Annotated in this window: 51 protein-coding genes; 25 read left to right on the top strand and 26 right to left on the bottom strand. The window is 71.9% G+C overall.

Features of this window, described 5'->3' with window-relative positions:
• Together QJS33_RS19290 and lhgO are read right to left on the bottom strand one after the other, a co-directional pair.
• The coding region (locus tag QJS33_RS19290; RefSeq protein ID WP_306369416.1) for a serine/threonine-protein kinase at positions 1-926 on the bottom strand (926 nt) is incomplete at its 3' end.
• A gap of 85 nt (positions 927-1,011) precedes the next feature.
• Positions 1,012-2,217, bottom strand: coding sequence for an L-2-hydroxyglutarate oxidase (gene lhgO / locus QJS33_RS19285; RefSeq protein ID WP_306369415.1), 1,206 nt, complete (start codon positions 2,215-2,217; stop codon positions 1,012-1,014).
• Between the two features lie 576 nt (positions 2,218-2,793).
• Between lhgO and QJS33_RS19280 the strand changes: the two genes are divergently transcribed.
• On the top strand, positions 2,794-3,558 hold the full coding sequence (locus QJS33_RS19280) for a CPBP family intramembrane glutamic endopeptidase (RefSeq protein ID WP_306369414.1): 765 nt from the start codon (positions 2,794-2,796) through the stop codon (positions 3,556-3,558).
• Between the two features lie 275 nt (positions 3,559-3,833).
• On the opposite strand, the gene paaI is transcribed toward QJS33_RS19280, so the two are convergent.
• The 10 genes from paaI to QJS33_RS19230 form a co-directional block, all read right to left on the bottom strand.
• Entirely contained in the window at positions 3,834-4,211 is a 378-nt protein-coding gene (paaI, locus tag QJS33_RS19275; protein WP_306369418.1) for a hydroxyphenylacetyl-CoA thioesterase PaaI, read from the bottom strand.
• 38 nt (positions 4,212-4,249) lie between these two features.
• Entirely contained in the window at positions 4,250-5,350 is a 1,101-nt protein-coding gene (gene paaE, locus QJS33_RS19270) for a 1,2-phenylacetyl-CoA epoxidase subunit PaaE (protein WP_306369413.1), read from the bottom strand.
• 2 nt (positions 5,351-5,352) lie between these two features.
• A complete protein-coding gene (gene paaD / locus QJS33_RS19265) occupies positions 5,353-5,874 on the bottom strand; it encodes a 1,2-phenylacetyl-CoA epoxidase subunit PaaD (protein WP_306369412.1) in 522 nt (173 codons plus the stop codon).
• Positions 5,868-6,746: a 1,2-phenylacetyl-CoA epoxidase subunit PaaC gene (paaC, locus tag QJS33_RS19260; RefSeq protein WP_306369411.1), complete on the bottom strand. Its 879-nt coding sequence runs from the start codon at positions 6,744-6,746 to the stop codon at positions 5,868-5,870. Before paaC ends, paaD begins: the two co-directional genes overlap by 7 nt.
• Positions 6,747-6,786: 40 nt before the next feature.
• Positions 6,787-7,122, bottom strand: a complete 336-nt coding sequence (gene paaB, locus QJS33_RS19255; RefSeq protein WP_306369410.1) for a 1,2-phenylacetyl-CoA epoxidase subunit PaaB — start codon at positions 7,120-7,122, stop codon at positions 6,787-6,789.
• Complete coding sequence (paaA, locus tag QJS33_RS19250; RefSeq protein ID WP_306369409.1) at positions 7,119-8,111, bottom strand: 1,2-phenylacetyl-CoA epoxidase subunit PaaA; 993 nt, start codon at positions 8,109-8,111, stop codon at positions 7,119-7,121. Before paaA ends, paaB begins: the two co-directional genes overlap by 4 nt.
• Positions 8,112-8,332: 221 nt before the next feature.
• A complete protein-coding gene (locus tag QJS33_RS19245; RefSeq protein ID WP_306369408.1) occupies positions 8,333-9,124 on the bottom strand; it encodes an enoyl-CoA hydratase/isomerase family protein in 792 nt (263 codons plus the stop codon).
• A 4-nt stretch (positions 9,125-9,128) separates the two neighbouring features.
• Complete coding sequence (locus QJS33_RS19240) at positions 9,129-10,025, bottom strand: 3-hydroxyacyl-CoA dehydrogenase family protein (protein WP_306369407.1); 897 nt, start codon at positions 10,023-10,025, stop codon at positions 9,129-9,131.
• The gene (locus QJS33_RS19235) at positions 10,022-10,780 is read right to left on the bottom strand and encodes an enoyl-CoA hydratase/isomerase family protein (RefSeq protein WP_306369406.1); all 759 of its coding nucleotides are present in this window, start codon (positions 10,778-10,780) and stop codon (positions 10,022-10,024) included. Before QJS33_RS19235 ends, QJS33_RS19240 begins: the two co-directional genes overlap by 4 nt.
• Positions 10,781-10,791: 11 nt before the next feature.
• Entirely contained in the window at positions 10,792-12,027 is a 1,236-nt protein-coding gene (locus QJS33_RS19230; RefSeq protein ID WP_306369417.1) for an acetyl-CoA C-acyltransferase, read from the bottom strand.
• 249 nt (positions 12,028-12,276) lie between these two features.
• On the opposite strand from QJS33_RS19230, the gene paaK reads away from it, so the two are divergent.
• The 4 genes from paaK to QJS33_RS19210 all read left to right on the top strand — a co-directional run bounded on the left by paaK (position 12,277) and on the right by QJS33_RS19210 (position 16,185).
• The gene (paaK, locus tag QJS33_RS19225; protein WP_306369405.1) at positions 12,277-13,638 is read left to right on the top strand and encodes a phenylacetate--CoA ligase PaaK; all 1,362 of its coding nucleotides are present in this window, start codon (positions 12,277-12,279) and stop codon (positions 13,636-13,638) included.
• 325 nt (positions 13,639-13,963) lie between these two features.
• A complete protein-coding gene (locus tag QJS33_RS19220) occupies positions 13,964-14,437 on the top strand; it encodes an Rrf2 family transcriptional regulator (RefSeq protein ID WP_306369404.1) in 474 nt (157 codons plus the stop codon).
• Between the two features lie 91 nt (positions 14,438-14,528).
• Positions 14,529-15,731 (top strand): MFS transporter, encoded by a 1,203-nt coding sequence (locus QJS33_RS19215; RefSeq protein WP_306369403.1) that lies wholly within the window; start codon positions 14,529-14,531, stop codon positions 15,729-15,731.
• Between the two features lie 55 nt (positions 15,732-15,786).
• Positions 15,787-16,185 (top strand): RidA family protein, encoded by a 399-nt coding sequence (locus QJS33_RS19210; protein WP_306369402.1) that lies wholly within the window; start codon positions 15,787-15,789, stop codon positions 16,183-16,185.
• A gap of 142 nt (positions 16,186-16,327) precedes the next feature.
• Here QJS33_RS19210 and QJS33_RS19205 read toward each other — a convergent pair whose 3' ends face one another.
• The gene (locus QJS33_RS19205) at positions 16,328-16,813 is read right to left on the bottom strand and encodes a hypothetical protein (protein ID WP_306369401.1); all 486 of its coding nucleotides are present in this window, start codon (positions 16,811-16,813) and stop codon (positions 16,328-16,330) included.
• 111 nt (positions 16,814-16,924) lie between these two features.
• Positions 16,925-17,422 (bottom strand): ATP-binding protein, encoded by a 498-nt coding sequence (locus QJS33_RS19200; RefSeq protein WP_372339683.1) that lies wholly within the window; start codon positions 17,420-17,422, stop codon positions 16,925-16,927.
• Positions 17,423-17,597: 175 nt separating this feature from the next.
• Here QJS33_RS19200 and QJS33_RS19195 point away from each other — a divergent pair, with 175 nt between their 5' ends.
• A complete protein-coding gene (locus QJS33_RS19195; RefSeq protein ID WP_306369399.1) occupies positions 17,598-18,425 on the top strand; it encodes a helix-turn-helix transcriptional regulator in 828 nt (275 codons plus the stop codon).
• Positions 18,418-18,594 carry a DUF397 domain-containing protein gene (locus QJS33_RS19190; protein ID WP_306369398.1) on the top strand — a complete coding sequence of 59 codons (177 nt, stop codon included), beginning with the start codon at positions 18,418-18,420 and terminating at the stop codon, positions 18,592-18,594. The genes QJS33_RS19195 and QJS33_RS19190 overlap by 8 nt, the downstream gene beginning before the upstream one ends.
• Before the next feature lie 67 nt (positions 18,595-18,661).
• On the opposite strand, the gene QJS33_RS19185 is transcribed toward QJS33_RS19190, so the two are convergent.
• Together QJS33_RS19185 and QJS33_RS19180 are read right to left on the bottom strand one after the other, a co-directional pair.
• Positions 18,662-19,507, bottom strand: a complete 846-nt coding sequence (locus QJS33_RS19185; protein ID WP_306369397.1) for an NAD(P)-dependent oxidoreductase — start codon at positions 19,505-19,507, stop codon at positions 18,662-18,664.
• Positions 19,504-20,685 carry an XRE family transcriptional regulator gene (locus tag QJS33_RS19180; RefSeq protein ID WP_306369396.1) on the bottom strand — a complete coding sequence of 394 codons (1,182 nt, stop codon included), beginning with the start codon at positions 20,683-20,685 and terminating at the stop codon, positions 19,504-19,506. Before QJS33_RS19180 ends, QJS33_RS19185 begins: the two co-directional genes overlap by 4 nt.
• A 764-nt stretch (positions 20,686-21,449) precedes the next feature.
• Between QJS33_RS19180 and QJS33_RS19175 the strand changes: the two genes are divergently transcribed.
• From QJS33_RS19175 to QJS33_RS19145, 7 genes are all read left to right on the top strand, one after another.
• On the top strand, positions 21,450-22,310 hold the full coding sequence (locus QJS33_RS19175; RefSeq protein WP_306369395.1) for a phosphotransferase family protein: 861 nt from the start codon (positions 21,450-21,452) through the stop codon (positions 22,308-22,310).
• 62 nt (positions 22,311-22,372) lie between these two features.
• Positions 22,373-23,623, top strand: a complete 1,251-nt coding sequence (locus tag QJS33_RS19170; protein WP_306369394.1) for a methionine adenosyltransferase — start codon at positions 22,373-22,375, stop codon at positions 23,621-23,623.
• Positions 23,611-24,540, top strand: a complete 930-nt coding sequence (locus QJS33_RS19165; RefSeq protein ID WP_306369393.1) for an aminoglycoside phosphotransferase family protein — start codon at positions 23,611-23,613, stop codon at positions 24,538-24,540. The genes QJS33_RS19170 and QJS33_RS19165 overlap by 13 nt, the downstream gene beginning before the upstream one ends.
• Positions 24,540-25,244, top strand: coding sequence for a histidine phosphatase family protein (locus QJS33_RS19160; protein WP_306369392.1), 705 nt, complete (start codon positions 24,540-24,542; stop codon positions 25,242-25,244). Before QJS33_RS19165 ends, QJS33_RS19160 begins: the two co-directional genes overlap by 1 nt.
• Positions 25,237-26,529, top strand: coding sequence for a serine--tRNA ligase (serS, locus tag QJS33_RS19155; protein WP_306369391.1), 1,293 nt, complete (start codon positions 25,237-25,239; stop codon positions 26,527-26,529). Before QJS33_RS19160 ends, serS begins: the two co-directional genes overlap by 8 nt.
• Positions 26,530-26,532: 3 nt before the next feature.
• Positions 26,533-27,552, top strand: a complete 1,020-nt coding sequence (locus tag QJS33_RS19150; RefSeq protein ID WP_306369390.1) for a glycosyltransferase — start codon at positions 26,533-26,535, stop codon at positions 27,550-27,552.
• Positions 27,549-28,613, top strand: a complete 1,065-nt coding sequence (locus QJS33_RS19145) for a hypothetical protein (RefSeq protein ID WP_306369389.1) — start codon at positions 27,549-27,551, stop codon at positions 28,611-28,613. The genes QJS33_RS19150 and QJS33_RS19145 overlap by 4 nt, the downstream gene beginning before the upstream one ends.
• On the opposite strand, the gene QJS33_RS19140 is transcribed toward QJS33_RS19145, so the two are convergent.
• From QJS33_RS19140 to QJS33_RS19125, 4 genes are all read right to left on the bottom strand, one after another.
• The gene (locus QJS33_RS19140; protein ID WP_306369388.1) at positions 28,593-28,841 is read right to left on the bottom strand and encodes a hypothetical protein; all 249 of its coding nucleotides are present in this window, start codon (positions 28,839-28,841) and stop codon (positions 28,593-28,595) included. The genes QJS33_RS19145 and QJS33_RS19140 overlap by 21 nt on opposite strands.
• Before the next feature lie 159 nt (positions 28,842-29,000).
• On the bottom strand, positions 29,001-29,204 hold the full coding sequence (locus QJS33_RS19135) for a hypothetical protein (protein ID WP_306369387.1): 204 nt from the start codon (positions 29,202-29,204) through the stop codon (positions 29,001-29,003).
• A 6-nt stretch (positions 29,205-29,210) separates the two neighbouring features.
• Positions 29,211-29,471: an NUDIX domain-containing protein gene (locus QJS33_RS19130; RefSeq protein ID WP_306369386.1), complete on the bottom strand. Its 261-nt coding sequence runs from the start codon at positions 29,469-29,471 to the stop codon at positions 29,211-29,213.
• 319 nt (positions 29,472-29,790) lie between these two features.
• Positions 29,791-30,435 (bottom strand): TetR/AcrR family transcriptional regulator, encoded by a 645-nt coding sequence (locus QJS33_RS19125; RefSeq protein ID WP_306369385.1) that lies wholly within the window; start codon positions 30,433-30,435, stop codon positions 29,791-29,793.
• A 143-nt stretch (positions 30,436-30,578) separates the two neighbouring features.
• Here QJS33_RS19125 and QJS33_RS19120 point away from each other — a divergent pair, with 143 nt between their 5' ends.
• The gene (locus QJS33_RS19120; protein ID WP_306369384.1) at positions 30,579-31,358 is read left to right on the top strand and encodes a glucose 1-dehydrogenase; all 780 of its coding nucleotides are present in this window, start codon (positions 30,579-30,581) and stop codon (positions 31,356-31,358) included.
• A 47-nt stretch (positions 31,359-31,405) separates the two neighbouring features.
• Entirely contained in the window at positions 31,406-31,888 is a 483-nt protein-coding gene (locus QJS33_RS19115) for a nitroreductase/quinone reductase family protein (protein ID WP_306369383.1), read from the top strand.
• On the opposite strand, the gene QJS33_RS19110 is transcribed toward QJS33_RS19115, so the two are convergent.
• Positions 31,858-32,367, bottom strand: a complete 510-nt coding sequence (locus QJS33_RS19110) for a hypothetical protein (RefSeq protein ID WP_306369382.1) — start codon at positions 32,365-32,367, stop codon at positions 31,858-31,860. The genes QJS33_RS19115 and QJS33_RS19110 overlap by 31 nt on opposite strands.
• A gap of 227 nt (positions 32,368-32,594) precedes the next feature.
• Here QJS33_RS19110 and QJS33_RS19105 point away from each other — a divergent pair, with 227 nt between their 5' ends.
• The 4 genes from QJS33_RS19105 to QJS33_RS19090 all read left to right on the top strand — a co-directional run bounded on the left by QJS33_RS19105 (position 32,595) and on the right by QJS33_RS19090 (position 36,793).
• Entirely contained in the window at positions 32,595-32,951 is a 357-nt protein-coding gene (locus QJS33_RS19105; RefSeq protein WP_306369381.1) for a hypothetical protein, read from the top strand.
• Between the two features lie 1,258 nt (positions 32,952-34,209).
• Entirely contained in the window at positions 34,210-35,139 is a 930-nt protein-coding gene (locus QJS33_RS19100; RefSeq protein WP_306369380.1) for a LysR substrate-binding domain-containing protein, read from the top strand.
• A gap of 59 nt (positions 35,140-35,198) precedes the next feature.
• Positions 35,199-35,921, top strand: a complete 723-nt coding sequence (locus QJS33_RS19095; protein WP_306369379.1) for an SDR family oxidoreductase — start codon at positions 35,199-35,201, stop codon at positions 35,919-35,921.
• Positions 35,918-36,793, top strand: coding sequence for an NAD(P)-dependent oxidoreductase (locus QJS33_RS19090; RefSeq protein ID WP_306369378.1), 876 nt, complete (start codon positions 35,918-35,920; stop codon positions 36,791-36,793). Before QJS33_RS19095 ends, QJS33_RS19090 begins: the two co-directional genes overlap by 4 nt.
• Positions 36,794-37,572: 779 nt before the next feature.
• Here QJS33_RS19090 and QJS33_RS19085 read toward each other — a convergent pair.
• On the bottom strand, positions 37,573-37,974 hold the full coding sequence (locus tag QJS33_RS19085) for a hypothetical protein (protein ID WP_306369377.1): 402 nt from the start codon (positions 37,972-37,974) through the stop codon (positions 37,573-37,575).
• A gap of 4 nt (positions 37,975-37,978) precedes the next feature.
• Complete coding sequence (ilvA, locus tag QJS33_RS19080) at positions 37,979-39,259, bottom strand: threonine ammonia-lyase IlvA (RefSeq protein ID WP_306369376.1); 1,281 nt, start codon at positions 39,257-39,259, stop codon at positions 37,979-37,981.
• 308 nt (positions 39,260-39,567) lie between these two features.
• Between ilvA and QJS33_RS19075 the strand changes: the two genes are divergently transcribed.
• The 4 genes from QJS33_RS19075 (at position 39,568) to QJS33_RS19060 (ending at position 44,200) form a co-directional block, all read left to right on the top strand.
• The gene (locus QJS33_RS19075; protein ID WP_306369375.1) at positions 39,568-41,025 is read left to right on the top strand and encodes a sodium:alanine symporter family protein; all 1,458 of its coding nucleotides are present in this window, start codon (positions 39,568-39,570) and stop codon (positions 41,023-41,025) included.
• Positions 41,026-41,725: 700 nt separating this feature from the next.
• Complete coding sequence (locus tag QJS33_RS19070) at positions 41,726-41,974, top strand: hypothetical protein (RefSeq protein ID WP_306369374.1); 249 nt, start codon at positions 41,726-41,728, stop codon at positions 41,972-41,974.
• On the top strand, positions 41,967-43,019 hold the full coding sequence (locus tag QJS33_RS19065; RefSeq protein ID WP_306369373.1) for a polyprenyl synthetase family protein: 1,053 nt from the start codon (positions 41,967-41,969) through the stop codon (positions 43,017-43,019). The genes QJS33_RS19070 and QJS33_RS19065 overlap by 8 nt, the downstream gene beginning before the upstream one ends.
• A 17-nt stretch (positions 43,020-43,036) precedes the next feature.
• On the top strand, positions 43,037-44,200 hold the full coding sequence (locus QJS33_RS19060) for an oxygenase MpaB family protein (RefSeq protein ID WP_306369372.1): 1,164 nt from the start codon (positions 43,037-43,039) through the stop codon (positions 44,198-44,200).
• Positions 44,201-44,601: 401 nt separating this feature from the next.
• Here the strand turns inward: QJS33_RS19060 and QJS33_RS19055 are convergent, their stop codons facing one another.
• Complete coding sequence (locus QJS33_RS19055; protein ID WP_306369371.1) at positions 44,602-45,870, bottom strand: metallophosphoesterase family protein; 1,269 nt, start codon at positions 45,868-45,870, stop codon at positions 44,602-44,604.
• A 279-nt stretch (positions 45,871-46,149) separates the two neighbouring features.
• Positions 46,150-47,106, bottom strand: a complete 957-nt coding sequence (locus tag QJS33_RS19050) for a YafY family protein (protein WP_306369370.1) — start codon at positions 47,104-47,106, stop codon at positions 46,150-46,152.
• Between the two features lie 62 nt (positions 47,107-47,168).
• Here QJS33_RS19050 and QJS33_RS19045 point away from each other — a divergent pair, with 62 nt between their 5' ends.
• Positions 47,169-49,403, top strand: coding sequence for an ATP-binding cassette domain-containing protein (locus QJS33_RS19045; RefSeq protein ID WP_306369369.1), 2,235 nt, complete (start codon positions 47,169-47,171; stop codon positions 49,401-49,403).
• Here QJS33_RS19045 and QJS33_RS19040 read toward each other — a convergent pair.
• Positions 49,389-50,795 carry a serine hydrolase gene (locus tag QJS33_RS19040; protein WP_306369368.1) on the bottom strand — a complete coding sequence of 469 codons (1,407 nt, stop codon included), beginning with the start codon at positions 50,793-50,795 and terminating at the stop codon, positions 49,389-49,391. The two genes, QJS33_RS19045 and QJS33_RS19040, sit on opposite strands and share 15 nt — an antisense overlap.
• Between the last annotated feature and the right edge of the window lie 125 nt (positions 50,796-50,920).

Genomic DNA, 50,920 nt, shown 5'->3' with positions numbered 1-50,920 from the left:
TCGGCTCTCTTTCCCTCCACGTCGCTCTGCCGATCTGCGGTCAGGCCGAACGCACCGGGTTCGGGCAGCAGGGCGCGCATGAGCCGCACGGCGCGGGGGCGCGCCGCCGGGTCCACCGACAGCGCCGCCTCCACCAGGGGCCGCAGGGTGTCGGGGACCCCGTCGATGTCGTACTCCCCCGCCTCGACCCGGGCCCGCAGCTCCTGCGGGGTCCCGCCGCCGAACGGGTCGCGGCCGGTGGCGGCCAGCGCCACCAGACCGCCCCAGGCGAACACGTCGGCGGCCGGGGCCGCGGTGGCCCCGGCGTAGCGCTCGGGCGCCACCCAGCCGGGGGTGCCGTAGGAGGCGGAGCGGTCGGTGGACCGGTCCGCGCCGATCTCGGTGGCGATGCCGAAGTCGACGATCCTGGGACCGGTCGGGGACAGCACCACGTTCCCGGGCTTGATGTCGCGGTGGGCGATCCCCGCGGCGTGCAGGGCGGCCAGGCCCTCGGCGGTGCCGACGGCGAACGCCCGCAGCATCTCCCCCTCCAACGGACCGAACGCGCGCACGTGGGCGCGCAGGTCGCGGCCGGGGATGTACTCGAAGGCCAGCCAGGGCACCTTGGCGGCGACGTCGGCGGCGTACAGCGCGGCGGTGCCGATGCCGCGGGCCCGGCCCAGCATCTCCACCTCGCGCGCGAACGCCTCCCGGTAACGGCGCCTGCGGGCGTGGCGGGCGTGCACGGTCTTGACGGCGACGCACCGCCCGTCGGGGCCCACGCCCCCGTAGACGGCGCCCATGCCGCCCGCGCCGATACGGCCCGCCAGGCGGTAGGGCCCCAGGGTGCGGGGGTCGGCGTCGGTCAGGGGTGTCAGGCCCGGGGGCGGCCCCAGGGGCGCGATCGGGGCGGGTACGGCCGGCTCGGGGGTGGTGGGGGTGCTCATCGGGCCTTCCCTGATCGGTGTCGCCTCCGGAGGATTCCCGGTTCCGCACCCTGTGACGCCCGTTCCGGCCCGGTCGTTCTCCGCCTCAGCGCAGCGGGCCGCCGTCGAGGACGTCGGCGATGTGCTCGGCGATGGCCAGGGACGAGGTGGCGGCGGGCGAGGGTGCGTTGCGGACCGCCGTGACCGGCCCGACCCGGTGGATGCGGAAGTCGTCCACGAGGGTGCCGTCGCGGTCCACGGCCTGGGCGCGCACACCCGCGCCGCCGCGCACGACGTCGGCCGGCCCGATCCCGGGGATGTACCGCCGGGCGGCCCGCATGTAGGCGCGTTTGGAGAACGATCCGTACATCTCCGCGATCCCGGTGCGCCAGTGGCGCCTGCCCATGGCCCGGAAACCGGGCCAGGTGAGGGTGTCGCGCAGGTCGGCGAGGCGGATGTCGGAGCGCCGGTAGCCCTCGCGGGCCAGGGCCGGCACCGCGTTCGGGCCGACCTCGACTTCCCCGGAGATCCGGCGGGTGAAGTGCACGCCCAGGAACGGGTAGCGGGGGTCGGGCACGGGGTAGACCAGGCCGCGCACCAGGTGCGCCTTCTCCGGGCGTACCAGCATGTACTCGCCCCGGAACGGCACGATCCTGGGTTCGTCCCCGTCTCCGGCGGCCCGGGCCACCCGGTCGCCGTGCAGGCCCGCGCACACGACCAGCTCGTCGACGCGCAGGTCCTCGCCCCCGGCGGTGACGCGCACCCCGTCCCCGGCGGGGACGATACCGGTGACCGCGGCGCCGAAGCGGATCTCGCCCCCGGCCGCGGTGATGTCGTCGGCGAGGGAGCGGGCGATCCGGGTGTAGTCGGTGATGGCGGTGCGCGGGGAGTGCAGGGCGGCCAGGCCGGTGGTGTGCGGCTCGATCTCACGGATCCCCTCGGGTCCGACACGGCGCAGCCCGGGGACGGCGTTGGCATCGGCCCGGGCGTGCAGGGCGTCCAGCCGGGCCACCTCCTGCGGGGTGAGCGCGACGACGAGCTTGCCGCACTCCTGGTACGGCAGCCCCCGCTCCGCGCAGTAGTCGCGCAGCAGGTCGCGGCCGCGCGTGCACAGCCGCGCTTTGAGTCCGCCGGGCTCGTAGTAGATGCCGGCGTGCACCACACCGGAGTTGTGGCCGGTCTGGTGGACCGCCACCCGGTCCTCCTTCTCCAGCACCACCACGCGGGTGCCGGGGCGGCGCAGGATCAGTTCACGGGCCGTGGCGAGCCCGACGATCCCGGCGCCGACGACGCCGATGCTCCGGTCGGCCATGGTGGGTGCGTCCTCCTGTCGTCGGCGGTGTGCGCCCGGGGCGGGCGCGTCCCCGACGCTACCGGGCCGGGCCCGGGGGCGGCGTCGGCGAGTGTGACCTGGACATCCCCCAAGAAACGTGCTAGCCGGGAACATCCGTCCGCCGCGACACGTTATCCCAGATGAACGCGGACGGAACCCGCACCCACGGGTCCGGAGGCGTCACAACGAGACCATGTGCGAACGTGAGCGCTCGTGCCGGCGATGGGGGTTTCCGGCACGTACCCGACCGCCACGTCCGCCTTCCCAGCGGCCGGACCGCACCCCGTGCACCCCGGCCGCACCCGCTGGGCCCATGTTGGGGGACATGGGCCCGGCCTGTGCCCGGGAGCGCGCCGTCCCCACCCGACGGCGCCCCCGGGCACCTCCATGTCCGCACCCGAGAGCGCGTGTCCACGACCGGTGGGGCCGGCCGGACGCCGCCGTAGCCGGGACCGTGACCTCAGGGATATCCCCTGTGCGTGTACGGGAGCGTCCAGGTGCCGTCGGGGGACATCCCCGATGGCCGCCGTCCCGCGCCGGGGACGGGATCGTCGAATGACCCCACCGCCCCCTTCTCGAATCTCCCGTGCCTCCCCCGGCCTGCGGGCCGTCGGCGACATCCTGCTCACCCTCCTGTGCACGGCCGCCATGATCCTCTCAGGTCCCTTCGCCGTCCTCGTCGCCGTGGGGTCGGTCCTGCTCTGGCGCCGGCTCACCGGCCGCCCCTGGCGGGGTACGGGCCTGGGCTGGGACCGGTGGGCCCTGCCCTCCCTGGTCGCGGGCGTGCTCGGCGGTGCGCTGGCGCTCCTGGGTGCCAACGCCGTCGCGGTCGCCGTGGGCGCGGCCCGGTGGACCGCCTGGGAACCCGACAACCCGGCCTACCTCCCGCTGGTGATCGCGATGATCGTGGTGGGCACGGCCCTGCCCGAGGAACTGCTGTGGCGCGGGAACCTCCAGGACCTGCTGACCGAGCGCCTCTCCGCGACCTGGGCGGTGGTCCTCACCTCGGTGCTCTTCGGGGCGCTCCACCTGTTCTCGCAGAGCCCGGCGCAGGGGACGTTCGAAAGGGTCCTCTTCGCGGTGGGGGCGGTGGCGCTCGGGCTGGTGTGCGCCGCGAGCAGGCTCCGGACCGGCGCGATCTGGGCGGCTGTGGGCGTGCACGCGGGGTTCTACTTCGGCACGGGGTTCTTCCCCACCGAGGCGGCGCACTACGGGGTCCGGCTCGCGGTCCGGATCATCGTCACGACGGCACCCGGACCGACGGTGCTCGGACTCCCGGACCACCGCGACCGAACCCGACGGACCCCACCACGCACATGAACCGGTCGAAATCCGGCTCGCGACCCGGACCATCGTCACGACGGCACCCGGACCGACGGTGCTCGGACTCCCGAACCGCCGCGACCGAACCCGACGGACCCCACCACGCACATGAACCGGTCGAAATCCGGCTCACCGCCCGGATCATCGTCACGACGGCACCCGGACCGACGGTGCTCGGACTCCCGAACCGCCGCGACCGAACCCGACGGACCCCACCGCACGCATGAACCGGTGCCGCCCGGGGCATCCCCCGGGCGGCACCGGCGCGTGTGTCAGGCCCTGGCGGGCAGGGTGCGGCTGCGGCCGCGGAACTCGGCGACGACCTCCTCACCGCGGCGCACGGTGACGTCGTAGACGCCGCTGCGCCCGAACACCGTCCGCTCCTCGGCCGTGGCCACCAGCAGGTCGCCCTCATGGGCCGGGGCCACGAACGTGACGTCGGCCCCCGAGGCCACGGTGACCCCGCGCCCGTCCACGTTGCAGGCGCACGCGAACGCCGTGTCGGCCAGTGTGAACACGAACCCGCCGTGCGCGATCCCGTGCCCGTTGACCATGAGCGGCCCCACGGTCATCTCCACCACCGCGATGCCCCGGTCGGCGCGCACCAAGCGCATCCCCAGGTTCTTGGAGGCCCGGTCGGCCTCGAACATCGCCCAGGCGGTCTCGTTGCGCACCGCGCCCTCCCCGCTCAAGAGTCGAAGTCCACGGTCACGGCGTCGGTCTCGGGCAGCGCCTGGCAGGACAGCGCGTACCCGGCCGCCACCTCGGCCTCGTCCAGGGCGTAGTTGCGCAGCATTCGCACCTCGCCGTCGCAGACCTTGACCCGGCAGGTGCCGCACACCCCGCCCTTGCAGGCGAAGGGCAGGTCGGGCCGGTACCGCTGGGCGGCGTCCAGCACCGGCACCCCGCGCGGCAGGGTCAGCGTGGTGGTGCGCCCGTCCAGGATGACGGTGACCTCGCTGGCCGGACCGTCCACCCCCGGCTCCTCGTGGCGCGCCTGGGGCGGCGGCTCGGCGCCCTCCACGAAGAACAGCTCCCGGTGGACCCGCTCGGCGGGCACACCGCGCTCGGCCAGCACCCGGCGGGCGTCGTCGACCATCCCGAAGGGGCCGCACAGCCACCAGTGGTCGGCGGCGTCGGCCGCGACGACGGTGTCCAGCAGCGCCTCCAGCTTGGCGCCGTCCAGGCGGCCGGTGAACAGCTCGGCCTCGCGCGGCTCGCGGGACAGCACGTGCACCAGCTCGAAGCGGTGCCCGAACGCGTCCTTGAGGTCGGCCAGGTCGTCGGCGAACATCACCGTGTCACTGCGCCGGTTGCCGTACAGCAGGGTGACGTGGGAGTCGGTGCGGCGCAGCAGCGACGCGGCCATCGACAGCATCGGGGTGATGCCCGACCCGGCGGCGATCATCACGTGCCTGGCGGCGGTGGACAGGTCCGGGCAGAACCGCCCGGTGGGCGCGCCCACCTCGATCTCGTCGCCGGGACGCACCTCCTCCACCAGCCAGGTGGAGAACAGCCCGCCCGCGACCAGGCGCACGCCCACCCGGGGCGCGTCGCCCGCGGGCGCGCAGATGGAGTAGCTGCGCCGTTCCTCCGCCCCGTCGACCTCCCGGCGCAGCGTCAGCGACTGCCCGGGGGCGAACGCGAACTCCGCGGCCAGGTGGTCGGGCACGTCGAAGCTCACGGCGACGGCGTCGTCGCACAGCTTCTCGACGGCGGCCACGCGCAGCCGGTGGAACACCGACCCGCGGCGCGGGGCCGCGGGGGCGTCGGTGACGGGTGTGGTCACGGTCAGATCTCCTTGACGTGCTCGAACGGTTCGAGGCAGGACCGGCAGCGGTGCAGCGACTTGCAGGAGGTCGCCCCGAACCGGGACAGCTCCTCGGTGTCGGCCGACCGGCACAGCGGGCAGCGCGGGGCGGTCCGGGTGGGCAGCAGGGTCAGCGGGACGGGCCCGGCCTCCCGGCGGGGGGCGGCCCCCGGCGGGGAGATGCCGTGCTCGGCGAGCTTGCGCCGCCCCTCGTCGGTGATCCAGTCGGTGGTCCAGGCCGGGGACAGCTCGGTGCGCACCTCGACGGCGTCGAACCCGGCGGCGCGCACCGCCCGGTCGACGTCCACCCGCATCTCGGCCAGGGCCGGGCAGCCGGAGTAGGTGGGGGTGATCCACACCTGTACGGTGCCCGCCCCGTCGATCTCCACCCGGCGCAGGATGCCCAGGTCGGCGAGGGTGAGCATGGGCAGCTCGGGGTCGGTCACGGCGGCGGCCGCGGCGCGGGCGCGCTCGGTGTCGCGGACCGGTGCGGTGGTCACCATGTCGCCTCCGGGTTCTCGCGGGCCACCTTCTGGAGCTCGTCCAGCAGGGGGGTGAATCCCGGGGTGTGGCGGCCCTCGCGTCCGGCCACCGCGGCCTCGGGGAAGGGGCCGGGGGCGGGCAGGGTGGCCTCGGTGAGGACCTGGGTGAGCACGGCGTGGACCTCGTCGCGGACGGTGACGGGGTCCACGGCCGCGTTCAGGCCCGCGAGGCGGGTCTCGACGGGGTGGGCGGCGAACAGCTCGCCGGTGAGCGGCCACACGTCGGCGACGGCCTGTGCCAGGCGCTCGTGCGAGTAGTCGGTGCCGTCGCCCAGGCGCAGCGCCCAGGACACCGCGTACTCGCGGTGGTAGGCCAGCTCGTTGACCCCCTTGGCGGCGATGGCGGCGATCACCGGGTCGACGCTGTCGGCCAGCCGGGTGAACAGGGCCAGCCGGTGGCTGGAGAGCACCAGCAGGGTGACGACGGCGCGGGCGAAGTCGCCGCGGGGCGCCTCGGCCAGGTGCACGTTGCGGAACTCGCGCGGTGCGCGGTGGTAGGCGAAGGCGTCCTCGTCCCGGCCGGTGCCGTCGGCCTGGCCGGCGCGGGCCAGCAGCAGGCGCGCCTGGCCGAGCAGGTCCAGGGCGATGTTGGCCAGTGCCACCTCCTCCTCCAGCTCGGGCGCGTCGGTGACCCAGTCGATGAGCCGCTGGGCCTGGATCAGCGCGTCGTCGCCGAGCATCTGGCAGTACAGGGCCAGGTCGGCGCCGTCCACCCCGGCGGGCAGGGTGGTGTCGACGCCCGCGAGGGCGTCGGTGAAGCCGGTGCCGAAGGCCCAGCGGGCGTCGCCCTGGTGCTCTTCGACCAGGCCGGTGAAAATGTTGTCGCCACTCATGTGTTCTGTTCCTCGAAGCCTCGTCGTCCCGGGTCCCCGCCTAGATGTGCGGGACGTCCTCGGGGATGGGGTAGAAGGTCGGGTGGCGGTAGACCTTGTCTCCGCTGGGCGCGAAGAAGGGGTCCTTCTCGTCGGGGCTGGACGCGGTGATGTCCTCGGCGCGGACCACCCAGATGCTGACGCCCTCGTTGCGGCGGGTGTACAGGTTGCGGGCGTTGTGCAGCGCCATGGTGTCGTCGGGGGCGTGCAGGGAGCCCACGTGGACGTGGTTGAGGCCGCGCTTGCCGCGGACGAAGACCTCGTACAGCGGCCACTCCGGGCGCGCCGCGCCGGAGGTGCCGGAGGCGCCGGGGGTCGCGGTGGTGTCGTTGCTCATGCCGTGGCCTCCTGGAGGTTCGCGGTGTTCTGGGCCTTGGCCGCCTGTTTGGCGGCGTAGGCGGTGGCGGCCTCGCGGACCCAGGCGCCCTTCTCGTGGGCGGCCCGGCGGCGGGCGATGCGCTCGGCGTTCTTGGGGCCGGAGCCGGAGACGACCTGCTTGAACTCGACCCAGTCGGGCTCGCCGAAGTCGTAGTGGCCGCGCTCGGCGTTCCAGGCCAGCTCGGGGTCGGGCAGGGTGACGCCGAGCTTCTCCGCCTGGGGGACGCTCATGTCGACGAACTTCTGGCGCAGGTCGTCGTTGGTGTCGCGCTTGATCCGCCAGGCCATGGACCGGGCGGTGTTCGGGGAGTCGGCGTCGGGCGGGCCGAACATCATCAGGGACGGCCACCACCAGCGGTCGACGGCGTCCTGGACCATCCTGCGCTGGCCCTCGGTGCCCTCCATCATGCGCATGAGCAGCTCGTAGCCCTGCCGCTGGTGGAAGGACTCCTCCTTGCAGATGCGCACCATGGCGCGGGCGTAGGGGCCGAACGAGCTGCGGCACAGGGGCACCTGGTTGCAGATCGCGGCGCCGTCCACCAGCCAGCCGATGACGCCGACGTCGGCGAAGGTCAGCGAGGGGTAGTTGAAGATCGAGGAGTACTTCTGGCGGCCCTCGATGAGGCGCATGGTGAGGTCGGCGCGGTCGACACCGAGGGTCTCGGCGGCGGCGTACAGGTACAGGCCGTGTCCCGCCTCGTCCTGGACCTTGGCCAGGAGGATGGCCTTGCGGCGCAGGCTGGGCGCGGAGGCGATCCAGTCGCCCTCCGGCTGCATGCCGATGATCTCCGAGTGGGCGTGCTGGGAGACCTGGCGCACAAGGGTCTTGCGGTAGGCCTCGGGCATCCAGTCGCGCGGCTCGATGCGCTGGTCCGCGGCGATCTTCGCGTCGAAGTCCGCCTGGAGCGCGTCGTCGGCCCCGGGGGGCGCCTCCTGCGTCACGGTCATTGATCGATCCCCATTCATAACCGAACGTTCGGTCAGTAATTAGTATCCACGCATCCGCCCGCACCGGTCAAGTCCGGACGCGGGCGGATACGGGCAGGTCGGTCGCCCGGGCGGCGCAATCGCCGGCGGGCGGGCCGGTCAGGGACACGCCCCGGTCCCGGCGTCCCGTTCCGCCGGTGCCACCGGCCGGTCGGCGGCGCGGGCCGCCGACCGGCCGCGGGTCAGCGACCGGTGAAGGTCGGCGTGCGCTTGTTCACGAAGGCGTCGACGGCCCCGGCGTGGTCGGCGGTCTCCCCGAGCTGCTGCTGGAGGTCGGCCTCCTCCTCCAGCAGTTCGGCCAGCGGACGCCCGCCCTCGGCCGCCGCGCGCACCTCGCGCTTGGCGGCGACGAACGCCGCGGTCGGGCCGGCCGCCAGCGTCGCGGCCAGCTCGCGGGCGCGCTTCTCCCAGGCATCGTCGTCGACGACCTCGGTGACCAAGCCCAGCTCCAACGCCCGGTCCGCGCCGAACAGGGTGCCCAGCAGCATGAGCTCCATGGCCCGCGCCTGCCCCAGCGAGGCGACCAGGCGGGCGGCGAGCCCGGAGTCGGAGGCCAGGCCGATGCCGGTGAACGCGGTGCCGAACTTGGCCCTGCGGGCCGCCACCCGCACGTCCCCGGCCAGGGCGAAGCCCATTCCGGCGCCCACGCAGGCGCCGCCGATGCCCACCACGACCGGCACCTGGATGGACTCCAGGGCCAGCACGATCGGGTTGTAGTGCTCGCGGACGGTGTTCAGGGCCGCCCCGCCGGTCCCCTCCTGGAGGGTGCGCGCGTGCTCGGCCAGGTCCTGGCCCACGCAGAACGCCTTGTCCGACCCCAGCAGCAGCACCGCGCGGGCGGTGGTGGAAGCGGCGGCCTCGCGCAGTGCGGCCAGCAGGTCCTCCTTCACCTCCCGGGTCAGCGCGGGCCGGTGCAGCCGCACCACGGCCAGCCCGTCGGATTCGGAGAACTCCGCCGCCCTCTGTTCGCTCAACGCCCTACTCTCCCTTGTTCCAGGTGTGGAAGCCCTGTCCGGTCTTCTTGCCGAGCCTCCCCTCCGCGACCATACGCCGCAGCAGCTCCGGCGGGGAGAAGCGGTCGCCCAACTCGGCGGCGAGATACTCGGCGATGGCCAGGCGCACGTCCAGGCCGACCAGGTCGGTGAGCCTGAGCGGGCCCATCGGGTGGCGGTAGCCCAGCTCCATGGCGGTGTCGATGTCGGCCGGGGAGGCCACCTCCTCCTCGACCATGCGGATGGCCTCCAGGCCGAGCATGACGCCCAGCCGGCTGGTGGCGAACCCGGGGGCGTCGCGGACGACGATCTCCGTCTTGCCCAGGGCGGCCACCCAGCCGCGCACCGCGGCGGTGACCGCCGGGTCGGTGTCGGGGGCGGTGACGATCTCCACGAGCTTGGAGGCGGGCACCGGGTTGAAGAAGTGGGTGCCCAGGAAGCGGCGCGGGTGCTTGAGGGCGGCGGCCAGCTCGGTGACCGACAGGGAGCTGGTGTTGGAGGCCAGCACGGCCTCCTCCCCCACGGCGGCCTCGGCGGCGGTGAGGACGGCGATCTTCAGCTCGGGCCTCTCCGGCACGGCCTCGACCACCAGGCCGGTCCCGGCGGGGATGTCGGCGGCGTCGGTGGCGGTGGACAGCCGGGCCAGGTACGCGTCGGGCTCCCCGTCCAGTTTCCCGCGCGCGGCGGAGGCGGCCAGGCCGGAGGCGACCCGGTCGCGGCCCGCCTCCGCGGCCTCGGCCGTGGCCTCGACCAGGGTCACCTCGGCGCCCGCGGTGAGGAACTGCTGGACGATCCCGGCGCCCATGGTGCCGCCGCCGATGACGGCGACCAGTGCGGGGACGGCGGGAACCGCGTCCGGGGTTGCGGTGCTACCGGAGGTCAACGCTTCTTCCTCTCCAGGAACCGGGTCATCCGGTCGTGCTTGTCGGCGGTCTCGAACAGCACCGCCTGGGTCAGGTCGTCGGCCAACGGGTGGGGCCCGTCGGCGTCCAGCACCATCTTGGTCATGCGCAGGGCCAGGGCCGAGGAGGCGGCCATGCGGTCGATGAGGGCGTGGGCGCGCTCGCGCAGCTCCTCGGACGGGACGATCTCGGCGACCAGGCCGTGGCGCAGCGCGGCCTCGGCGTCCAGGCGGAAACCGCCCAGCAGCACCTGCTTGGCCACCGAGGCGCCCACCAGCTCCCTGAGCCGCCAGCAGGCGCCCGCCCCGGCGATGATGCCCAGGCCCGGCTCGGGCTGGGCGAACACGGCGGTGGGGGTGGCGATGCGGATGTCGCAGGCGTAGGACAGCTCGGCACCGCCGCCCAGCGCCCAGCCGTCCACGGCCGCCACGGTGGGGGCCGGGAGGCGGTGCAGACGCTCGAACAGGCGGCTGTTGATCCCGGCCAGCGCCTGCTCGCGGCCGCGTTCGCGCAGCTCGGAGATGTCGGCGCCGCCCGCGAACACGGTGCCGTGCCCGGTGAGCAGCAGCGGGCGCGGGTCGGCCTCGACCCGGGCGCACACCTCGTGCAGCTCGGCGATCATCGCGGCGTTGATGGCGTTGCGGGCCCGGGGCCGGTGCAGCTCCACCACGGCCCGGTCCTCGCGCCACTCCACCCGCAGGGTCTCGAAGTCGGTCTTGTCCGCTTCCTCGGTCATGCCGTGTCCCCTCAGACCCGCTCGACCAGGAGCGCGGCGCCCTGGCCCACGCCCACGCACAGGGTGGCCAGGCCGCGGTCGGTGCCCTCGCGCTCCATGCGGTTGAGGAGGGTGACCAGGATGCGGGCGCCGGAGCTGCCCAGCGGGTGGCCCAGGGCGATGGCGCCGCCGTCGGCGTTGACGCGTTCGGCGTCCAGCTTGAGCTGCCGGATGACGCCCAGGGACTGGGCGGCGAAGGCCTCGTTGAGCTCGACCGAGCCGACCTGGTCCAGGGTCCAGCCCGCGCGGGACAGCGCCTTCTGCGTGGCGGGGACCGGGCCCAGGCCCATGATCTGCGGGGGCACCCCGGCCGAGGCGGAGGCCACCACGCGGGCGCGCGGGGTGAGACCGTGGCGCTCGACGGCGGCGGCGGAGGCCAGGACCAGGGCGGAGGCGCCGTCGGACAGGGAGGAGGAGTTGCCCGCGGTGACGATGCCGCCCTTGCGGAACACCGGGCGGAGCTTGGCCAGCGTGGCCTCGTCGGTGTCGGGGCGGGGGCCCTCGTCGGCGGTGACCTCGTGGGTGGCGCCCTTGCGGCCGGTGACCGTGACGGGGACGATCTCGCGGTCGAACCGGCCCGCCGCGGCGGCGGCCAGCGCCTTGCGGTGGCTGCCCAGTGCGAAGGCGTCGGACTCCTCGCGGGTGATGCCCTCCAGGACGGCGACCTCCTCGGCGGTCTCGCCCATGGACAGGGTGTAGCGCAGGTCGTTCGGGGAGGCGTCGGCGGGAGTGTCGGCGTCGTGGGCGGCGAAGCGCGGGTTGGTGAAGCGCCAGCCCAGGGAGGTGTCGGCGACCTCGCCGGGCTTGGCCCAGGGGGTGCCGGGCTTGGCCATCACCCAGGGGGCGCGGGTCATGGACTCCACGCCGCCGGCGACGACCACGTCGGCCTCGCCCGCGCGGATGGCCTGGGCGGCGCAGGAGACGGCGGTCAGGCCGCTGGCGCACAGGCGGTTGACGGTGTAGCCGGGGACGCTCGGGTCCAGCCCGGCCAGCAGGACGGCCATGCGGGCGACGTTGCGGTTGTCCTCGCCGGCCTGGTTGGCGGCGCCCAGGATGACCTCGTCGATCGCGTCCCCGGGGACCCCGGCGCGGCGGACCGCCTCGGCGATGGCCGTGGCGGCCAGATCGTCGGGGCGGACCGCGGCGAGCGCTCCGCCGTACCGCCCCTGCGGGGTGCGGACCCCGTCGACCACATAGACGTCGCTCACGAACGGCCTCCCATGAAGGTTGACGGTGGCCTGCGCCACCGTCGACAGTGAACTGATCGACACGTCTCCTTGACACGGGTCTCGGAGACTGACTTAATGCATTAGTAACCGAACGTTCGGTCAGTAAGCAAGTCCACCCGCCCCGCAGCGGGACGGCACCCACCTCGAACGCGCGGCGCACCCACCGCACCACCCTCCCGGGCGTCGGCCCGGCGGCCCCACCGCGCACTCGCACACGGAGAGTCTCATATGGCGAGCCACGACACCATCCGGCGGTCGACCGGTGTCACCGGTAACACCACCCGTCTCGGCGAGGGCCCCGCCCCCGAGACCCTGGACCCGGCCGAGCGCATGAGTGTCGACGAGCTGCGGGCGCTCCAGCTCGACCGGCTCAGGTGGACCCTGGAGCACGCCTACACCAACGTGCCGCTGTACAGGGAGAAGTTCGACGAGGCGGGCGTGCGCCCCGAGGACCTCAAGGAACTGGCCGACCTGCGGCACTTCCCGCACACCACCAAGACCGACCTGCGCGACAACTACCCGTTCGGCATGTTCGCCGTCCCCCAGGAGCAGGTGGCCCGGATCCACGCCTCCAGCGGCACCACCGGCAAGCCCACCGTGGTGGGGTACACCCGCGAGGACATCGACACCTGGGCGACCGTGGTGGCCCGCTCCATCCGCGCCGCGGGCGGGCGCCCGGGGCACAAGGTGCACGTGTCGTACGGGTACGGGCTGTTCACGGGCGGCCTGGGCGCGCACTACGGCGCCGAGAAGCTCGGCTGCACGGTCATCCCGGCCTCGGGCGGGCAGACCGCCAAGCAGGTGCAGCTGATCCAGGACTTCGAGCCCGAGATCATCATGGTGACGCCCAGCTACATGCTGACGCTCATGGACGAGTTCGAGCGCCAGGGCATCGACCCGCGCGGCACCTCGCTGAAGATCGGCATCTTCGGCGCCGAACCGTGGACCGAGAAGATGCGCACGGAGATCGAGGAGCGGTTCGACATCCACGCCGTGGACATCTACGGATTGTCGGAGGTCATAGGGCCGGGCGTGGCCAACGAGTGCGTGGAGACCAAGGACGGGCTGCACATCTGGGAGGACCACTTCTACCCGGAGGTGCTCGACCCCGTCACGCAGGACGTGCTGGCCGACGGCGAGGAGGGCGAGCTGGTGTTCACCTCGCTCACCAAGCAGGCCATGCCGGTCATCCGGTACCGCACCCGCGACCTGACCACGCTGCGCCCGGGCACCGCCCGGCCGATGCGGCGGATGGACAAGGTGACCGGGCGCAGCGACGACATGATCATCCTGCGCGGGGTGAACGTGTTCCCGACCCAGATCGAGGAGATCGTGCTGGGCCTGGACGGGCTGGCCCCGCACTTCCAGCTGGTGCTCACCAAGGAGGGCCGCCTGGACCGCATGGCGGTGCGCATCGAGGCCGCGCCGGACTGCACCGCCGACCGGCGCGCGGCGCTGGCCCGGGAGATCACCGCGACCGTCAAGGAGAGGGTCGGGGTGAGCGTGACGGTGGACGTGGTGGACCCGGAGCAGATCGAGCGGTCGGTGGGCAAGTTCCGCCGCATCATCGACAACCGGCCCAAGGAGTAGCGCGCCGAGGCGCCGCGGGACCCGCACCGGCCCCGCCCCCACCCGTACGACGGCGGGCGGGGGCGGGGCCGTCGCCGTTCCGGCGGACAGGGAACGGCGCAACGCCCTCCCCGGCCGGGGCGAAGCCGCGTCGGGGCGGGCGCTCTCCCGGGCGTACCCCGGAGCGGACGCGGAAGCCGGGACGTGCAGCCCGGCGGGCGCCGTGCGCGTGCTCCCGACAGAGCCGACCGGACGGAAGCGGAGCGGGGCCGCGGAGCGGGCGGCCCGGAGGAACCGGGCCCCAGCGGTTGCCCGATCCTATTCAAGACATATAACATCCGGGATCATGAAGATGAGCGAGGGAGTCGAGTGGGCGCTGCACACCTGCGTCAACCTCTCCTGGACCGACCCGGGTGAGGCGGTTCCCGCCGCACGGCTGGCGGAGGTCTTCGCCCTGCCGACGGCCTACCTGAGCAAGCACCTCCAGGCCCTGGCCCGGGCGGGGATCCTCATCTCCACGACGGGGCCGCGCGGCGGCTTCCGACTCGGCCGCGATCCGGGCGACATCACGCTGTTGGACGTCGTCACCGCGATCGAGGGACCCGAGGACGCCTTCCGCTGCCGCCGGATCCTCAAGGACGGGCCGGGCGGACGGCCGGACGTCGACTACCGGCGGACCTGCGCGGTCTCCCAGGCCATGCGCAAGGCGGAACTGGCCTGGCGCGCGGAACTGGCCGGGCAGACCATCGCCGACATCCGCCGCACCGTGGAGCAGCGGGACCCGGCGGCGGCGCCGGCCACCCGCGAGGCGCTCCGCTAGCCGCTCCCCCATCCACCCCCCGCATCGGAGGTTTCAGCGTGGACCAATTAACGACATCAAATATCCGAGAACTCCTTGATAGGGGTGGGCGATGAGCGCGCCCCGGACCGGGAGCGCCGCCGCGCGGACGACACCGGGCGGGATCCGCGGGTGGTCGGCCGTGGCGGCCGTGGCCCTGGGCATCTTCGCGCTGATGACGACCGAGCTGCTGCCCGTCGGGCTGCTCACCCCGATGGCCGGGGACCTGGGCGTCGACGAGTCCCGGGCGGGCCTGGCGGTCACCGTTCCGGGCATCGTCGCGGCGGCCGCCGCACCGCTCACCGCGACCGTGGCCGGGCGCATCGACCGGCGGCTCGTCCTGGCGGCTCTGCTGGCCCTGCTGGTCGCGGGGAACCTGGTCACCGCCGTGGGGTCGGACCTGACCGCCGTGCTGGCCGCACGGGTGGCGATCGGCGCGGCGATCGGCGGGTTCTGGGCCGTCGCCGGCGGGCTGGCGCCGCGGCTGGTCCCGGCCCGCCGGGTGGGCGCGGCCACGGCGGTGATCTTCAGCGGGGTCTCGGCCGCCTCGGTGGTCGGGGTGCCGCTGGGGACGCTGCTGGCCGAGGCGTACGGGTGGCGCGCGGTGTTCGGCGCGGCGGGGCTGCTGGGGCTCCTCGCCCTGGCGGGGGTGCTCGCCGCGGTGCCGCCACTGCCGGTGGAGCGCTCGCTGCGTCCGGCCGACCTGGGCGGTCTGCTCCGGGACGGGGGCGGGGTGCGGATCGGGTTGGTGCTGACGCTGCTGCTGGTGGCCGGGCACTTCACGGCCTACACGTTCGTCCGCCCGCTGCTGCACGAACAGGCGGGGATGGGCGCCGCGGCGGTCGGCTGGACGCTGCTGCTGTTCGGGGCGGCCGGGCTGGCCGGGAACTTCATGGCGGGGATGATCGCCGCCCGCGGCGTCCGCGGGGTGCTGGGGACCGTCGCCGGGGGCCTCGCGCTGACCATGCCGCTGCTCGCGACGGTCGGCGCACCGTGGCCGGGCGCACTCGTGGTCGGCTTTTGGGGGCTGGCCTACGGGGGTGTGTCGGTCGGCCTCCAGACCTGGATGCTGCGGGCCGCGCCGGAACAGGCCGAGGGCGCGACATCGCTGTTCGTGGCGGCCTTCAACGCCGCGATCGCCCTGGGCGCGCTGGGCGGCGGGCTGGCGCTGGACACGGCGGGGCTGAACGGGGCGCTCCTGCTGGCGGGGGTGCTGTCGGTGGCGGCGCTGGCCCTGGTGGCCGTCCCGCACCCCCGCGCGGTGCCGCACGACTGACCTCCCGATGAGAACGACAACGAGCAGTACGAGACGAACGAGAGAGAAGAGAACCATGAGCCACACCGTCCTCAACCCGACCGCCCTGCACGACCCGACCGGTTTCGGGTACAGCCATGTGGCGCGCACGGAGGAGTTCGTGTTCGTCGCGGGGCAGTACGCCTCCGACTCCGAGGGAGGGGTCGCCTCCGCCGATTTCGCCGAGCAGGTGGAGCGGTCCTTCGCGAACCTGGAGACCGCACTGGAGGCCGCCGGGGTCGGCCCGGGTGATGTGGTGCAGCTCCGTACCTACGCGGTGGGGCTGGACCTCGACCGCTTGGGCGTGCTCACCGCGCGCATCGCGCGGACCTGGGGCGACCGTCCGCCCACGCAGACGCTGCTCGGTGTGGCCGGGCTGGCGCTGCCGGGGATGCTCTTCGAGGTCGACGCGGTCGCCGTACGCGCCCGGAGCTGAGGCCGTGCCCGATCGGCGGGGCGGTGCGACCGCACCGCACCGCCGAGGGCCCCTCCGCGCGCCCGGAACGGCGTACGCCGGGTGGGTGTCGTTGGCCGGTGGGGCTGCGCTTCCCACCCGGGCGCACGGTGGTGGAAGCCTGTCAGGCTTCGGTCGAGGATGCACATCCGGGGTGGGTGGATTCGGAACGTACCGCGGTGACCGGCGGTTTTCCGCTTCCCCTGCCCGTAAGGCGGCGGGGCGGCCGACCGTTTCCGGTGAGCACCGGCGCCCGCACCCGTTCGGAAGCTCGCGTGTGCTGCCACAGGGCGAGCAGCAGGGCGTCGGTATCGGGGGCTTCCAGCAGCCCGGCGGGGGTGACGGCCCAGAAGGACTGGGTGGCCTCCCCGTAGTAGACGATCAGGCCGGGGTACCGGGCCTGGACGGCGGCGGCGCGTGCGTGTTCGGGGGCGAACTCGGCGCGGTGTCCGCCCAGGCGGGGCAGGCGCTGGGCGCGGCGATCCCGGCAGGAGGGGTGGTCGCAGGCCGGGCACACCGGGCCGATGAGCGGCCGCCGCCGGGGCAGCGGCAGGAGCGGAGCACGTCGATCATCGTCGGAGCGGCGGGGCCGCGGGATAGGGTGGCGCATCGGATCCTGTTTTCTCGGTTGTCGCAGATCGGAGTTCGGGATCGAGGGCTCAGCGGGCGTTGGCGCGCCTTCTGAGCCCGTCTTCGTACCGGCCTCTGACCGGAGAAAGGGTCAAGGAGAGGCCCGGAGCTGCCCCGAGCGGTCGAAGGCGGCGCGCACGGTGAGCGGGCCGCCGGGGTCTTGGGTGAAGTCCCAGTACAGGGACATCGCCTCCACCAGGCCCAGCCCGTAACCGCCCTCACCGGGCATCTCTGCCGCGTCCGCCGCACCGCTTCGGGCCACCACCTCGGGAAAGGTCACCGGGGTACCGGGCCTGGGGCCGTCATCGGTGACCCGGAGCAGGAACAGGCGTCGCCGACGCTCGATCTCGATGCGCACCCGCCCTCCGGGAAGCCCCGAAGCCGAGTGCTCAAGGGCGTTGGCGTGCAGCTCCGACAAGGACAGCAACAGGGGATGCGCGCAGGCCGGGGTCGTGCGGGCCACGTGGGCGGCCCAGCTGCGGGCGGCCTTGAGGTGCCAGAGCCGGTGCCCGCATTCCAGGGAGCCCCGGTCCGGGTCCGTGCAGCGGATCCGCCGGGGCAGGTCGAGGGGCTGCCGGGTGGGAGACATGGATTCCACCGGTTCCTTTCGTCGTCGCGCTGATGGCTGCGGGCCCGCGAAGAAAGGATGTGGCCTGGGGCGATGCCGCGTGAAGGCTGCCCGGAGAGCTCCCGAATCTTCCAAGCAACCCTGGAATTCCCTGGAATCCCCCACCGACCATCGCCCGTTGTGTTCCTATGGCCACATGCACACGGACGAACGGGCTCTGAAGACCTTCGGACGGGAACTGCGCAGGCTGCGCGTGGAGGCGGAGCTGACCCAGCAGGCCCTGGCCCGAAGGATCAGCAAGCGGGGCACGACGATCAGCGACTCCCACGTGTCCGACATCGAGAACGGCCGGGCCATGGCGCGGCCCTGGTTGAGGAAGTTCCTGGACGAGGTCCTGGAGAGCGACGGGAGGCTGGACAGGCTCTGGGAGGAGCTGACGGGGTCCGGCCGCCAGGTGTGGCTTCACGAGGTCACCAAGCGCACCCACGCCGCCGACGCGCTGTTCGAGTACCAGCCGCTCGTGTTCCCGGTGTACCTCCAGACGCAGGCCTACTCGTACGCGCTCATCCGGTACGGGGAGCCGTGGCTCACCCCGGAGCAGGTCCTCGCCCTGGCCGAGGAGAGGACCAACCGGGCGAAGCGCATGGCGGAGGCCTCGTCTCCGCTGATCTGGCTGATCATCGACCAGAGCGTACTCTGGCGCCGCTACGGGTCCGGGCAGGTCCAGCACGAACAGTTGGCCTACGTGGCCGACCAGATCGAGCGCGAACGGGTCACCGTCCAGATGCTCCCGGTCCGAGCGTCCAGGCACGCCGGAACGTCCGGACCCAGGCGGATCATCACCACCGCGGACGAACCCGACGTGGTGTACATGGAATCGGCTGAGGAGGGCCGCATCATCTCCGGCTCAGCCGACATCAGCCGAAGCCGTATGGTGTTCACGGCCCTCCAGGGCACCGCCAGGGACCCGCAGGAGACCCTGCAAGCCATCCACGACGAGATGAAGGCGATCGACGATGAGTGACTGGCACAAGAGCAGCTACAGCGGTGGCACCAACGAGTGCGTCGAGGTCCGAGAGCACAGCACCGGAGCGGACGTGCGCGACACCCGGAACAGAGAGTCGGGGCACCTGTCCTTCGTCAGCAAGGATTGGATCGCGCTCCTCAAGACCCTCCGCCGCCTCGACTCATAGGTGACGACCAGACGGACTCGGCGTCGAGGCCGGAGTGTATGCAGCGCCGATATGCGCGGCGTCCTCGTCAGCTTCGTTTGAGCTGGTCAAGGATCTGCGGCAACGGCAGTTCCTGGTCGTCCTTGTCCTGCTCCCAGAAGTCGAACACCCTGGCTGCGGCCTCGGCCATCTCCCGGGGAAGACCAGCGGCCACCAGGCTCCGGGACACCTCCCGCATCTCCGGAGCCCAACGCCACGCCTTGGCCGCGACCCCCGTCAAATACTCCGGAGCGGCCAGCGGGGACTTGGCCAGGCGGCGCGCTTCCGCCGTCAAGTGCTCGTCCACGCCGTGGATACGGCCCAGCGCCTGTGCAACGCCCGCCAGGGCGCAAGCCGCCTTCTGGTAGGAGCCGTAGGCCATCTTCAGCGCTGAGGCGGCCCCCAGGGGTTTCTCCATCGGGATCGGGATGACGGCGGTGTCCGCGAACAGCTCTGCGATCACTGCCGCATCCTCTGCATCACCTGCGAGGTAAAGGTGGGTGTCCACGGAACCTCCGGGGGGAGGACCGATGACGCACCCGTCCACGGCGCGCGCACCTTGGGCGATCATGTCGGTCGCGATCCACTCCGCACGGTCGGGGCTGATGGCGTTGGCTTCGACGAAGACACCGGAGAAACCCGTCTCCCGCACCGAATCGGCCGTCTCCTCGGCGGCGGCCGGCGGGCAGAGGGAGATCACCACGGATGAGTTCCCCAGCAAAACCCCCAGTTCGGGAACGGCGCCGAGCCCGGCCTGCTCAGCGCGCCGGACGCTCGCCTCACTTCGCCCTGCTGGACACCAGAGGACACGGACACCCGCCTTGGTGAGTTCGTGCCCGATGGCGGCGCCCATCTGGCCGGGGTGCAGCAGACCGACGGTGACCGGGCTCTTCATGGCGTATGTCCTTCGGGGAGAGCGGGGGACGGCGGGGCGCAGAACTCGATGATCTCATCGCGAAGCACCGCCGCCAGAGGCGAGGTCCGTACCCGAGGCGCCTCCAGTTGGATCCGCACCTGTTGGAGCCTGCGCTTCACGCTGTCCGTACGCCGGTTCGCCGCATCCGAGAACACCGCGCGTACCTGCTCGACCGTGCCATCGAGTTCGCCCGACCCGAGACGGGCCGCAGCGAGATCGAGGCGTGCCAGGCACATCTCCCCGATCCGCCGCTGCCCCGGTGGAGCCTGCTCGAACATCGAAACCGCTCGGGAGGCTTCCCTGACGGCACGGTGCAACCTGGGCTGACCGCCCAGCCACACCTGGCAGGTGCTGTCGTAAAAAAGCTGCTTCTCCAGGGGAAAGTCCATCATTCCGCCGTACTCGTCCGGGTGATCCGCGGTCTCCCGAGCGTTCGTTGCAGCGGCCAGAGCCGTTTCCACGCCCTCGGCGTTCCCCATCCGGGCGTGCGCCCGGGCCTCGATGCTGGCGAGCCGCACGGCAGCCGATCCCTGTCCTGAGACGGACTCACGGATAGACGATGCGAGGCTGACGGCCTCCTCGAAGTGGTCGCCCCAGTACGCGATCAGACTCTGCATGCCGCGCACCCATGTCCGCAACCAGTCGCTACCGGCCAGCTCAGCACAGAGGTAGGCCGTACGGGCCTGGGTCGCCGCAGCGTCCATATGCCCCAGGTCGAAGGATGCGTTCGACATGACACCGCAGGTGACCCCGGCGATGAGATACAGGTCCCGACTCTGCGCCGGGTACTGCTGTCCCTCCAGTAGATCGAAGGCGCGGTTACGCAAGTCGACGAGCTCCAGGAAGGTGGGGAAGACCGGGCGACCGGGATATGCCCTGATGAGGTTTCTGAGATCGGCGTCGAGTTGTTCCAAGGTGTGAGGTCCCACGTTGGTCCTTTCGGCCTGTTGCGTGAAATGGGCGGATTCGCGGGCCGCTGACATGATCACTTCCGCCTCGGCATCGAATGAGTGCCCGAAGCTGAGTACCGAGGAGGAGCGACCGCCGATGCTCTTCCGCAGAGTGAACTCCGTCGGTACCCGTGGCCGGGGCAACGACAGTTCCCGCTGGGGGTTAGCCGGACGGCACGTGTAATCCGCCGCGAAGCCGAGCTGCACAGGACCGGTTCCGAAGAGCCTGCACAGCAAGTCCTCGTAGTCCCGGCTCGGTCGGTCTCCGGCCTCCCACTGGCGCCAGGAGCGCTCAGTCAGCCCTCGCCGTTTGAACCCTTCCCGATCGCACATCCGATGGAAGTTGTCGATCGCAGAGGTGACGGTCCACCCCGCAGCCAGGCGAAAGCATTTGAGGCGGGGGTGGCCACAGCAGTCGTCTATGGCGAAGGCGATCCGCTCCCGAAGCCCGTCCGAAGAGGCGTCCTGGCCCAGTATTCCGGCAGCGCCTCGCATCGATTCCCGGAGGCGAGTCGCGCAACTCAGGTCATGGCGCGTAGTCGTGGCAGAAGGCATGTCCCGCTTTCCGTGGAGACGCTCTCCCCGACACGCTAACCGTGCGAAGTCTCCGGTGTCACCACCGGATTCCTCCCGATGGAACGCCGTGAACGTGCGACCGACTCTCACCTTGACGGACAGAAAACGCCCTGACCTCCTTTCTTCGACGGGGAGGCCCTCTCACTACCCGGCGTTTCCGATCCGGACGAGACTTCTCGATGTATTCGACGGATCTTCCACGGCGGGGAGTTCGGCCCATGCATCGACGAGACGGCGGTGTAGAGACCACCATGGTCCTCCCTCCAGACCGGTGTCCCACCCATCCTCACGATGACGCGCGTGGCGCCGAGCAGGGTTCGTCACCGGTCAGCCTGTCCGGCCCCGATGTATCCGAGTCCGCACGAGTGGGGCGACGAACGTCCTGCGAAGCCCCGGTGGGAGCACCGTTCGGGCCGTTCCGGCTCCGATGCGAGAAGCCCTTCTCCCGCACCTTCACGAACGCATCGGGAACGGCGTTCCTCAAGGAGTACCGCGGCATCGAACCGTCGCTCCGCCAGGAGCGCGAGGTCATCGCCACCGCCAGAGCCGACGGGCTCGGGGTAAGTGTCCCGGAGGTGCTCGGTGCAGGGTCGACGGACTCCACCATGTGGACCGTCTTCCGTCACCTTCCGGGTCACGTCGGCACGGTCAGGACACGGAACGGCCTGAACGCCTTTGTGGAGCAGGTCATCGAGCTCGGCCGCAGGATCCACCCCGCACCACCCGGCACACCGCCCGGAGCCGGGTGGAACCGGTCGGCCGACGACGCACCGACCCACCGCGGCTTCCTCATGGGCCAGTTCTCCTCCCGGGCCCGCGCACGGCCCTGGTGGGACGACCTCGGCACCGCACTTGAGAGCCTCGCGTTGGAGCCCGTCGTCTACCTGCACGGAGACCTCAAGGCAGAGCATTTCATCTCCAGCGGCGACCGCGTATCGGTCGTCGACTGGGAGGCCTGCGCCCGTGGGCCTGCTGCCTGCGACCACGCGGACGCACTCTTCCACGCACTCCGCGATCTGCTGTACCTCACCAGCTCCCGACGCATTCAGCACGAACGGCTCGAGCGGCTCCAGGTTCCCGGCCCCGTCATGGCCTGGCGCATTCTCCTGTGGCTGGATCGGCGGCCTGCCCTCTGCCCGAATGCAGCGACCAGAAGGAGCCTCCGACGGCTGATGGAGGAACCGAAACCCATGAACGTGTCCCGCATCGCCGCTCACGCGATAACCGAGGCGTTCGATCTGGGCGTCCCCCGATAGGCATATTCGCCGAGCGCCCCGAGTCCGCTCGGCCACTTCCGACCACCAAGCCAGGAGTACGTATGGAGCAATCCGGGCCCAGGCCCGACACGGGTCGGTTGACCATCAGGACCGGAGTCCCGTTCGACGACACCATCAGCATCGTCGAACGCAAGGGGCTCGGCCATCCCGACACCATGGCAGACCACCTGGCCGAAGCGCTGTCCAGGGCCTACAGTGCCTTCACCCTGGAACGCTTCGGCGTGATCCTGCACCACAACTTCGACAAGCTGGCCCTCTTGGGCGGAGCCAGCGAAGTCCGCTACGGCGGAGGCCGAATGGTCGCGCCGGTTCGCGTCCTCGTGAACGGACGGGCCGCCCACCGCTACGCGGACGAGTTCCTGCCCGTGGAAGAGCTGATCGAGTCCACCGTGCGCACGTTCTTCCGGGAACGGCTCCCCGAAGCGGCCGAACACCTGGACATCGCGCTCAACGTCACCGCGAACCCCAGCCCCGGAGCGGTGATCACCAGCGAGGAAATTCCCGAACGCAGCAGGTGGTTCGCTCCCCGAGACGCCGGTGACCTACGCGAACGACGCACACTGCTGGCGAACGACACCTCGCTCGGCACGGGTTGGGCCCCGAGAAGCCCCTTCGAAGGGCTCGTCCGCGAACTCGCCGACACCTTCTCCGCCCCCGGGCCGTTCACGAAGGCATACCCGTGGTGCGGGAGCGACGTCAAGGTGATGGGCTGCTGGGACGGCGAGCGAGCGGACCTGGTGCTGTGCGTGCCGCAGAAGTCCTCTCACGTGACGAGCCGTGCGGCCTACCTCCGCAACGTGGAAACGGTCCGCGAGGAATCCCACCGGATCGCAGGGCTCCGGTTTCCGGGGGCAGATGTCGATGTCCGGCTCAATGCCCGTGACGTTCCCTCCCATGATGAGCTCTACCTGACCTACACCGGCAGTTCCATCGAGTCCGGGGACGAAGGCGTCGTCGGACGGGGCAACCGGGTCAACGGGCTCATCACACCGCTGCGGCCGATGAACATGGAGGGAGCGAACGGCAAGAACCCCGTCTACCACGTCGGCAAGCTCTACAACCTGGCTGCTGAGCGTCTCGCCCACCGCCTTTACGAGGAGACCGGTGGATACGCCGAGGTCCATCTGGTGAGCACCACCGGGCAGCCGCTCGACCGCCCCGGACGGGTCCTCGTCCGGCTTGCCGCACAGGATGCCCAGCCGGACAAGGTGCAAGCGCTCGTGGCGGAGGCCTTGGGGTCCTTTCCTGAGCTGACGGACGAGATCGTGCGGGAGGGTGTGTGCCTGAGCTGATCCGTTCCGGACTCTCCGACCCGCCGCAGGGCTGCCGTGACCGACTGTTCAAGCACTACGGCCCCAGTGTCGCGGACTGGCTGGCGACGGTCCCAGAGACCCTGACGGCCGTAGGCCGGCGATGGGGGTTCATACCCGTGGGGTACCACGACGCCGGACATGCCTCCGTCCTCGCGCTCGCCGCCGCCCCAGCGGGGGAACGCGTCCTGCTCAAAGCATGGCCGGACCCCGATCGTTGTGCTGGGGAAATCGCGGCCTTGCGGCTTTGGTCCACCGTGCAGGCGGCCCGTGTGCTGGAAGTCGACGGGGAACGGTCCGTTGCGGCACTGTCGCTCATCGGAGGACGCCCGGGAGGTGGTCGGCGCCCGGACGATGACGCGCGGAGAGTCGCTGAGGTCATCCAGGCCGCACACGAACAGGGTCGTGCCGTGGAGGGACACCGCGAGTTCCCGGAACTGTCCTCCTTCCTTGATCAGGAGGTGCGTCCCCGAGTGGCCAAGCGCCTGGACTCCCTGAATTCGGACAAGCGCGATCCGCTGCTCCAGGGCGGGCTTCGGGAACTCGAATCCCTCAGCCAGACGCGCCTCCACCGAACCGTCCTTCATGGGGACCTGTATCAGGAGAACACCGCCTGCGACGAGGAGGGGACCCCCCACCTACTCGACCCTCTCCCCATGTACGGGGACGCAGCCTTCGACTGGGCCTTCTGGATCGTGTACTACCGGCTTGGGCGAGGAACGGCCGAACGCCTCGCGCTGGCGGCCCAGACATCGCAGATCGGAAAGGAAAGGCTGCGCTCATGGTGTCTGGCCACGTGTCTGGACGGGCTGCTCTACTACCTGGATGTCGGTGACACCCGGGCTCCGGCGATGACCCGAATCATGCGAGGTCTGTCGCAAGGAACGGAGACGGACTGATGGCCACCTACTTCGTCCGGCATGGGCGTACCTCATACAGCGCGCGCTACCTGGTCAACGGCGACTCGAACGTCCCCATAGCCCTGGACGAGCAAGGTGTCAGGCAAGCGCAGGCGATCAGCCCTCGCCTTCAGGAGATGGCCCTTCGCTCCTGCTGGACGAGTTCCTTCCCCAGAACACGGCAGACCGCCCGCCTGCTCCTGGAGGGAATCGACTGTCCTCAATCCGTTCACCCCTGCCTGAACGAGCCCGACTATGGGGTGTTCGAGGGTCGGCCCTTCCTGGAGTACGCCGACTGGTTGAAGGGGCACGGGCCCACCACTCAGCCCCCGGGGTCCCAGGAATCCCAGCGCGAAGCCCTGCTGCGGATGCTCAGCGGATGCGTGCCCCCGCCCACCGCTGAAGCACCCCGCCTCGTGGTCGCGCACGGCCTCCTCCTCTCGGTACTGAACTGGTGCCGTTCCCGAGAGCCCGAGACCAGTATCCCGGTCTTCTTTCCCGAGGCCCCCTACCTGGAGCTCCTCGCCGTTTCCGACCGATGTCTCCGAGATTGGGCGAGCCGCCTGAGCGATGAGCTCCAAGGGGAGCTTGATTCCAACGCAGCCGGGGGTGACCCGGGGATATCGTCGAAGGACGACCGCACCGTGCTCCGCCCGCCCGAGCCGGTGCCCGCATCCCTGGAGGAGAACGAGTCCGATGCATGATGCCCGCGCACTGATCGACCTGGGTCCCGAAGCTGTCCGCAAGCTCGCCCGACGCGGCTACACCCTGGACCTGTCCTCCCTGGAGTCCCTCCAGTCGCGCCGCGTGCAGAGCATCCGCTCGGCCGAGGAGATGCGCGCCGATGCCAAGCGCGTCGCCAAGGATGTGCAGCGCACCGCCAAGGAGGGCGGCGACATCTCCGACCTCAAGGAGCACGCGCGCAAGCTCAAGGAGCAGATCCGCGATGTGGAGGCCGAGCAGGAGAGCATTCAGCAGGAGCTGGACCGCTTCCTCCTGGAGATCCCGAACCTCCCCTTGGACGCGACCCCCGACGGGGACTCCGAGGAGTTCGCCACTGAGATCCGCAAGGTCGGCACGCCCCAGGCGTTCTCCTTCGAGCCCAAGGACCACGTCGACCTCGGCGAGGCCATGGGCATCCTCGACTTCACCCGCGCCACCAAGCTCTCGGGACCGCGCTTCACCGTCACCCGCGGTGTGGGCGCCGAACTCGAACGCGCGCTGGCCTCGCTGTTCCTGGCCATCCACACCCGGAGGCACGGCTACGTCGAGCACGGTGTGCCCTTCCTGGTCACCCCGGCCACCATGACCGGCACCGGGCAGCTCCCGAAGTTCGAGGAGGACCTCTTCAAGACCGGAGTGGCCGAACGACCCCTCTACCTGATCCCGACCGCCGAGGTACCGCTGACCAACCTGTACGCGGACGAGATCATCCCGGCCAGGGAACTCCCGCTCGCGCTGACCGCGCACACCCCCTGCTTCCGCTCCGAGGCGGGCTCCTACGGTCGTGACACGCGCGGTGTCCTGCGCCAACACCAGTTCGCCAAGGTCGAGATGGTGCGCCTGTGCGCGGCCGAGGAGTCGCAGCAGGAACTGCTGGCCATGGTCGGGCACGCCGAGGCCTGCCTGAAGGAACTCGGGCTGGCCTACCGGGTCATCCTGCTTCCCGCCGGCGACATGGGCTTCTCCGCCCAGATGACCTACGACATCGAGGTGTGGCTGCCCAGCCAGAACACCTACCGCGAGATCTCCTCCGTGTCGGACTGCGGCACCTTCCAGGCCCGCCGGGCCAACATCCGCACCCGCGGCGCGGACGGCAAGACCACCCCCGTGGCCACCCTCAACGGGTCCGGCCTGCCCATCGGCCGCACCCTGGCCGCTCTGCTGGAGCAGAACCAGCAGGAGGACGGCTCCGTCATCCTGCCTGAGGCCCTCGCCCCCTACCTCGGCTACCGCCGTATCTCGGCGGACGGAACCCCCCAGGAGTAGCCCTTGCTCGTCGGCGTCTGCGACTTTCCCGGAACCTACGCCTTCCCACCCCACGGATACGGCGGAATCGAACGGTGGCTGTGGGCCGCCGCTCTCGGAGGCCGGGCCGCGGGCGCCGACGTGCACCTCCTGGGCCCCGCCTGGCGGAATGACCTCGGGCCGGACTGGCAGCGCCATCCGGTCCGGCTGGAGGACATCAAGACCGGGTCCACGGCGTTCAAAGCGCTACGGGATTCCGGTTACGACCTGCTCATCGTGGGCCATGAATACCCTTCCCTCCGGGCCTGGCGCGAGTGCGCGGACGCTCTCGGCTGTGACGTGGCGACGTTCCAGCACTCGCCGGTGTTCCGTCACGACGAGGACGCCTTCGACGGGATAGGCCGCAGGCTCTACTGCTACTCACAGCAGATGGCCGACCGCTATCGCCTGCACGCACCGATCCTCGAACTCGCGGTACACGCCGGTTGGAAGGAGCAGGAGCCCGACTCCGTCCTAGGAAAGAACCTGGTGTGGGTGGGGCGGGTGGACGAGGACAAGAGCCCCCACCTCGCCGTCCGGGCGGCCCAGATCCTGGGCAGGCGCATACGCGTGATGGGTCCGGTCTTCGGCAGCGAATACTTCGACCGGCACCGTGCCCTGTTCTCCGCCGACCACGTGGAGTGGACGGGAGAACTCGGCGGGGCGGCCAAGACCGAGGCCTTCCGCAACGCCGAAGTGTTCGTTTACACCTACTCCCGTGACTACGTGGAAGCAGGAGCCGCGGTCTTCGGAGAGGCGCTCAGGGCGGGGACACCCGTTGCGGGGCTTGCCTGGAGCGAGGGCACGTGTGTGCAGGCTGCGCTGTGCGAGCAGACCGGTCGCCAAGTGGTGCTGGATCCGGCCGTAGACGACGAGACCGCTGCCCAGGCTCTGGCCCAGGTGATCAAGGAAGCGGCAGAGCTTCCTCACCGAGGTGTCCAGGAGGTCGGGCTCGACCGCTTCAACGCAGAACGGCACTTCGAAGCCCTCGCGAGGAGGCCGTGACCACAGGGCCCGACCCCCGCCTCATCCCTCACCACCTCGGCCGTGTCCTGGGCTCCGACTGGGAGATCGAAACCGACGGCACACGGCTGCGGATCCAGCACACGCACAGGGGATCCGCCTTCGTACCCGCCCGCCGCGTGCTGCCCTGGGGTGAGCTCCTGGCTCTGATCGAAGAGGCGTACGCAGCTCAAGGCGTGGAGCGCGCCGAGTGCCTACCACTGCGGTGGGGCAGGGAGACCGACCTGACCGTCTCGGCTGTACAGGCCCTCGACCCCCTTCTGAAGGAGGGGCAGGACCGCACCCACCGCCAGGGGTTCCTTTCCCAACCGGTCGTGCGGTTCACCGGGAGGCGTGATGCGCGCGGACAGCTCCTCGACGGTTTCCTGACGTCCTTCGTCAACATCTCCCATGTGCGGCCGATCCGCGGGATCGAGGAGTATGCGGAGGCGTTCGACGGCTGGTTGTCCGTGCTCTCCCGTGTGGGCCTGCATGCCCGCCATGTCACGTTGAGCGGAGATCTGAAGGTGTGGCGCCGCCGCGAGGTCTCAGGAGTCACGCTCCGCTTCCACCACGCGGGCCTCGAACTCGGAGACATCGTCCTGCTGTGGAACGAGGGCAACCCCCAACGCATGGCCGTCGACCTCGGCTCCGGGCTGGAAAGACTGGTCTGGGCCCGGACACGCCGGTCCTGGACAGAGCTGGTTCACGGCCGATTCAACCGCCACGCGATCTCAGGAACCCTGGACGCGGTGCGCTCGGCGACACTGCTTCTCGGACACGGGATCACCCCTTCATGCAGAGGAGCCGGAGCTGCGGTTCGTCGCCTCGTCCAGGCCATTCCAGCCGACACAGCACCGTTCGGGTTCAGTGCACTCTGCCGGTCCTACCACCAGTACTGGGAAACCTTCGCCCCGATGAAGCTCGGCTGGCCCCAGGTGACCACACTGCTGGAGCATGAGGTGTCACGAGGACACGTCACCGTTCCTCGGCCGAGAATCGAGAACCCTCGCGCAGTAAACGCCGAGCGACAAGAACCAGCGTTATCTCCGCTCCAAGGCTGAGTCCAACACCGATGAACAGACCCCCACGGCTTCGAAAGCGAGTCCTCTCGGGGCGACGGCGTCGGCACCCCAGCTGGCGAGCAGGCGCAGGGCCTCCTCCTCCGGCTTCAACCTCGCCCTGCGCGTGTGCAGGAACTCGCTCAGCTCCGCGCGCGGGTCGAGGTCGTGCTCTCGGCCGGGGTGCGGCACCGCCGTCGTGTCGGCCCGGGGACCGGTGTGCGTGGCCATGGCCCCAGTATCACCTCCGACCTGCCCGAACGCCGCCCCCCAGCCTGTCCCTGCCGGTGGTAGGAACGCCCCGCGTACGCGGAACGGAGGGCTGGGTGACCGCGCGCGGGCGACGCACTCTGCAACCCGGGCCGAGGGTTGACGGCGGCCACCTGCGGTCTACGCGGGCACTTCTCCGTTCTCCAGGTAGGCCACCGTGCCCTGTTCACGGACGTACGCAGCGTGGGTGATCCTGCGCGCGAGCCGGGGGATGGTCGCCTCGGCGATCGAGGCCACCTCGTGGAACTCGTAACCGGTCGGCTCGCCCGGGTCGAGGACGATCCGTTCCAGCCATTCCCGGTCGAGGACTCCCCCGTCGAACACGAAGAGTTACTTGTCCCCCTCGGACCGGCTGGGTGCCCAGTCGACGACCAGGAGCCGTCCGAGGGGCGGAGTGATCCCCAGTTCCTCCTTCACCTCCCGGGCGGCGGCCTGACTCGGTGTCTCTCCGTGCTCGATGTAGCCGCCGGGGAGGTCCCGGTGGTCCTTGTAGGAGGGGACCACCATCATCACCCGGCCGAGGTGGTCGAAGAACAGGACACCGGCGGCGACCCGGGGGCGGGAGAAGGATTCCATGGGATCAGAGACCATGCCCCGGCACTAGCGATCCCGCGTCAGAGAACGCCCATCCGGTACGCCGGAGCCGCCGGTCTCGCTCAGCTGCGCCCGTCGGGAGTCCTCCCCGTCTCCATGCCGTGGCCACGGCGTCTCTGGAACGCCCCGCCCACGTCCTGGCCGACCTTCCATCTGGGGCTCTTGTCGGCCGCGCCGATGCCAGGAGGGCCGGGTCGGGTCGACACATCTGCGCTCCCCTCCTCCTTCGGTATCCGCCCCGGGGAGGTGCTCCGCGAACGTCCTCGGGGTCGACGATCTCGATTGCTCGGGCAGCAGCCCCCTGTGGCGGTGGGACTCAGTCGTTGGTCGACGGCCCCGGTCCGGTCACGGCGTACCGGGCGGCGGTGGTGCGGACGGCCTCCTCGACCACCTGAGCGACGCGTTCGGCGCTCACCTCCCAGCCCGGCACCAGGAGTGTCGGCCAGAAGACGTAGTTGGAGATCATGCCCAGGAACTGGGTCGCTGCGAGGTCCACGTCATCGACCCGCACCGTTCCCGCCTCGTGTTCGGCCAGCAGGTAGCCGCGCACGGACTCGAAGTAGGGCATCTTCCCGTGCGAAAACTGCGCATTGGCGAGTTCGGGGAATCGCGGCAGCTCGGCGATGACGATTCGGAACAGGTCGGTCATCCGGGCGCGGCCCAACAGTTCGGCGTAGCGGTGACCGATGGTGCCGAGCCCGGCAACGATGTCGCCTGTCGGCGGGGGATCCTCCTCCTCGGCGATCGACCAGGCCTCGGTGACCATGGCGTCGAACAGGGCCGCCTTGCTCGGAAACTGCTTGAACAGGGTGGCCCGCGAAACGCCCGAGCGCTCTGCGATCCGCGCCAGCGACGTCCGGTCGTAGCCCAGCTCGAGGAACAGTGCGGTCGCGGCCGCCAAGATCAGCGCGCGCTTCTCCTGGGCGATGCGCTGGTGATACGTCGTCACGGCTCTGCTCATGGGCCGAGTATACGAGACGAGTGGCTTGACTCACCACCGACGCCGATCTAGTGTCGGGCAGTGGTGAGTCGATCGGCTCACCACCGGCCGTCGTTCATCACCGATGACCCCGGCCGGTCACCCACGTACCGAAGGAACATCTGATGCGCCGTTTCGAGGACCAGACCGTGCTCGTGACCGGTGGGACCGGTGGCCAAGGATCGAGCCACGTACGCGCCTTTCACGCGGAGGGAGCGAACGTGGTGATCGGCGACATCGACGCCGAACACGGCGCCGCTCTCGCCGACGAGCTCGGGCCCCGCGCCCGCTTCACCCGCCTCGACGTCACCGACGAGAGCTCGTGGTCCGCCGCTGTGCTGGCCGCCGAGAGCGCCTTCGGCGCACTGAACGTGCTCGTCAACAACGCGGGCGTCCAGAACCCGCCGGCACCGATCGAGAAGACGGACCAGGACACGTGGTCGCGCATCCTCGACATCAACCTCACCGGGACCTTCCTCGGTATCAAGGCCGCCGCCCCTGTTCTGCGCCGCGCATCAGGGGGAGCCATCGTCAACATCGGCTCGACCATGGGCCTGGGCGGCACGGCGCACTACGCGCCGTACGTGGCCGGCAAGTGGGCCGTGCGGGGCCTCACCCGAACGGCGGCGCTCGAACTCGGTCGAGACCGCATCCGCGTGAACGCCATCCACCCCGGCGTGATCGCGACCCCCTTCATCCAAGAACCGGCAGCCGGCGCCACCGCGGCGATCGCCGACTTCTACTCACCCGAGCCGTTCGCCATCCCCCGGCTCGGGGAGCCGTCCGACGTCACCCGGCTCCTCCTGTTCCTCACGTCATCGGACGCGTCGTTCATCACGGGGTCGGAGTACGTCATCGACGGTGGACTCCTCCTCGGCCCCGCCCTTCAGGCCGACACCGTATGAGCGCTCCGGAGATGACAGGGTCGAACGGCTCCGCGCAGGACGCGTCCTTGTCCCACCTGCCCGAACACATCCGGCGAGCCATCGAGATCACCCCTGCCGCAGGCACCGGAGAACGGATCGTCGACATCACGACGCTGGGGCGCCGCACCGGCCGGGCACGCCGCATCGAGATCTTCTTCTACCGGGCCGCGGGCGCCACCTACCTGTGCAGCGGCGCCGACGGGGCCGCCACCGACTGGCATGCGAACCTTCTCGCCGATCCCGCCTTCACCTTCCACCTCAAGAACGGGATCCGCGCAGATCTGCCTGCCTGGGCCACGCCCGTCACCGACCCGGCTGAACGTCGGACCGTGCTGGCGGAGATCGTCGCGGATCTCAACCAGCCCCACGACCCCGGCACCGTCCGGCCGACCCGGCTCGAAGACTGGGCCGACAGCCGGCTGATGCGCATCGGCTTCCGCCATCGGCCGTCGCACGGCAGGATCACGCCGACCGGGGGTCAGGGGGAGAAGACCAGGCCGATCAGGTAGTAGCTCACGAAGACGGTCGCGATGACGGCGGGAAGGGCGAGCAGGTTCAGGTGCCGGAAGCGGAGCAGCTCGCCGGGGTCGTCCTTGGGAGCACGCACGCCCTTCCCGAAGCCGTAGAAGCCGTTGATGAGCCGCTCGGTGCGAGCAGCGGACCGGCTGCCGAAGAGCGCAGCCCACAGAGAGCCTTCGAAGGCGGCGGAAGGCAACGACCTTCCGTCCGACAGTTCGACGGACAGTCGGCCGTCCGCGACCGCCACCCCGCGCACGAGGCCGACGGGCACGACCGTGCGCGTCGCGTAGTCGTACAGGACGATGCGGTCCTCGTACAGCTCCAGCTTTCGCCAGAAGCCGATCTTGAGGTTCAGCCAGAGAGCGGAACCGATGATCGTGGACATGAACAACAAGCCGCCCGGGTCCCCACTGAACTCCCCGGCCACACTCGCCAACGCGAACAGCGCCCAGAACAAGAAGAGGGACACCACCGTGATCCCCACCCTCAACGCGCGATTCCCGACGACCATCCGATCCCTTTCTCCTACGAAGCACCTCCCGGCACACGGCGGACACCAGTTTCACCGTGGGGGATATCGGATCAGAGCCGGGAGACTCACGGGACCGTCCCGGTCGAGGAAGGGTTGCGGGGACCATGGCGCCGGCGTGCCAGAGTGGGGTCCGACATAGCGGTCATGGTGTGGGGGCGGTCTCCTTGTTCGATGTCACGGCTTTGGGTGAGCGGGAGTTCCTGGCGCTGGTGGGCGAGCGGACGGGCATGTACACCGGGAAGGCGTCCTTCGACCGGATGGTCGTCTTCCTCACCGGGTACGACTGCTGCGCGGTACGCCGTGGAGTCTCCGTCCTGGATGGCTTTCGGGAATGGATCGAAGAGCAGGAGGGCGTCCGCTCCGGCGCTCTGGGCTGGCCGGGACAGGTACGCCGGATCGCCTTCCCCGGCGAGGAACGCTTCGGAGGGCTCACTAAAGAGGAGGACGAGCAGGCGCTCGCCACGCTGTTCCGGCTGTTGGACGGGTTTCTCGCGGCAAAGGAGAAGGACGAACGTGGATGAGGACGCCCTGCCGGTGTGCTCCGTACAGACCCCGTCCGGGCAGGAGGTCCCGCGCTGCGCGACGACCTTTCAGGATGGGTCCGAACGCAGCCCCAACGCGCTGTGCTGAACGAGCCCGGCGGGCGCATCGGCGGAGCCGGACCTCCGCCTTGTCAGCTCCACCAGCTTCGTACGGAGGTCACGGGCCGGTTCTCCCAGCACGATGGTGCTGATCACCAGCTCCGGCATCAGGCGGTCGTAGTCGTCGTCCGTACCTCGAATATCGCTCGGGGGCGCTTTCCACCACGGCCCGGGAAATGCGCCGACCGCCGCCATCGGCCGGTGTGAAGGTCACTGCGAAGATTCCGCTACCGGCCCAGCTCCGGTGCAGGAAGACGACGTCGCCCTTCGCGAAGACGTCCCATCTCTCATCCATGTCGCGCGATGCGTACCCGCGCTGGATTCGCTCCCAGTCTTCGTCCGACCAGATCCGTTGGGGCAGCCGAGGCATCGGCCGAGGGTCGGATATCGGCTCGATACGACCGGAGAACGTGGATCGGGTCACGCGTTCATCAGCGGACATATGGCCACCCTATCGGGGAGCCGAAAACCTTTTTCCGTCGGACCGTCGAGTGTGCGGCTGGAATCGGCGTGTTCCAGCGGCTCGAACGCACACAGTGTGCGGCCGACCGCCCGGGCCCGCGTCCCGCCCGCCGGACGGCGGGGTCAGGAACGCTCGGAGAGACGGGCGGCCGGCCGGTCACGGACGGCATCGGTGCCCCAGCTTTCGTGCCGCACCCGCTGGCGCCGCGCGCGGCCCGGCGTCCGCGGCGCACCCGTTGGGCCAGGTGCGGCAGGTGGGTGTGCTCGGCCTCGGACGGCCGCAGGACGGCGGAGATCGCGTCCAACACCAACACCTCGGGCGAGACGTTGCGGCCGTGGCCCTGCCCCAGGCGCGTGCAGTACGCCATCGACACCCCGGCCGACTGCGCCGGCCGCCGTAGTCGGTGAGTCCGACGTCGAAGGGCTTGAACCGGGCGCGGCGCGTGCACAGGAACCCGCCCGGCTCCGCGCGCGGGTCGAGGTCCCGTTCCCGGCCTGGGCGGGACACCGCCCAGGTGTCGTCGGAACCGATGTGCGTCGCCATGTCCCCGGCATCGCTTTCGGCATGTCCGAACGGAGCCCCGGACCCGGTGCGCCGGGCGGGCCCCGCGGCCTCGGTCGGCCCGCTACGTTGTGGTCGGCGTGCGGTGAGGACCGGGTGGGAGGACGGGCGGAGATGGCGGGGATCGGGGACGGGGAGATCGCGGTCGGCCTCGGGGACCTGAGGTTGTTCTCGGTGGTGGCCGAGGAGTTGCATTTCGGCCGGGCCGCGGCCCGGCTCCATCTGAGCCAGCCGGGTCTGAGCTACCGGGTCAAGGCGCTGGAGGACGCGCTGGGGTACCAGGTGCTGGCCCGGAACCGCCGAGGGGTCCGGCTGACACCCGCCGGAGAGGTACTGCTCGCCGGGGCCCGCCGGCTGCTGGGGGAGGCGCACCGGGTGGTCGACGACGGCGGGCGCGTGGCGCGCGGGGAGCTGGCGACGGTCCGTGTCGGATTCGTGGGGACGGCGCTGTACAGCCTGCTGCCCGCGGTGCTGCGGGCGGCGCGGGAGCGCCATCCGGCCTTGCAGGTGCGGGTCGAGGAGCGCAAGAGCGCCGATCAGGTGCGGCTGCTGCAACTGGGGCAGCTGGATCTGGGCCTGGTGCACCTCCCGGTCGATCCGCGCAGCGGGCTGGAGGCCACACCGGTGCTCGAAGACCCGGTCGGTGTCGCACTGCCGTCCGAACACCCGCTGGCCGGTGAGGACACCATCGCGCTGGCCGACCTGGCGGAGGACGCGTTCGTGCTGTTCCCGCGTGAACTGGAACCGCAGACCTACGACCGGTACACCGACGCCTGCGTGGCGGCGGGGTTCGCACCCCGGGTCGCGCACGAGGCCACGGGGTTGCAGACCATCCTGGCCCTGGTGGCCGCGGGCATGGGGGTGGCGTTCGTGGCGCGGTCCGTGGCGCGCGGTTTCTCCCGCTCGGGGGTGGTGTTCCGGCCGCTGACCGGGACCGCGCCGCGCCTGGTGACCGGCCCGGCCCGGCTGGAGGGCAGTGCGCACCCGGGAGCGGCGCTGCTGCGCGAGATCATCCTCGACATCAGCATTAATAAACTGGACTGATCACAGGCGAATAAATCCGTATTGGACAGATAACAGCGGGGGTCTCTAGCGTTTCGGGCATGGACATCGACAACTCCACCGCCCTGGTCACCGGCGCGAACCGAGGCCTCGGCCGCGCCCTGACCGACGCCCTGTCGGAGCGCGGCGCACGGCGGGTGTACGCGGCCGCCCGCGACACCGCCTCCCTGGCCGGACACCCCGACCGGGTGATCCCGATCAGGCTCGACCTGACCTCCCCCGCCGACATCGCCGCCGCCGTCGCGCAGGCGCCCGACGTCACCCTGCTGATCAACAACGCCGGCGCGGCCCACTTCGCCGACCCGTTCACGGCGCAACGGGACCACATCGCATTGGAGATGGCCACCAACTACACCGGCACCGTCGACCTGGTCCGCGCCTTCGCGCCGGTCATCGAGAGCGCAGGCGGCGGTGCCGTGGTCAACGTGCTGTCGCTGCTCGCCCTGGCCGGCGCACCGCCCATGGCCGGCTACTCCGCCTCCAAAGCCGCTCTGCACTCCTTCACCCAGGCCATCCGCCCGGGTCTGCGCTCACGGGGCATCGCCGTGCACGGCGTGTACCCCGGCGGCATCGACACCGACATGCTCGCCGGGTTCGACGGCATGCCCAAGGCCGAGCCGCGGGCCGTCGCGGACGCGATCGTGGAGGGCCTCGCCGCCGGGCACACCGACATCTTCCCCGACCCCACCTCCGAGCAGATGTCGGCACTGTGGTGGACCGACCCCAAGGGGTTCGAACACGCCTTCTCCGGGGAGGAGCGGTGACCGCGACCCCACCGAGTGTCGCGGTGGTCGGCCTCGGCGCGATGGGCGCCCGCCTGGCACGCAACCTGTGCTCCGGCGGATACCCGGTGGTCGTGGCGAACCGGTCCCCCGAGCCGGTGCGGAGGCTGGTCGCGGAGGGCGCGTCCGCGGCGGCGTCCCCCGCGGACGCCGCCGCCCGCGCGGACGTCGTGCTCGTCGCCGTCAGCGACGACGAGGCCTCCGAGTCCGTCTGGCTCGACCCGCGCACCGGGGTGCTGGCCGGGGCTCCGCGCGGCACCCTCGCCATCGAGGCGAGCACCCTGTCCCCGGGCTGGATCCGGAGGCTGGCCACCGCGGCGGACCACGCCGGGCTGCGGTTCCTGGAGGCGCCGATGCTCGGCTCCCGCCCCCAGGCCGAGGCGCGCGCGTTGGTCCACCTGGTCGGTGGCCCGCCCGAGGTCCTCGCGGACGCCCGCGACGTACTGGGGAACAGCGCGGCCCGGGTCCACCGCGTCGGCGGGCACGGTACCGCGGCCGCGCTGAAGCTGATAGTGAACGCGTCACTGGCCGCCCAGGTCGCCGCCATGGCCGAACTGATCGGCGCCGCCCACCACGCGGGGCTGGACCTGTCCGGGTCGCTGGGTCTGCTCACCGAGCTGCCGGTGACCAGCCCGGCCGCCGCCCGCGCGATCGGTGCCATGGTCGCCGGCGACTTCTCACCGAACTTCCCGGTGCGGCTGGTCGCCAAGGACCTGGGCTACCTGGCCGCGCTCGGTGAGGAGCTCGGCTTCGAGACGCCGATGACCCGCACCGCGCTGGCCGGATACGAACGGGCGAGCGCCGGCGGGCACGCGGACGCCGACCTCACCGCCATCGCGGCGATGTACCGGTGACCACCCTGCGGGGACGTACGTCGGCCCCGCAGGCCCGTATCCGGTCGGCGGCGGCCCCGCCGGTCCGGAACCGAGTGGTCGTTACCGGTGAGAAGAACACACGGACATCGCCGACACCTGGCTGATGTTCTTCCCCGCAGCGCGTACGTCAGGCCCCCGAGACGGAACCACGTGCTCTCGCGCCGCTCACACGCGGACGCCACCCCGCCGACGAGCCCACCCGGGTGGCGCAGGCCCTGGGGCACCCGGTGCGGACGGTCGTGGCGCACATCTGACCCCGGGGTTCCCGGTACGGTCGGCTTGTCGGACCGCCTCACGACAGGACCCCCATGCCCGCCTCCTCCCCCGCGCCCGGCTCCGGCCGGGTGGACGTGCGCAAGGACGAGGTGCTCTCCTGGATCGCCTACTGGATCGTCTTCGGCCTGATCCTGCTGGTGCCCGTGGGGCTCGGCGTGGGCGCCCGGTACGCCGCGTACGTCAACGGCAACGTCGAGGACCTGTCCGGTGGCCTGATGGTGTTCGGGGCCCTCGGCGTCGTTCTGCTCGTGCCGATCCTCGGACTGGTGGCCATCGGTCCGCGCCACCTGGCGCAGCAGGGCGTGAAGGTCGGCGGCCGGGGCATCGGTCTCGTGCGCGAACGCCGGGCATGCCGCACCGGGTCGGCCTGGAGGGCGAGAAGATGCGGATCAAACCGAACCGGGCCCGGCACGGCGAGCTCGTCCGCGCGTTCCGCGCCGTCCGCCCCGACCTCCTCCCCGGCGGCTGACCCGCCGGTCGGGTCAGTGGACGGCGGTGGGCAGGCCCGCCGAGGCCAGGAGTTCGGCCAGGAGCCGGACTTCGGGGTGGGTGCCCTCCCACCCCGGGCCGCGCAGCGCCGCGGCCGCCCGCGCGGCCTCGACGAGGGACAGGCCGAACACGTCACGGAAGGCCTTGGGGACCGCGCCGCTCCGGGTCTGCGGATCGGCCAGGACGAGGAGGTGCGTCCCGTGGCGGGCGATCACCGCCTCGCGGACCCCGCCCGGGGCCGGGCCCCTGCCCCGGTCGCAGACCTGACCGCAGGCACAGAGCCATTCGAGCGTCCGGTGCAGGCGGCCGTCCTCGACGGACTGGGCGGCCCACCCGGTCCGGGCTCCGCCGCAGGCGGTGCACGGTTCGGTCTGCTCCGCGGCGCGGTCGTGCACGGGGTCAGACCAGGAATCCGAAGAGAGGGCTGTCCGGGCGCACCCGCTCGATACGGTGCGGGGCGGCCTCCATGCGCTTGAGCATGGGCTCCAGGTCCTCCGGCGACCCCAGTTCCACACCCACCAGGGCCGGGCCGGTCTCGCGGTTGTTGCGCTTGACGTACTCGAACCGGGTGATGTCGTCGTCCGGCCCCAGGATGTCGTCGAGGAAGCGGCGCAGCGCCCCCGGCTCCTGGGGGAAGTCCACCAGGAAGTAGTGTTTGCGCCCCTCGTGGACCAGCGCCCGCTCGACGATCTCGGCGTACCGGCTCACGTCGTTGTTCCCGCCGGAGAGCACGCACACGACCGTCGCGCCCTCCGGGAGGTCGACGTCCAGATCGAGGGCGGCGGAGGCGAGCGCACCCGCGGGTTCGCTGATGATCCCATCGGTCTGGTACAGGTCGAGCATCTCCCGGCAGATGCGCCCCTCGGGTACCGCGACCAGGTGCGGCGGGCGTTCGGCCGCCACCGCGTGGGTGATGCGGCCGACCCGGCGCACGGCGGCGCCGTCCACGAACGGGTCGAGGTGCTCCAGGTCCACCGGCCGCCCCGCGCGCAGGGCGGCCGCCATGCTCGCGGCCCCCGCCGGTTCGGCGCCGATCACCCGGACCCGCCGGTGGTGCCCGCGCAGCCAGGTGAGCGTCCCGGCCAGGAGTCCGCCGCCGCCCACCGGGACCACGACGGCGTCGGGGGCCCGGCCGAGCTGTTCCACGATCTCCTTGACCACGGTGCCCTGCCCGGCGATGGTGCGCGGGTCGTCGAAGGCGGGCAGCAGGGTCATCCCCAGGCCCTCGGCGTCGGCCCGGGCGGCCGCGGCGGCGTCGTCGTAGGTGTCCCCGGCGACGATGACGCTCACGCTCTCCCCGCCCAGCGCGGTCACCCGCTCGCGCTTCTGACGCGGGGTGGTCCTGGGCAGGTGGATGCGCGCCCGGATCCCCAGGGACGCGCACGCGAACGCCACCCCCTGGGCGTGGTTGCCCGCGCTCGCACAGACCACGCCCCGTTCGCGGCGCTCCGGGTCGAGCGAGCGCACGAAGTTGAGGGCGCCGCGCCCCTTGTAGGAGCGGACGGCGTTGAGGTCCTCGCGTTTGAGCCGCACGTCCAGGCCGTACCGCGCGGACAGGCGCTCGTTGCGCTGGAGCGGGGTCGGCGGGATGACGTCGGCGAGGCGGGCTGCCGCCTCGTCCACCTGCGCCGCGCTCACCCGCGCGGGCGCCGCGTCCCCGTACCGGTCGTTCTCGTTCACCGTGGTCCCCATCGTTCCGGGCGTGGGCCCGGTCCCGCCGCCGGGGGCGGGACCCGGAACCGTCCGTCTCGACCGTACAGCGCCCCATGACCGTTCGGGTTGCACTCGCACCCCACAGGCCACAGGGGAACCGTCTCGGGTCCGGCTGTGATCCCCTCCACACGGGTTCCGGCACCACCACGGCCGGGCAACGATTACGTGACAGGAAGTCCCCTAACGGTCGCTCCGTGTTTGATGCGGACGAATCAGGCGAGAAAGGCCCTTCGTACTGTCCTCCCTCCTCTGTGGAAACGGTGAGCCTCTCTCCCATGCAAGGGTTGACCGACGCCATCGGCGCCTTCAACAACGACCTCTTCTGGCCCCTGGTCATCGTGGTGCTGGTCGCCGCGAGCCTGTACTTCACCGTCCGCCTGGGGCTGGTGCAGCTGCGCCTGCTCCCCGACATGTTCCGCGCGCTCGGCGGCTCCACGCAGACGGACGACGACGGAAAGCGGTCCATCTCCTCCTTCCAGGCGTTCGCGGTGTCCGCGGCGGCCCGGGTCGGCACCGGCAACGTCGCGGGCGTGGCCACCGCGATCTCCCTGGGCGGTCCCGGCGCCGTGGTGTGGATGTGGCTCATGGCCCTCCTCGTCGGCGCGGCCAGCTTCGTGGAGTCCACACTCGCGCAGCTGTGGAAGGTGCCCTACAAGGGCGGTTTCCGGGGAGGCCCCGCCTACTACATGCAGTACGGGCTCGGGCGGCGCTGGCTGGGCGTGGTCTTCGCGATCACCATCACGGTGACCTTCGGCTTCGTCTTCAACGCCGTGCAGTCGAACACGATCTCCAGCACCCTCGTCGGCTCCGCGGCCGAACTGGGCGCCGACACCGACGCCATGCCGTGGCTGCCCGCGCTCATCGGCGTCGGGCTGGTGGCGCTGACCGCCGCGGTGATCTTCGGCGGCATCCGGCGCATCGCCCACGTCGCCCAGCTGCTGGTGCCGTTCATGGCGCTGGCCTACCTGCTGCTGGGCATCGCGGTCGTCCTGATGAACCTGGAGAAGATCCCCGGGGTCGTCTCGCTCATGTTCGCCCACGCCTTCGGGCTGCGCGAGATCGCCGCCGCCGGTCTGGGCACGGCGATCATCCAGGGCGTGCGCCGCGGGATGTTCTCCAACGAGGCCGGACTGGGATCGGCGCCCAACGCGGGCGCGACGGCGAGCGTCAGCCACCCGGTCAAGCAGGGCCTGGTGCAGACCCTGGGCGTCTACTTCGACACGCTGGTCGTCTGTTCGGTCACCGCCTTCATCATCCTGGTCTCCAACCCCGTCTACGGCGAGGACCTGGGCGCCACGATGACCCAGGACGCGCTGGGCGCGAACCTGGGCACCTGGGCGGTGCACGCGCTGACCGTCATCATCTTCCTGCTGGCCTTCACCTCGGTGCTGGGCAACTACTACTACGGCGAGTCCAACATCGGCTTCCTCAACCCGAGCGAGAAGCTGCTGACCTCCTACAAGTGGGTCTTCCTGGTGGCGACCTTCCTGGGCTCCATCGGCTCGATCCAGCTGGTGTGGACGCTGTCCGACACGACCATGGGCTTCATGGCGCTGGTCAACCTGGCGGCGGTCGTGCCGCTGGCGGGCGTCGCGCTCAAGCTGCTCAAGGACTACACGGACCAGCGCAGGCAGGGCCTGGACCCGGTCTTCACCGCGGACCGGCTGCCGGAGCTGCCCCACGTGCGGTGCTGGGACGCCGAACCGGAGAAGGCGGAGAAGGCGCAGTCCTGAACCAGCCCGGCGGGTCTCCCCGGCCGTCTCCGGGACGGCCGGGGAGGCAGGGCCCGGGCGTTCCCGGGGCCCGGCCCGGGGATGTCCCGGCCGGGCCCCATCGCCGCTCCGCCGGGGACCGAAAAAGGAGCACGCGAACACATCCACCCGCCCGCATCCGACAAAACTCGGAAATAACACGAGTCATTATAAAAACCCAATTCTCCCGCGTCGACGACCGGAATACGGAGAACACCGACAGCACCGGGCCCCGGCCCGGACCGCGCACGTGGAGCTCCCCCGGCACGAGGGCCCGGACACTCGCGGACGGCTCGGGCGGCCAGGGTTGCGGCCGTCCGCCCGCGGCGATATGAACCGGCACGAACTCCGGCCGGAGGCGGTGAAACCGTGAGGCTCCGGACCGGGCCCTTGACCCCGGACGGAATATCACGGATCTTTTTCTTCCTTCTTGTCTGATTCTTATCACTATTGTCCGATTCCCGCGAGAAAGAAGCACGCCACACCCCCCAATAAAACGCACCGGATCACACCAGCGCATTGACAAATGCCTTCATGGCCGAAGATGATCCTCGGAAAAGGAGCCACGGCGCACCTCCGAAATATCGGTCCTTTTCTCCGGAGCCGTGGTCACTGTCGTGCCGGACGTGGACGGGAGAACAGCACTGTGGCGCACACCGGTGACGGTGCCGAGGGCGAACGCGTGAGTGATCCGGTACTGATCGCGGCCGGGGCCGCCGACCTGGTCATCGAGGGTGTCGGAACGGCCCTGCGCAGGGCCGGGTCGCTGCTGGGCCGGTCGGACCTGGCGGCACTGGCCCGGGACGGCCGGGAGGAGCTGAGGCGGCGGGGGCTCCTGGCGCTGCGGCGGCACGCCCGCGCGACCGAGTCCCACATGGAGCTGCTCGCCCGTCGTGCCGGCGCCCGGGGATCCGGCCGGGGCGATGCCTGAGCCGCCGGAGCAGGCCCTGTTCCGGGCGCGGGTGGACACGGAGCTGGAGGCCTTCGCGCGGCAGGAGACCGAGCTCCTCCTCGCCGTCGACGCCGATCTGCTGCCCGTCGCCGAACAGCTGACCGCGGCGGTGGCCGGCGGCAAGCGCCTGCGCGCCGCGTTCTGCTACTGGGGGTGGCGCGCGGCCGGGCAGCCGGACAGCGACGCCCTGGTCAGGGCCGCCGCGGCGATGGAGCTGGTGCACGCGGCGGCGGTCGTCCACGACGACCTCATCGACGAGAGCCCGATGCGCCACGGTGCTCCGAGCGCGCACACCGCCCTGCGAGCGGCGCTCGCCGGCGGGAGCCGCCCCCAGGCCCGGAGCCGCGCCCTGGCCCTGCTCACCGGGGACCTGCTGATGGCGTGGGCCGGACAGATGTTCCTCCTCTGCGGCCTGCCCTCGGCCTACCTGGCCCGCGCCCGCGGGCCGTGGTCGGTCATGGCCCGCGAGCTGGTCGCCGGGGAGTGCCTGGAAGTCCTGCGCACCGGCTCCCGTCCCGACACGGCCAGGTCGCTCCAGGTCATCCGCTACAAGACGGCCAAGTACACGGTCGAGCACCCCCTGCACATCGGCGGCGCGATGGCCGGTGCTCCGGGGGCCCTGATGGAGGCCTTCACCGCCTACGGGATCCCCCTGGGCGAGGCCTTCCAGCTCCGGGACGACCTGCTGGGGCTCTTCGGCGACCCGGAGCGCACGGGCAAGTCGAACCTGGACGACGTCCGGGGCGACCGGCCGACCGTCCTGTTCGCCGAGACCTGGTCGGCCGCCACCGCGGCCGAGCGGCGCGAGCTGCGCGCCCTGCTCGGCCGGCGCGACCTGGACGGGAAAGGCCTGGCCAGGGTCCGGACGATCACGCGGCGCACCGGGGCCCCGGACCGCGTCGAGGAGATGATCACCCGGCGCACCCGGGCGGCGACCGCGGCCCTCGCCCGCGCGGGCGTGCCCGGTGAGGCCGCCGCCGCCCTGTCCCACATGGCGGCCCTGGCCGCGGACCGACAGCACTGAGCCGCCGAGAGGATGCCATGCAGCACACACCGGAGTCCATGAGCGCGCTACGGCTCGTGGGGGACGAGCTCGCCGACGGCACGGTGGCGACACTGTTCGAGCGCGGGGAGGTCGGCAGGTTCAACACCCTCATGCGCTACTTCTCCGCGGCCGGACAGGAGCCGCCCGAGGGGCTGCCGGACGTGGCCCACGAGTACCTGCGGGCGACCGCCGCACCGCCCGACTGGGTCGACTGGGACGAGATGGAGCGGGCCCGGCTGTTCTTCATCGACAACAACGTGCACATCTCCACCGCCCTGGCCTTCTCCGCCATGCCCGCCTGCTATGTCATCCCGCACGTGGCCAGGCTGCTCAGCGCCACCCACGGCCTGGAGTACCCCTCGCGGCGGATGGCCGAGACCGGGCAGTTCACCGTCTACCTGATGCGGCCCGACGCCTTCGAGGCGGGGAGCCGGTTCGTCCCCGCGGTCCAGAAGGTGCGCCTGCTGCACGCCTCCATCCGCTACCACATGCGCCGCGAGGGGCTCTGGGACGAGGAGGCGCTGGGCACCCCGATCTGCCAGGAGGACATGATCGGCGGCCTGATGATCTTCTCGATCCAGGTCCTGGACGCCCTGCACCGCCTGGGCGTCCACATGTCGGCCGAGGGCGCGGCGTCCTACTTCTACGCCTGGCGCGTCGTCGGCGAGATGCTCGGGATCGGCCCCGGGCAGGCCCCGGCCGACCTGGAGGAGGCCCGCCTGTTCTCCGACCTGTACATGACCCGGTACATGGGGCCCTCCGAGGAGGGCGCGCGGCTGACCCGCCAGCTCATCGACCTCTACGAGGAGGTCGTTCCCGGAACCCTCCTGGACCCCGTGGTCGCCGCCCTCATCCGCTACCTCATGGGCGACACCTGCGCCGACTGGCTCCAGGTCCCGCGCAGCGCCTGGGACACGGCCGTCAGGGCCTCCCCCGCGCTCTTGGGCGTCCTGGAGACCGTCGAGGACCGCTCCCCGCTGGGGGCCTGGGCACTGGACCGGCTCGGCCACCTCACCACCCACCTGGAGCTCAGCTCCCTCACCCGGGGCAGGGTCATGCAGTACGCCGTTCCCGAACGACTCCGGGAGGAGTACGGCCTCACCTCCACCGCTTCCCGGGCCGACCGGTGGGTCCCGCCTCCCCCGGCCTTCCCCTCCTGAGCCCGGCCCGGTGGGGCCCCGGGAGGCGCCCGCGCTCCCGGTGCGGTCGGCGCGGCCGCGTTCAGGGGACTTCGTGTTCCGGTGCCGACGGTGGAGCCGCCGCCCGCCGGGCGGGCGTTCGCGGGGCCTGCGGGTGATCGACGAGCCCTACCGGCCGGCCGACCGGGCGCCGGCCGGACGCCCCCTCCCCGCGAAGCGGCAGGACGCGGGGAGAGCACGTCGCGGCGGAACCCGGCGCCCCGGGCCGGGGCGCGGGCGTTCGCGGGGCCTGCGGGTGATCGACGAGCCCTACCGGCCGGCCGACCGGGCGCCGACCGGACGCCCCCTCCCCGCGAAGCGGCAGGACGCGGGGAGAGCACGTCGCGGCGGAACCCGGCGCCCCGGGCCGGGGCGCGCGGGGATCAGAACGTGTCGGTGACGCGCTTGCCGTCGCCCTTGTCGATGGTGAAGGCGTCCACCACCGTGCCGTCGGCGGTGCGCGCGGTGTAGACCAGCCGGTCGCCGTCGACCTCCACCGCCTGGAAGGTCGGGGTGTCGGCGAGCTGGACGCGGGCCTCGGCGCCGTTGGAGGTCCAGTTGTCGTCGGAGACGTCGTACATCTTGGTGCCGGTCACCGCGACGGTGTAGACGGGCCCGGTCTGCACGGCCGGGTCGTCGGTGCGGTTGGCGGTGAGGTTGCCGCGGGCGTAGGAGTGGTCGTGGCCCTGGAGGACCAGGTCGACGTCGTACTCCTCCAGGGTGTCCAGCCAGGCGTCGCGCAGCGGCCGGTTGTCGCGGCTGGGGCTGTTGGAGAAGACGGGGTGGTGGAAGGTGACCACCGTCCACTCGTGGGGGTTGGACTCCAGGGTGTCCTCCAGCCACCGCTGCTGGGTGTTCAGCCACCAGCGGGTGCTCAGCGGCGCGGCGTTGCGGTAGTTGGAGTTCAGGGAGACGAACCGCACGCCCTGGTAGTCGGTGTGGTACACGGTGTCGGGCAGGTGGCGGCCGCCGGTGGGGCCGTTGCCCGCGCCGGGGAACTGGGCGGTCCAGTAGCGGCTCAGGGACAGCAGCGAGTACTCGTGGTTGCCCGGGGTGGTGATGTGGTTCATGGTGCCCGCGGCCTCGGGGCCGACGGCGTCGAACCACTCGGTCCACTCGGACTCGCTGTTGGCCGAGTTGATGAGGTCCCCGGCGTGGACGGCCAGTTCGGCGTCGGGTTCGGCGGCCAGGGCGGCCCGGACCATGGTGGCGCCGCCGGTGGAGATGCCGTTCTGGATGTCGCCGAAGTACAGGAACGTGAAGGGGTCGGCGCCGGAGGAGGCGGTGGTGAAGACCCGCCAGGGGCTGAAGGAGGCCCCGTCGCCGACGCGGTACCGGTAGTCGGTTCCCGGGGTCAGGCCGGTGGCGGTGGCGGCGTGGAAGGTGCCGTGGACCGAGGCGGTGTCCTCGCCCCCGACGGTGTCGACCCGGTCGGGGTCGGCGGCCGGGGCGATCTGGAGCACCGGGTCGCCGGAGCCCTCCGAGCGCCAGGTGAGGGTCTGCGAGGTGGCGGGGTCGGCGGTGGGGGTGAGGATCACGCGCTCGGGGTCGGTGGCCGCGGTCGCGGCGGGCGCGGTGGCGGTGACCGCGGTCAGGGCGAGCAGGGTCGAGCCGAACAGGGCGAGGGCACGGCGGGCGGCGAGGGGGGACACGGGGGGTGCCTTTCTGCCGGGGAACGCTGACGCAGCGACGGTAACCGCCCGTGGGCAACGCGGTGTGAACGGTCGGGGACCATCGGTCGCGGCCCGGTGAACGCCGCGCGTGCGCTCTGTTACCGCCCCAGCGCAGGGGGGCGGCGACCCTTTCGGGTTCGGGCTCCGCCGTTGACGGCCGCCCGCGGGCCGGGGCCGGCGGACGTCCAACGCCCGGCTTTGCGGTACCGGACCGGTCGGCGCCGCTCCGCCGGAGCGGCGCGGCGGGTACCGGACGGCTCACTCCCCCTGACCCGACAGGCGGCCGCCGAAGGCCCGCAGGGCCGCCCGCACCTGTGGCGGCCCGTGCACGGTGACGTCGGCGTCCAGGAACGCCAGGGGCGTGAGCAGCCACTCCCAGGTGTCGGCCATGACCGCCACCCGGGTCCGCTCCCCCGCCAGCGGCTCGACCTCGGCGTCGTGCTCGGCGAAGGCGTCGGCGACCGCCGCCGCGGGCGCGGCCACGGTGAGGACGACCCGGGTGCGCTCCCGGTCCAGGCCGCGCCGCAGGTACTCCGCGGCGGTGTCGGCGGGCAGCGGCCGGGGCGCGTAGGTGTCGTGCGTCGTCCGCAGGCCGTCGATGCGGTCGGTGCGGAACACCCGCCAGTCCTCCCGGCCGGTGTCCCAGGCCAGCAGGTACCAGCGGCCCCGGTGGTGGACCTGCCGGTGGGGCTCGACCCGACGCGAGGACGCCCGCCCGGTGCGCCCCCGGTAGTCGAAGGCGACGATCCGCCGGTCCCGGACCGCGTCGGCCAGGGCGGCCAGGCTCCCGGCCGCGGTGCCCGGCCCGGGCGGGGTCGTGCTCTCCAGGCTCTCCCGGAGCCGGGCGGCGCGGTGCCGCAGCCGCGCGGGCAGGTACTGGTCGACCTTGCCGTAGGCGCGGGTGGCGGCCTCCTCCACGCTGCCGCCCTCGGCCGCGCCGCCCGCCGCCAGGGCGGCCAGCGCCAGCAGGGTCGCGGTCGCCTCGTCGTCGTCGAACACCAGCGGCGGCACGGAACCGCCCGCGACCAGCCGGTAGTGGCCGCCGGGCCCGGGACGGGTGCTCACCACGTAGCCGTAGCCGCGCAGGCGCTCCACGTCGCGGCGCAGGGTCCGGGGGCTGACCTCCAGCCGCGCGGCCAGTTCCTCCCCGGTGAACGACCGGCCGGACTGGAGTGTGGTGAGCAGGGCGAGGATGCGCCCGGTGACGTCCGCCATGGGTCCAGTCTCGCCGAAATCGCGGCCGGATTCCGGCCGCATCTGCTTCTAGCGTCGCCGTCATGGAGACCAACGCGGTGGTCCGCCTGCGCGGAGTGCGGACCAACAACCTCAAGTCCATCGACCTCGACATCCCGCGCGGACGCCTGGTGGTGTTCGCGGGTGTGTCGGGTTCGGGCAAGTCGTCGCTGGTGTTCGGCACGGTCGCGGCCGAGGCCGGACACCGCCTCAACGAGACCTTCCCGCCGTTCGCCCGGGAGAGGCTGCCCAAGTGGACCCGCCCCGACGCCGACCTCATCGAGGGGCTGTCCCCCGTGGTGGTCGTCGGCCAGCGGCGGCTGGGCGGCAACGCCCGCTCCACCGTCGGCACCGCCACCGGGATCTGGACCTACCTGCGGCTGCTGTTCTCCCGGATCGGCACCCCGCACGTGGGCGAGGCCTCCCGGTTCTCGTTCAACGACCCCTCGGGGATGTGCCCCGCCTGCTCGGGACTGGGCGAGACCGTGGTGAGCGCCGTCGACCGGTTCCTGGACCTCGACCTGTCGCTGGCCCAGGGCGCGATCCGGGTGCCGGGGTTCGGCGCCGGCCGCCACTGGTACGAACGCTACGCCGACATCGGCGCCTTCACCGCCGACACCCCGCTGCGCGAATGGACCGAGGACGAGCGCCGCGCCCTGCTGTACGGCGGCGAGCACGCGGCGCGGCTGGGCACCCGGCCCGCGCGCGAGTACGAGGGGGTCGTGGAGCGGTTCGAGCGCATCCACCTGCGCGCCGCCGGGGAGACCTCCGAACGCAAGCGCGAGGTGACGGCCCGGTTCACCCGGGCGGCGCACTGCCCGGAGTGCGGGGGCGAGCGGCTGAACGCGGCGGCCCGCGCCGCCACGGTCCGCGGCCGCACCCTGGGCGAACTCGCCCGCACCGAGATCGCCGACCTGGCCGACTGGGTGCGGGAGGTGGACGACCCCGCCGTGGCCCCCGTGGCGGCCGGGCTCGACGCCCGCCTGCGGGCCCTGGACGGGATCGGGCTGGGGTACCTGCACCCGGGGCGGGGCACCACGACCCTGTCCGGCGGGGAGTCCCAGCGGATCACGACCGTCCGGCACCTGGGCGGCGGCCTGGTGGGGATGATCTACATCTTCGACGAGCCCACCACCGGGCTGCACCCGCGCGACGTCGAGTCGATGACGGAAATGCTGGCCCGGCTGCGCGACCTGGGCAACACGGTCCTGGTGGTCGAGCACGACCCGGTCGTCATGGCGGCCGCCGACGAGGTCGTCGAGATCGGCCCGGGGGCCGGGGCCGACGGGGGCCGGGTGGTCCACCGGGGGACCTTCGACGCGCTGCGGTCCGCGGGCACGGCCACCGCCGCCGCCCTGGCCGCCCGGGTGCCGGTCCGCGCCGCGCCCCGCCCGGCCACCGGGGCGCTCACGGTGCGCGGCGCCCGCCGCAACAACCTCAAGGACGTCACCGTGGACGTCCCCACCGGGGTGCTCACCGTCCTGACCGGCGTCGCCGGATCGGGCAAGTCCAGCCTGGCGGCGGAGCTGGTCGCCGGGCACGGTGCGGTGGTGCTCGACCAGCGGCCGGTGACCGCACACCGGCGGTCCACCCCCGTCACCTACACCGGGATCGCCGCACCGCTGCGGGCCCTGTTCGCCGAACGCAGCGGGCTGCCCGCGAGCCGGTTCAGCGCCAACTCCGCGGGCGCCTGCCCCGAGTGCCGCGGGCTGGGCACGGTCCGTGTGGACCTGGCGTTCCTGGAGGCCGAGGAGGTCCTGTGCCCGGTCTGCGGGGGCCGGCGCTTCACCGACGAGGTGCTGCGCCACCGGGTGGCCGGGCTGACCATCGCCGACATCGACGCCCTGACGGTCACCGAGGCCCTCGCCCTGCTGCCCGACCAGGCGATCCGGGCGGCGCTGCGCCGCCTGGACCGGGTGGGCCTGGGCCACCTGCGCCTGGGCCGCCCGCTGACGAGCCTGTCCGGCGGCGAGTGCCAGCGCCTCAAGATCGCCCGGGAGCTGCGCGACGCCGCCGGGCCGTCCCTGTACGTCCTGGACGAGCCCACCACCGGGCTGCACCCGCGCGACGTCGCGGTGCTGCTCGGGGTGCTGGACCGGCTGGTCGGGCGGGGGCACACCGTGGTCGTCGTCGAGCACGACGTGGACGTCATGCGCCACGCCGACCACCTCATCGACCTGGGGCCCGGTCCGGGCGAGCGCGGCGGGCGGGTCCTCTACCAGGGCCCGCCCGCCGGGATCCGCGGTACGGCGACCGCCGCGGCCCTACACGGCGGGTGAGCCCGCCCGGGGCAGGGCGCGGCCGTTGCGGTGGGCGTACCCCTCCCCCGTGTCCAGGCGGTAGAAGGTCACCGGGGCCCAGGTCAGGGCGTCCTCGGAGCGGGTGGCGTACACACCGGGGGCGACCGCCGCCATGGGGTGCTCCTGGACGGGGTCGGGCCGCAGTTCGGCCAGCGGGCCCAGGGCGGTGCTGCGCAGCACCGGGCCGTCCGCGCCCGCCAGCACCTCCAGGCGTCCGGCGGCGCCCTCGTACACGCCCAGGTGCGGGGTGACGTCGTGGTGCGGCGGGGCGGCGGGCGGTTCCAGGGCGTCGGGGACGCGCACCCCGGCCAGGGCGTCGAACACCTCCCGGTACAGGTCCTGGTAGAGGTCGCGGGTGCGGCCGCCGTTGGTGAGCAGGGCGACGGCCAGGCCCGTCTCGGGCAGCAGTCGCAGGAACGCGGACTGGCCGATGGTGTTGCCGTCGTGGCCGATGGCCCGGTGCCCGTCCCAGTCGTAGCGGATCCAGCCCAGCCCCCAGGAGTCGCCGAGGGTGTGGGGGTCGGGCAGCCGTACCTGCGGCTCGGCCATGGCGCGGACGGTGTCCGCGGACAGCAGGCGGTCACCGTCGGCCGTGGTGCCGCCGCGCAGGTGGGCGGCGGCGAAGCGCAGCACGTCGCCGACGTCGGCGGTGATGCCGCCGGCCGGGCCGATGGCCCGGGGCAGCCCCCACTGCGCGGTCCGCACCGGGTCGGGCAGGCCCTCGACGTGGCCGGTCGCGGGGTCGTTCAGCAGGGCGTGCTCGGGCAGGGTGCCGGTGCGCTCCAGGCCCAGCGGAGCGAAGAGGCGTTCGCGCATCGCCTCGTCCCATACCTGCCCGGTGAGGCGTTCGATGATCCGTCCCAGCAGCACGAACCCGGAGTTGCAGTAGGAGAAGGTGGCGCCCAGGGGGTGGACGCGGACGGCGTCGGCGAGCTGCTCCACGTACCGCTCGATCGCGTCGTCGCCGCGGCCGGTGTCGGTGAACAGGTCGCCGTCGATGCCGCTGGTGTGGGTGAGCAGGTGGCGGACGGTGACCCCGGCGGTGGTCGCGTCGGCGGAGGGGACGAGTTCGGGCAGGACCTCCGCGACCGGGGTGTCCAGGGCCAGCAGGCCCTCCTCGACCAGTCCCATGACGACGGTGGCGGTCCAGACCTTGGAGACCGACCCGATCTGGAAGGCGGAGCGGGGGGCGACGGGGTGCCCGGTGTCCGCGTCCAGGACGCCGTGCGCCACCGCGATGGCCTCCTCGCCCCCATCGGAGGCCGGGCGCAGAATGCCGAGCTGGGCGCCGGGGACGCCGTGCCGCTCGGCGAGGTCGGACAGCCGGGCGGCCCAGTGGCCGGGGTCGAGGGGGGTGGGTTCGTCGGGCAAGGTGCTCCCCTGTCGGTCGTGGCCGATGGGTTCCGGTGCCGGGACCCACCACCGGCCACCCTAGAACGTGTTCTGGGGATCGTCCCGCCGCGCGGCCGCTCCCGTCGGTCGGGCCCCGGGGCCGC

The sequence above is a fragment of the Nocardiopsis sp. CC223A genome (assembly GCF_030766825.1).
Taxonomy (GTDB): Bacteria; Actinomycetota; Actinomycetes; order Streptosporangiales; family Streptosporangiaceae; genus Nocardiopsis.
This window is presented reverse-complemented; position numbering and strand designations above follow the sequence as displayed.

Excerpts from the sequence above, each read along its gene's own strand:
- lhgO (WP_306369415.1), bottom strand. The coding sequence starts at position 2,217 with ATGGCCGACCGGAGCATCGGCGTCGTCGGCGCCGGGATCGTCGGGCTC.
- QJS33_RS19280 (WP_306369414.1), top strand. The coding sequence starts at position 2,794 with ATGACCCCACCGCCCCCTTCTCGAATCTCCCGTGCCTCCCCCGGCCTG.
- paaI (WP_306369418.1), bottom strand. The coding sequence starts at position 4,211 with ATGTTCGAGGCCGACCGGGCCTCCAAGAACCTGGGGATGCGCTTGGTG.
- paaD (WP_306369412.1), bottom strand. The coding sequence starts at position 5,874 with ATGGTGACCACCGCACCGGTCCGCGACACCGAGCGCGCCCGCGCCGCG.
- paaC (WP_306369411.1), bottom strand. The coding sequence starts at position 6,746 with ATGAGTGGCGACAACATTTTCACCGGCCTGGTCGAAGAGCACCAGGGC.
- paaB (WP_306369410.1), bottom strand. The coding sequence starts at position 7,122 with ATGAGCAACGACACCACCGCGACCCCCGGCGCCTCCGGCACCTCCGGC.
- paaA (WP_306369409.1), bottom strand. The coding sequence starts at position 8,111 with ATGACCGTGACGCAGGAGGCGCCCCCCGGGGCCGACGACGCGCTCCAG.
- QJS33_RS19235 (WP_306369406.1), bottom strand. The coding sequence starts at position 10,780 with ATGACCGAGGAAGCGGACAAGACCGACTTCGAGACCCTGCGGGTGGAG.
- paaK (WP_306369405.1), top strand. The coding sequence starts at position 12,277 with ATGGCGAGCCACGACACCATCCGGCGGTCGACCGGTGTCACCGGTAAC.
- QJS33_RS19220 (WP_306369404.1), top strand. The coding sequence starts at position 13,964 with ATGAAGATGAGCGAGGGAGTCGAGTGGGCGCTGCACACCTGCGTCAAC.
- QJS33_RS19215 (WP_306369403.1), top strand. The coding sequence starts at position 14,529 with ATGAGCGCGCCCCGGACCGGGAGCGCCGCCGCGCGGACGACACCGGGC.
- QJS33_RS19210 (WP_306369402.1), top strand. The coding sequence starts at position 15,787 with ATGAGCCACACCGTCCTCAACCCGACCGCCCTGCACGACCCGACCGGT.
- QJS33_RS19205 (WP_306369401.1), bottom strand. The coding sequence starts at position 16,813 with ATGCGCCACCCTATCCCGCGGCCCCGCCGCTCCGACGATGATCGACGT.
- QJS33_RS19200 (WP_372339683.1), bottom strand. The coding sequence starts at position 17,422 with ATGTCTCCCACCCGGCAGCCCCTCGACCTGCCCCGGCGGATCCGCTGC.
- QJS33_RS19195 (WP_306369399.1), top strand. The coding sequence starts at position 17,598 with ATGCACACGGACGAACGGGCTCTGAAGACCTTCGGACGGGAACTGCGC.
- QJS33_RS19190 (WP_306369398.1), top strand. The coding sequence starts at position 18,418 with ATGAGTGACTGGCACAAGAGCAGCTACAGCGGTGGCACCAACGAGTGC.
- QJS33_RS19185 (WP_306369397.1), bottom strand. The coding sequence starts at position 19,507 with ATGAAGAGCCCGGTCACCGTCGGTCTGCTGCACCCCGGCCAGATGGGC.
- QJS33_RS19170 (WP_306369394.1), top strand. The coding sequence starts at position 22,373 with ATGGAGCAATCCGGGCCCAGGCCCGACACGGGTCGGTTGACCATCAGG.
- QJS33_RS19160 (WP_306369392.1), top strand. The coding sequence starts at position 24,540 with ATGGCCACCTACTTCGTCCGGCATGGGCGTACCTCATACAGCGCGCGC.
- serS (WP_306369391.1), top strand. The coding sequence starts at position 25,237 with ATGCATGATGCCCGCGCACTGATCGACCTGGGTCCCGAAGCTGTCCGC.
- QJS33_RS19140 (WP_306369388.1), bottom strand. The coding sequence starts at position 28,841 with ATGGCCACGCACACCGGTCCCCGGGCCGACACGACGGCGGTGCCGCAC.
- QJS33_RS19130 (WP_306369386.1), bottom strand. The coding sequence starts at position 29,471 with ATGGTCTCTGATCCCATGGAATCCTTCTCCCGCCCCCGGGTCGCCGCC.
- QJS33_RS19125 (WP_306369385.1), bottom strand. The coding sequence starts at position 30,435 with ATGAGCAGAGCCGTGACGACGTATCACCAGCGCATCGCCCAGGAGAAG.
- QJS33_RS19120 (WP_306369384.1), top strand. The coding sequence starts at position 30,579 with ATGCGCCGTTTCGAGGACCAGACCGTGCTCGTGACCGGTGGGACCGGT.
- QJS33_RS19100 (WP_306369380.1), top strand. The coding sequence starts at position 34,210 with ATGGCGGGGATCGGGGACGGGGAGATCGCGGTCGGCCTCGGGGACCTG.
- QJS33_RS19095 (WP_306369379.1), top strand. The coding sequence starts at position 35,199 with ATGGACATCGACAACTCCACCGCCCTGGTCACCGGCGCGAACCGAGGC.
- QJS33_RS19075 (WP_306369375.1), top strand. The coding sequence starts at position 39,568 with ATGCAAGGGTTGACCGACGCCATCGGCGCCTTCAACAACGACCTCTTC.
- QJS33_RS19065 (WP_306369373.1), top strand. The coding sequence starts at position 41,967 with ATGCCTGAGCCGCCGGAGCAGGCCCTGTTCCGGGCGCGGGTGGACACG.
- QJS33_RS19060 (WP_306369372.1), top strand. The coding sequence starts at position 43,037 with ATGCAGCACACACCGGAGTCCATGAGCGCGCTACGGCTCGTGGGGGAC.
- QJS33_RS19050 (WP_306369370.1), bottom strand. The coding sequence starts at position 47,106 with ATGGCGGACGTCACCGGGCGCATCCTCGCCCTGCTCACCACACTCCAG.
- QJS33_RS19045 (WP_306369369.1), top strand. The coding sequence starts at position 47,169 with ATGGAGACCAACGCGGTGGTCCGCCTGCGCGGAGTGCGGACCAACAAC.